The 57,671-nt window shown below is 38.0% G+C and carries 52 protein-coding genes and 1 riboswitch (1 of these 53 running past the window's edge); of the genes, 38 read left to right on the top strand and 14 right to left on the bottom strand.

The genetic code is table 11. The features are described 5' to 3' along the window. The 6 genes from BMW36_RS09315 to rhaM form a co-directional block, all read left to right on the top strand. Positions 1–1,013, top strand: partial view of a response regulator transcription factor gene (locus BMW36_RS09315; RefSeq protein WP_089740605.1) — the 3' portion only. It extends 517 nt beyond the left edge of the window; only the last 1,013 of its 1,530 coding nucleotides appear in the window; the start codon falls outside the window, past its left edge; its stop codon occupies positions 1,011–1,013. A gap of 11 nt (positions 1,014–1,024) precedes the next feature. Continuing rightward, the gene (locus BMW36_RS09310) at positions 1,025–2,776 is read left to right on the top strand and encodes a sensor histidine kinase (protein ID WP_089740604.1); all 1,752 of its coding nucleotides are present in this window, start codon (positions 1,025–1,027) and stop codon (positions 2,774–2,776) included. A 176-nt stretch (positions 2,777–2,952) separates the two neighbouring features. Beyond that, entirely contained in the window at positions 2,953–4,278 is a 1,326-nt protein-coding gene (locus tag BMW36_RS09305) for an ABC transporter substrate-binding protein (RefSeq protein WP_089740603.1), read from the top strand. Positions 4,279–4,391: 113 nt separating this feature from the next. Further along, positions 4,392–5,312, top strand: coding sequence for a carbohydrate ABC transporter permease (locus BMW36_RS09300; protein WP_089740602.1), 921 nt, complete (start codon positions 4,392–4,394; stop codon positions 5,310–5,312). Continuing rightward, positions 5,309–6,136, top strand: a complete 828-nt coding sequence (locus tag BMW36_RS09295) for a carbohydrate ABC transporter permease (RefSeq protein WP_089740601.1) — start codon at positions 5,309–5,311, stop codon at positions 6,134–6,136. Before BMW36_RS09300 ends, BMW36_RS09295 begins: the two co-directional genes overlap by 4 nt. A gap of 310 nt (positions 6,137–6,446) precedes the next feature. Beyond that, on the top strand, positions 6,447–6,761 hold the full coding sequence (rhaM, locus tag BMW36_RS09290) for an L-rhamnose mutarotase (protein ID WP_089740600.1): 315 nt from the start codon (positions 6,447–6,449) through the stop codon (positions 6,759–6,761). 89 nt (positions 6,762–6,850) lie between these two features. Here rhaM and BMW36_RS09285 read toward each other — a convergent pair whose 3' ends face one another. Then, positions 6,851–7,633 (bottom strand): SDR family oxidoreductase, encoded by a 783-nt coding sequence (locus tag BMW36_RS09285; RefSeq protein ID WP_089740599.1) that lies wholly within the window; start codon positions 7,631–7,633, stop codon positions 6,851–6,853. 213 nt (positions 7,634–7,846) lie between these two features. Between BMW36_RS09285 and BMW36_RS09280 the strand changes: the two genes are divergently transcribed. Next, positions 7,847–9,127, top strand: a complete 1,281-nt coding sequence (locus BMW36_RS09280) for an MFS transporter (protein WP_089740598.1) — start codon at positions 7,847–7,849, stop codon at positions 9,125–9,127. 72 nt (positions 9,128–9,199) lie between these two features. Here BMW36_RS09280 and BMW36_RS09275 read toward each other — a convergent pair whose 3' ends face one another. Both BMW36_RS09275 and BMW36_RS09270 read right to left on the bottom strand, forming a co-directional pair. Next, positions 9,200–9,412, bottom strand: coding sequence for a helix-turn-helix domain-containing protein (locus BMW36_RS09275; protein WP_089740597.1), 213 nt, complete (start codon positions 9,410–9,412; stop codon positions 9,200–9,202). A 15-nt stretch (positions 9,413–9,427) separates the two neighbouring features. Then, entirely contained in the window at positions 9,428–10,000 is a 573-nt protein-coding gene (locus tag BMW36_RS09270) for a DUF2975 domain-containing protein (RefSeq protein WP_089740596.1), read from the bottom strand. Between the two features lie 140 nt (positions 10,001–10,140). Here BMW36_RS09270 and BMW36_RS09265 point away from each other — a divergent pair, with 140 nt between their 5' ends. The 7 genes from BMW36_RS09265 (at position 10,141) to BMW36_RS09235 (ending at position 21,214) form a co-directional block, all read left to right on the top strand. Next, complete coding sequence (locus BMW36_RS09265; protein WP_089740595.1) at positions 10,141–11,313, top strand: DUF418 domain-containing protein; 1,173 nt, start codon at positions 10,141–10,143, stop codon at positions 11,311–11,313. A 32-nt stretch (positions 11,314–11,345) separates the two neighbouring features. Further along, on the top strand, positions 11,346–12,026 hold the full coding sequence (locus BMW36_RS09260; protein ID WP_089740677.1) for a YqeB family protein: 681 nt from the start codon (positions 11,346–11,348) through the stop codon (positions 12,024–12,026). Between the two features lie 21 nt (positions 12,027–12,047). Then, complete coding sequence (locus BMW36_RS09255) at positions 12,048–12,539, top strand: PH domain-containing protein (RefSeq protein ID WP_089740594.1); 492 nt, start codon at positions 12,048–12,050, stop codon at positions 12,537–12,539. Next, positions 12,536–14,026: a PH domain-containing protein gene (locus BMW36_RS09250; RefSeq protein WP_089740593.1), complete on the top strand. Its 1,491-nt coding sequence runs from the start codon at positions 12,536–12,538 to the stop codon at positions 14,024–14,026. Before BMW36_RS09255 ends, BMW36_RS09250 begins: the two co-directional genes overlap by 4 nt. 162 nt (positions 14,027–14,188) lie before the next feature. Beyond that, positions 14,189–15,058: a helix-turn-helix transcriptional regulator gene (locus BMW36_RS09245; RefSeq protein ID WP_089740592.1), complete on the top strand. Its 870-nt coding sequence runs from the start codon at positions 14,189–14,191 to the stop codon at positions 15,056–15,058. 49 nt (positions 15,059–15,107) lie between these two features. Further along, complete coding sequence (gene pelA / locus BMW36_RS09240; protein ID WP_089740591.1) at positions 15,108–19,739, top strand: pectate lyase; 4,632 nt, start codon at positions 15,108–15,110, stop codon at positions 19,737–19,739. 191 nt (positions 19,740–19,930) lie between these two features. Further along, a complete protein-coding gene (locus BMW36_RS09235) occupies positions 19,931–21,214 on the top strand; it encodes a purine/pyrimidine permease (protein ID WP_245711640.1) in 1,284 nt (427 codons plus the stop codon). Positions 21,215–21,256: 42 nt separating this feature from the next. On the opposite strand, the gene BMW36_RS09230 is transcribed toward BMW36_RS09235, so the two are convergent. The 4 genes from BMW36_RS09230 to BMW36_RS09215 all read right to left on the bottom strand — a co-directional run bounded on the left by BMW36_RS09230 (position 21,257) and on the right by BMW36_RS09215 (position 24,922). Then, positions 21,257–21,661, bottom strand: coding sequence for an ion channel (locus tag BMW36_RS09230; RefSeq protein ID WP_089740590.1), 405 nt, complete (start codon positions 21,659–21,661; stop codon positions 21,257–21,259). A gap of 72 nt (positions 21,662–21,733) precedes the next feature. Beyond that, complete coding sequence (locus BMW36_RS09225) at positions 21,734–22,669, bottom strand: polysaccharide deacetylase family protein (protein ID WP_089740589.1); 936 nt, start codon at positions 22,667–22,669, stop codon at positions 21,734–21,736. Between the two features lie 19 nt (positions 22,670–22,688). Continuing rightward, complete coding sequence (locus BMW36_RS09220) at positions 22,689–24,068, bottom strand: glycosyltransferase family 2 protein (RefSeq protein ID WP_089740588.1); 1,380 nt, start codon at positions 24,066–24,068, stop codon at positions 22,689–22,691. Then, a complete protein-coding gene (locus BMW36_RS09215; RefSeq protein WP_281243024.1) occupies positions 24,068–24,922 on the bottom strand; it encodes a glycoside hydrolase family 16 protein in 855 nt (284 codons plus the stop codon). The genes BMW36_RS09220 and BMW36_RS09215 overlap by 1 nt, the downstream gene beginning before the upstream one ends. Before the next feature lie 376 nt (positions 24,923–25,298). On the opposite strand from BMW36_RS09215, the gene BMW36_RS09210 reads away from it, so the two are divergent. The 18 genes from BMW36_RS09210 (at position 25,299) to BMW36_RS09125 (ending at position 46,858) form a co-directional block, all read left to right on the top strand. Continuing rightward, on the top strand, positions 25,299–25,730 hold the full coding sequence (locus BMW36_RS09210; RefSeq protein WP_139180306.1) for a DUF6376 family protein: 432 nt from the start codon (positions 25,299–25,301) through the stop codon (positions 25,728–25,730). Between the two features lie 233 nt (positions 25,731–25,963). Beyond that, on the top strand, positions 25,964–26,704 hold the full coding sequence (locus BMW36_RS09205; protein WP_089740585.1) for a nucleotidyltransferase family protein: 741 nt from the start codon (positions 25,964–25,966) through the stop codon (positions 26,702–26,704). Between the two features lie 7 nt (positions 26,705–26,711). Continuing rightward, positions 26,712–27,095 carry an SMU1112c/YaeR family gloxylase I-like metalloprotein gene (gene gloA2, locus BMW36_RS09200; protein WP_089740584.1) on the top strand — a complete coding sequence of 128 codons (384 nt, stop codon included), beginning with the start codon at positions 26,712–26,714 and terminating at the stop codon, positions 27,093–27,095. An 81-nt stretch (positions 27,096–27,176) separates the two neighbouring features. Beyond that, a complete protein-coding gene (locus tag BMW36_RS09195) occupies positions 27,177–28,157 on the top strand; it encodes an NAD(P)H-quinone oxidoreductase (protein ID WP_089740583.1) in 981 nt (326 codons plus the stop codon). A gap of 143 nt (positions 28,158–28,300) precedes the next feature. Further along, positions 28,301–31,261, top strand: coding sequence for a pullulanase (locus BMW36_RS09190; protein WP_089740582.1), 2,961 nt, complete (start codon positions 28,301–28,303; stop codon positions 31,259–31,261). Between the two features lie 142 nt (positions 31,262–31,403). Next, positions 31,404–33,056, top strand: a complete 1,653-nt coding sequence (locus tag BMW36_RS09185; protein ID WP_089740581.1) for an L-lactate permease — start codon at positions 31,404–31,406, stop codon at positions 33,054–33,056. Positions 33,057–33,350: 294 nt separating this feature from the next. Then, the gene (locus BMW36_RS09180; RefSeq protein ID WP_089740580.1) at positions 33,351–35,075 is read left to right on the top strand and encodes a sensor histidine kinase; all 1,725 of its coding nucleotides are present in this window, start codon (positions 33,351–33,353) and stop codon (positions 35,073–35,075) included. Then, on the top strand, positions 35,068–36,459 hold the full coding sequence (locus BMW36_RS09175; RefSeq protein ID WP_089740579.1) for a response regulator transcription factor: 1,392 nt from the start codon (positions 35,068–35,070) through the stop codon (positions 36,457–36,459). Before BMW36_RS09180 ends, BMW36_RS09175 begins: the two co-directional genes overlap by 8 nt. Before the next feature lie 174 nt (positions 36,460–36,633). Next, complete coding sequence (locus BMW36_RS09170) at positions 36,634–38,331, top strand: extracellular solute-binding protein (protein WP_089740578.1); 1,698 nt, start codon at positions 36,634–36,636, stop codon at positions 38,329–38,331. 94 nt (positions 38,332–38,425) lie between these two features. Continuing rightward, positions 38,426–39,316 carry an ABC transporter permease gene (locus BMW36_RS09165; RefSeq protein ID WP_089740577.1) on the top strand — a complete coding sequence of 297 codons (891 nt, stop codon included), beginning with the start codon at positions 38,426–38,428 and terminating at the stop codon, positions 39,314–39,316. Positions 39,317–39,330: 14 nt separating this feature from the next. Further along, positions 39,331–40,221, top strand: a complete 891-nt coding sequence (locus tag BMW36_RS09160; RefSeq protein ID WP_089740576.1) for a carbohydrate ABC transporter permease — start codon at positions 39,331–39,333, stop codon at positions 40,219–40,221. A gap of 13 nt (positions 40,222–40,234) precedes the next feature. Continuing rightward, positions 40,235–40,873 (top strand): YesL family protein, encoded by a 639-nt coding sequence (locus BMW36_RS09155; RefSeq protein ID WP_089740575.1) that lies wholly within the window; start codon positions 40,235–40,237, stop codon positions 40,871–40,873. Positions 40,874–41,087: 214 nt separating this feature from the next. Beyond that, positions 41,088–42,212: a Gfo/Idh/MocA family protein gene (locus BMW36_RS09150; protein ID WP_089740574.1), complete on the top strand. Its 1,125-nt coding sequence runs from the start codon at positions 41,088–41,090 to the stop codon at positions 42,210–42,212. A 243-nt stretch (positions 42,213–42,455) separates the two neighbouring features. After that, complete coding sequence (locus BMW36_RS09145) at positions 42,456–44,003, top strand: Na+/H+ antiporter NhaC family protein (protein ID WP_089740573.1); 1,548 nt, start codon at positions 42,456–42,458, stop codon at positions 44,001–44,003. 235 nt (positions 44,004–44,238) lie between these two features. Next, positions 44,239–45,405 (top strand): nucleotide sugar dehydrogenase, encoded by a 1,167-nt coding sequence (locus BMW36_RS09140; RefSeq protein ID WP_089740572.1) that lies wholly within the window; start codon positions 44,239–44,241, stop codon positions 45,403–45,405. A gap of 101 nt (positions 45,406–45,506) precedes the next feature. Continuing rightward, positions 45,507–45,605: riboswitch (guanidine-I (ykkC/yxkD leader) on the top strand. A gap of 84 nt (positions 45,606–45,689) precedes the next feature. Next, the gene (locus BMW36_RS09135) at positions 45,690–46,028 is read left to right on the top strand and encodes a DMT family transporter (RefSeq protein WP_089740571.1); all 339 of its coding nucleotides are present in this window, start codon (positions 45,690–45,692) and stop codon (positions 46,026–46,028) included. After that, positions 46,028–46,342 carry a DMT family transporter gene (locus tag BMW36_RS09130; RefSeq protein ID WP_089740570.1) on the top strand — a complete coding sequence of 105 codons (315 nt, stop codon included), beginning with the start codon at positions 46,028–46,030 and terminating at the stop codon, positions 46,340–46,342. Before BMW36_RS09135 ends, BMW36_RS09130 begins: the two co-directional genes overlap by 1 nt. Positions 46,343–46,477: 135 nt before the next feature. Next, positions 46,478–46,858 carry a hypothetical protein gene (locus tag BMW36_RS09125; RefSeq protein ID WP_089740569.1) on the top strand — a complete coding sequence of 127 codons (381 nt, stop codon included), beginning with the start codon at positions 46,478–46,480 and terminating at the stop codon, positions 46,856–46,858. Between the two features lie 61 nt (positions 46,859–46,919). On the opposite strand, the gene BMW36_RS09120 is transcribed toward BMW36_RS09125, so the two are convergent. Next, the gene (locus BMW36_RS09120; RefSeq protein WP_089740568.1) at positions 46,920–48,038 is read right to left on the bottom strand and encodes a TIGR04053 family radical SAM/SPASM domain-containing protein; all 1,119 of its coding nucleotides are present in this window, start codon (positions 48,036–48,038) and stop codon (positions 46,920–46,922) included. Between the two features lie 130 nt (positions 48,039–48,168). Then, positions 48,169–48,813 carry a PAQR family membrane homeostasis protein TrhA gene (gene trhA / locus BMW36_RS09115; RefSeq protein ID WP_089740567.1) on the bottom strand — a complete coding sequence of 215 codons (645 nt, stop codon included), beginning with the start codon at positions 48,811–48,813 and terminating at the stop codon, positions 48,169–48,171. Positions 48,814–49,035: 222 nt separating this feature from the next. Here trhA and BMW36_RS09110 point away from each other — a divergent pair, with 222 nt between their 5' ends. From BMW36_RS09110 to BMW36_RS09095, 4 genes are read left to right on the top strand one after another with little or no spacing between them, the layout of a single operon-like run. Next, positions 49,036–50,634, top strand: a complete 1,599-nt coding sequence (locus BMW36_RS09110; RefSeq protein WP_089740566.1) for a glycoside hydrolase family 43 protein — start codon at positions 49,036–49,038, stop codon at positions 50,632–50,634. Continuing rightward, positions 50,631–51,281 carry a ThuA domain-containing protein gene (locus tag BMW36_RS09105; protein WP_089740565.1) on the top strand — a complete coding sequence of 217 codons (651 nt, stop codon included), beginning with the start codon at positions 50,631–50,633 and terminating at the stop codon, positions 51,279–51,281. The genes BMW36_RS09110 and BMW36_RS09105 overlap by 4 nt, the downstream gene beginning before the upstream one ends. 18 nt (positions 51,282–51,299) lie before the next feature. Then, positions 51,300–52,427: a Gfo/Idh/MocA family protein gene (locus tag BMW36_RS09100; RefSeq protein WP_089740564.1), complete on the top strand. Its 1,128-nt coding sequence runs from the start codon at positions 51,300–51,302 to the stop codon at positions 52,425–52,427. Positions 52,428–52,464: 37 nt separating this feature from the next. Continuing rightward, the gene (locus BMW36_RS09095) at positions 52,465–53,628 is read left to right on the top strand and encodes a Gfo/Idh/MocA family protein (RefSeq protein WP_089740563.1); all 1,164 of its coding nucleotides are present in this window, start codon (positions 52,465–52,467) and stop codon (positions 53,626–53,628) included. 81 nt (positions 53,629–53,709) lie between these two features. Here BMW36_RS09095 and BMW36_RS09090 read toward each other — a convergent pair whose 3' ends face one another. From BMW36_RS09090 to ric, 5 genes are all read right to left on the bottom strand, one after another. Continuing rightward, entirely contained in the window at positions 53,710–54,252 is a 543-nt protein-coding gene (locus tag BMW36_RS09090; protein WP_089740562.1) for an NUDIX hydrolase, read from the bottom strand. After that, positions 54,253–54,747 carry a hypothetical protein gene (locus tag BMW36_RS09085; RefSeq protein ID WP_089740561.1) on the bottom strand — a complete coding sequence of 165 codons (495 nt, stop codon included), beginning with the start codon at positions 54,745–54,747 and terminating at the stop codon, positions 54,253–54,255. A gap of 20 nt (positions 54,748–54,767) precedes the next feature. Continuing rightward, on the bottom strand, positions 54,768–55,235 hold the full coding sequence (locus BMW36_RS09080; protein ID WP_089740560.1) for a flavin reductase family protein: 468 nt from the start codon (positions 55,233–55,235) through the stop codon (positions 54,768–54,770). Between the two features lie 48 nt (positions 55,236–55,283). Beyond that, positions 55,284–55,583, bottom strand: a complete 300-nt coding sequence (locus tag BMW36_RS09075; RefSeq protein WP_089740559.1) for a HesB/YadR/YfhF family protein — start codon at positions 55,581–55,583, stop codon at positions 55,284–55,286. A 354-nt stretch (positions 55,584–55,937) separates the two neighbouring features. Then, entirely contained in the window at positions 55,938–56,636 is a 699-nt protein-coding gene (ric, locus tag BMW36_RS09070; RefSeq protein ID WP_089740558.1) for an iron-sulfur cluster repair di-iron protein, read from the bottom strand. A gap of 177 nt (positions 56,637–56,813) precedes the next feature. On the opposite strand from ric, the gene BMW36_RS09065 reads away from it, so the two are divergent. Both BMW36_RS09065 and BMW36_RS09060 read left to right on the top strand, forming a co-directional pair. Beyond that, a complete protein-coding gene (locus BMW36_RS09065; protein WP_089740557.1) occupies positions 56,814–57,368 on the top strand; it encodes a hypothetical protein in 555 nt (184 codons plus the stop codon). A 191-nt stretch (positions 57,369–57,559) separates the two neighbouring features. Beyond that, the coding region (locus BMW36_RS09060; protein ID WP_175480393.1) for a helix-turn-helix domain-containing protein at positions 57,560–57,671 on the top strand (112 nt) is incomplete at its 3' end.

Below are 57,671 nucleotides of genomic sequence, written 5' to 3'. Positions count from 1 at the left end.
TTGAAATCTTCTGGGACGAAAAGCAGGATATTTCCACAGCCATTGGACCGTTGCTAGAAAAGTACTGTAAGCAAATAGAGAAGTTGACTTATTATCATATCCCGTTTGAGGAGAATGGAAAACAGCTTTATTTACTTAACTATCAGATAGATGTATTAGCACAATTAAAACAGAAATTTAATCAATTAATCGCAGAAATAGACCCGAATGCAAAGGCAGTCCTCAGCCAGCCTTTTCAAACAATAGAAAAGATGAAAGTAATTTATGAGGAAAATCACCAAAAGTTGAAGCAGATATTATTTTATTTTCCGGAGAAATCTTTGCTCATATACGACAAATTACCGAAGATGGAGCAAAATAAGAACGAATTTGATTTAAACCAGTTTATTTATTTATTTAAACATAAACACTTTGATAATGCCTTTACCTATTTAAAAGAGCATGTGGATTCATTGTCAAAGCAGTATGATACAGATGTATTTGAATTCAAATCATGGCTGGAAAACATTATCTTTAACATTACAGTATTATTAAATAATATGAAATATGAAACAGATCAATTAGACGCCCAAAAATATCAGCTTTTCACTGAAATAAATGAGGCATTTGATGTGAAAGATGCACTCTCAAGTTTTTACGGCTTTTTAGCGAAGGTGGAGGATCTTGTTCTGTCGAGTGCAGATCAGTCACCGAAAATGAATCAATTGTTGAACTATATTGAAGAAAATTACAGAGAGCATCTTACTTTATCAACACTTGCAGCTCACTTTCATTTCAATCCTTCTTACCTGTCAAGTTACTTTAGTACACACCATAAAGAAGGCTTCAGTGAATATTTAAACAATGTCCGGATAAAAAAGGCAATGGAGATGCTTGAAACCAGTACATTATCCATCTCCACTGTTAGTGAAATGACAGGCTATTCTGATCCAAGCTATTTTTGCAGAGTATTTAAAAAAATGACAGGCAAGTCTCCAAGCAGTTACCGAAAGGAATCATACAAAGCGAACTGAGGATATCTTTTATGAAAAAAATGATAGCGATTATTCAGGCAAATAATCTATTTTTCAAAATATTTATTATTATGTTAATCAGTATTATTACAGTATCTGTTTCGATCACTTTCAGTACAATAAGAATGTCGAGTGACTTGTACATGGAACGGTTCAGTATTACAAACAATAAAGTGATCGGCCAGATTAAAGAGCAGTTCGATATGTACAGTTTTTCTGTTGTATCCACATATGTGCGTGTGGATGAAAACGGAATTATTAAAGGTCTGCTGCAGGGTGAAAAAGATACTGCCGTGGAGAAGTCCCAATATTTTTATCATATGAAAAGTAATATGGACAGAATCTATGCAGAAGTCGATCCAAATGAGGCGAATATGATCATTATGAGTCCTGATCATGATGTGTTCAACATGAATTATGTCAGCTGGCCTGTTGTTGCGGAAGAGTTAGCGCATCACCCGATAACCGAACAGTCACGTGAAAACCCCCATCAGATTCTATACCAGTTCGATGCTTCAGCATTAACAAACAGAGTTCCGATGATTATTGCGACAAAAGCGTTAATTGAGCGGTCATCAAACGAGATTTACGGTTATTTATATATATCGATCCGGGAGCGTGACTTAAGAAACTTTTATGAAGGATATACGAGTGAAGGTAACAGTATCTTTTTATTACAAAACACAGGCCAGATTATTTCAAGTGACAGACAGAATTTAATCGGATCAGAATCACAGGAACTTCTTCGCCATGTAAAAGAACTGGAACAGTCAAATGAAGAGTACCATAATGTGCATATATTTAATCGTAATCAGGTGTTAATGGCAGAGTATTTGCCGCAGTTGGACATGTATCTGGTCAACCTTGTCGACCGGGAAGCCCTTCAGCAGGATATAGTTGATACCAAAGAAATTGTAATGATCAGTATCGGAATTGTTCTTGTAACTGTATTGGTTATTTTCCTTATCCTTAGAAGAATGACTGTTTCTATCAGTAAACTGGTCAGACAAATTTCCGACATGGCCAGGTATAAATTCAGTAAACCGTTAGAAGAAACTGGCGGATATGAATCGAAAAAAATTGCAGAAGCATTTAATTACATGCTGAACGAGCTGCATGATTATGTGGAGATATTGATAAAAACACAGGAAAAGCAGAGGAAAGCTGAGCTCGAAGTCCTGCAGCATCAAATAAATCCGCATTTCATTTATAATACACTTGCATCCATCAAGTTTATGGTCAAACAAGAGCAGAAGGAAGTTGCATTCACTACAATTGATGCGTTTATTTCATTGCTGCAAAATGCATTGGGAGATATAGATGAAACGGTGACAGTTGAGCAGGAAATGGAGAATTTAAAGAATTATGTGTTAATTAATCAGGCGAGATATGGAGACAGAATAAAAGTAAATTATCTGATCACACCTGATTGTCTGGGGTACCGCTTGCCAAAACTCGTGCTTCAGCCATTTATAGAGAATGCTTTTTTCCATGCTTTTACTGAGAAGAAAACAGGTTTCATTAGAATTTTAATAGCGGAGCAGGATGAGCAATTAGTTTGTGAAATAATTGATAATGGGGATGGCATGGTTCAGGATCAGTTAACAAGGAAAGGAAAGCGCCAGTTGTTTAGCGGAATTGGTGTGAAGAATGTCCATGAAAGAATTCAAATGCTTTATGGAAAGGAGTATGGCGTGGTAATCACAAGTGAGCCGAACAAAGGAACAAATGTGAAGGTAACATTGCCGATCATCCAAAAATAATCCGGAATCTAAAAAAAGTACAAATATGCTGACTCTTTCGGTTAATTGATCTAAAAATAGTCATAATAATTGCTAAAGATCGTTCTAACGGTCTTTAGTTTTTTCATGTTACAATTCGGTTACAGTGTTGAAAACGCATACAACACTAATAAAAAAACACATAGGGGGTTTTTCAATTGGGTAACAAATTATCTAAAAAGTTTTGGCTGCTTATTGTAGCATTACTTACAGCAATGGTATTAGCAGCATGTGGCGGCGATTCAGAAGAAGGTTCATCTGATGCTGATGGAGGCGGAGATGGAGGAACAACAGATGATGGCGCTACTAAAATTACAGCATGGGCTTGGGATCCGAATTTCAATATCGCAGCATTAAATTTAGCGAATGAATCTTACAATGGAGAAACAGAAATTGAGCTTGAAATTATCGAAAATGCTCAGGATGATATTGTACAAAAATTAAATACAGGATTAAGCTCCGGAACAATGAAAGGGATGCCAAACATCGTATTAATCGAGGATCAGCGTGCGCAAAGCTTCCTGCAGTCTTATCCGGATGCATTTTATCCAATTGGAGATTACTTTAATACAGAAGATTTCGCGGAATATAAAATTCCACCAACAAGTTTAGATGGAAAACAATACGGTCTTCCTTTCGATACTGGTGCAACTGGATTCTTCTACCGTACAGATTACCTGGAAGAAGCTGGTTATACACATGACGATCTTGTAGATATTACATGGGCACAATTTGTTGATATTGCAAAAGATGTAAAAGAAAAAACAGGTCATCCAATGCTTGCACTTGATCCGAATGATTTAGGTATTTTACGTGTCATGATGCAGACAACTGGTACTTGGTATACAACAGAAGATGGGACAATCAATTTAGTTGATAATGAACCATTAAAAGTAGCTCTTCAGCATTACAAAGAATTAATGGACAATGATTTAGTGAAATTAGTTTCAGACTGGAGCCAGTATTTAGCAGCATTTAACAGTGGGGATGTAGCATCTGTTCCTGCAGGTAACTGGATTGCTCCAAGTATTGAGGCAGAAGAATCACAAAAAGGTCTTTGGGCAGTTGCACCAACACCGCGCTTAGATATGGAAGGTGCAGCAAATGCATCTAACCAGGGTGGTAGTTCATGGTATGTACTAAACATTGATGGAAAAGAAGCAGCAGCAGAATTCCTTGGCAACACATTTGGTTCTAACAGTGACTTCTACCAAAGCCTGTTAACTGATGTAGGGGCAATCGGTACGTACAAACCTGCATCTGAGGGAGAAGCTTACCAATATGAAAATGAATATTTCGGCGGTCAACAAGTAATCTATGAAATTTCACAATGGATGGAAGAAATCCCGCAAGTAGATTATGGAATGAATACGTACGGAATTGAAGATATTCTAAGTGCAGAAATTCAGCAATACTTAAGCGGCAAGAGCTTAGAGGATGTACTTGCTGATGCACAGGCACAAGCAGAGGCACAATTTAAATAAAAATAGCTGGCCCATGGGTAACCGAAACAATGGTTACCCTCCTGATGGGCCTTGTTTAATACAACTTGGATTTCGTGAGAAACAGAGTAGTTTCAGGTAAGAGGAGGATGAACATGAGTCAAGTTTCTGGAAGTGCCAATAATACGAAAAGACAAAGCACATTTTTCACTCGATTCAAGAAAAATTATATCGGCTGGATTTTTATTCTTTTATCAGTACTTGGCATCGGCTTGTTTTACTTTTATCCAATGGTTCAAGCTTTTCTGCTATCCTTAAAGTCAGGGATGGGAGCAAATCTTGAATACGTTGGTTTTGATAACTATGCAAGATTATTTGGTGATCCAACATTCATTACATCTTTGACGAATACATTTATTTATTTGTTAGTGCAAGTACCTGTAATGATAATATTGGCACTATTCTTTTCCGTTTTATTAAATGATCCGAAGTTAAAGTTCCGAGGCTTCTTCCGGACAGCAATATTCCTGCCTGCTGTAACCTCACTGGTTGCATATGCGGTAATTTTTAAATACTTGTTCGGTAACGACGGGCTTGTTAATGAATTACTCTTAGGCATGAATTTAATTGATACACCACTTAATTGGCTTTCAGATCCTTTCCTTGCTAAAATAACGATTATTATCGCTATTACATGGAGATGGACAGGTTATAATATGATCTTTTATTTATCCGCATTACAAAATGTCGATAAATCAATGTATGAGGCTGCAAGAATTGATGGAGCCTCAAGTATTCAACAGTTTTTCTTTATTACGATACCAATGTTAAAGCCTATTATCTTATTTACATCCATTGTATCAACAATCGGAACACTTCAATTGTTTGATGAGGTAATGAATATAACAAATGGTGGACCAGGGAACTCAACATTGTCGATCTCTATGTATATTTACAATCTTTCATTTGAATATACACCAGATTTCGGATATGCAGCGACTGTCTCTTATGTCATCGTAATCCTCGTTGTGATTCTATCGTTCATTCAATTTAGAGTGGCAGGTGATCGAGATTGAAAAAGGTGAGAAGATTTTTCATATATTTATTCTTAAGTATCGCAGCAATTGTATCCATCTTTCCATTCTTATGGATGCTAATAAGTATGACGAACAAATCAGTGGATGTAACAGGAGGAAGATTATTGCCTGGTACGCATTTAGTGGAGAACTTAAAAAACCTGTTTGCTACTGTTGATATTGGTACCGCTTTAATGAATTCCTTTATCATTGCGATTATTACGACCTTTTTGACATTGCTGATTGGTTCATTGGCAGGTTACGGATTCGAAATCTATCGCACCAAAGGAAAAGATATGGTCTTCAATATTTTATTATTGTCGATGATGATCCCGTTTGCGGCGATCATGATTCCATTATATCGTTTCTTTGGTCAGGTATCGTCTGTCTCTCCACTGATCGGAATTGATACATTGGCAGCAGCAATTTTGCCAACAATTATCACTGCGTTCTTTATCTTTTTCTTCAGGCAGAATACGAAAATGTTTGCTAAAGAATTAGTGGAGGCAGGACGGATTGATGGATTAAGTGAACTTGGTATCTTTTTCCGGATATACTTGCCAACAATGAAGACAACTTATGCAGCAGCAGCGATCATTGCTTTTATGAACAGCTGGAATAACTATTTATGGCCACTAGTTGTCTTACAGTCACCTGAAAACCAAACAATACCTTTATTAATTTCAAACCTTGGTGCTGGTTATACACCTGATTATGGTGTAATCATGACAGCAATCGTTATCGCGACACTTCCAACGGCTATAGTATTCTTCCTGATGCAGCGTCACTTTGTTGCAGGGATGATGGGGTCAGTGAAAGGGTAATACAATATAACTAAAGAAAATTGGGACAAATATAATGTAACTATTGATCTTCAATAAGCTAATAGATGATTCTAGAATAGGCGATAAATTTATAAATTCTCATGAACAATCCGTTCATGAGAATTTTATCTTTTCCCATTCTTCTTACAAAAATTAATGAGCATAGTTCCAGTGTAGGGCGAATTGAAGATCTTCCCTAAATTCCTGAGAGTAGTCATACATGATCTTCCAGGTTGACTAAAAAAGAATAAGGTTTTATTCTAATTTATATACAGTGATGAAAGCGCTATTATAAGAGGAGGGAGATTCAATGATCCGTAAAGGCTTTTTGATGAAGGTATACCCGGATAAGCACGAGGAATATGAGCAAAAACATAATGAGATATGGCCGGAAATGGTAGAGGAATTAAAGCGTCATGGTGCAAGTAATTATTCAATTTTTTTAGATAAAAAAACAAGCACACTGTTTGGCTATGTAGAAATAGAAGATGAAGAAAAGTGGAACAGGATGGCATTGACAGAAGTGAACCAGAAATGGTGGGCATTCATGCAGCCATTAATGGAAACAAATGAGGACAGAAGTCCGGTAACTATTTCATTGCATGAAGTTTTTCATATGGATTAAAAAAATCATACCTGTCGGCCAGAAGTGACTGACAGGTATAATTTCAGCTATTTTCAGGGGAATATCCAGGTAAACAGCTTGGCACTCACTTATAATAATGATTCCGCTCCATCAATAAACATTTCTGTTCCTGAAATATGACTTGACTCATCAGAGGCAAGAAATCTAATCAGTTTGGCTACCTGCTCTGGCTTTCCTGGCCCATCCTCCAAAGGTTTATCACCTTCCGGATACTCAACAGGTATGTCAATTTTCTCAAGCTCTGGTGTCTTTTCCGTATTTTTGCCAATGTTTGTTTCAATAGCTCCAGGACAGATAATGTTCACTCTGATTTTGTATTGGGCTAATTCAAGTGCAGCCATTTTTCCGAAGGCCATCTGTCCGGCTTTAGAAGTACTGTATGCAGACATACCAAGATTTGAGAAGACACGATTACCATTAACCGAGCTTGTTATAATAATACTGCCACCATTTGATTTCATTAATGGAATCGCATATTTGACCGTATGGAAAGTGCCTTTTAAATTTGTGTTAATGGTTTTATCCCAATCTTCCGGGGACATATCTTCGATTGGGGCAAGCACCCCGTTGATTCCGCCGTTTGCAAAAACAATATCAAGTGACCCCCACCTGTTTTTTACTTCCTCAATTCCATGCTGAACTCTTTTCGGGTCAGATAAGTCTGCATCAACAACAAATGCTTCACCGCCTAACCTTTCAATATCTTCTCTTACTTTTTCTGCGCTGTCTTCCTTTATATCCATCAGGCAAACTTTTGCACCTTCTTCTGCAAGGGTTAATGCGGAAGCCCGGCCTATTCCTGAACTTCCTCCTGTGACAAGGGCGATTTTTCCTTCCAAAGACTTATTCATTTTATTTCCTCCTATTATTTCATTACTAAATAGTATTGCTAAAAAAGTTTCTTTTCTGCATTATTTGGGAATATCTTTTAAGATAACAGAATTTGCTAAGTTGTTTCTTTTATTTCCCTCTTGAAAGAATTTAAAACGTTTACAAATGTCAGACTTATCGCAGAAAGTACTGCATACCAATAGGTAGTAAAAAGAATAAAGGAGGGCCACTGTATGGAAAAAGAAAAGAGCAGAAAGGCGACAACCGGCTGGAAGGCGACAGTTGCGATTGCCATGGCAAACTATATCGAGGCTGGGGCAATTATTGCAGCGGCAAGCAGTTTAACATTGTGGCAGACATATCTGAATTTTGACAGTGTTGGTGTAGGTTTGTTAAGTGCATTAAGTGCTAATGCTCTTGGAGCAGCTGTTGGTGCATTACTTGGTGGTTATATTACAGATAAGTTTGGCAGAAAAATTGTATTTAACTATGATCTAATTGTGTATATGTTTGGTATTCTTTTAATTATGTTATCAGTGAATTTTCCAATGTTACTGATTGGAACCGTAATTACCGGTATTTCAGTCGGTGTCGCCGTTCCGGTTTCTTGGACTTATATTGCAGAAGAAGCGCCATCGAAACAGCGGGCTTCCCGTGTTGGTGCCGCCCAGTTAGCATGGTCTATCGGACCAATGATTACCTTCTTTCTGGCAGTCTTATTAGAGCCACTCGGACTGCTTGGATCGAGACTGATATTTTTCCACCTGCTTGTCATTGCATTTATCACATGGTATTTAAGAAGAGATTTACCTGAGTCAAAAATATGGGCGGAAGATAATGAGAAAAAACAATTAGAAGTAAAAACAGCAAAGCTGCAAAAAAGCTCTGTAAAGGATCTATTTGCATTGAAAGTAAACCGGCAGGCAATTTTTCTGTTAATTGGTATATATTTATTCTGGAATCTTACGGCAGGTGCAATGGGGTATTTTATGCCATACATCTATGAAAATGTGGGAGGACTAAGTAATGGCCAGGCAAATTTGCTTCAGGCTTTTCTATGGATGCTGACAGTGCTCACAACCTATTTCGGGTTTATGAAGCTTGCGGATAAAATAAGTCAGCGTTTTCTATTTGGATTAGGTGCTGTAATGGGAGTCACCGCCTGGCTGATTCTCACCTTTATGCCGATGAACTGGGCGTCATTAGTTATATTTGTCGTACTCTGGGGATCTTCTGCCGGCATTGGGGCACAGGCATTTTATGCACTTTGGACAAGTGAACTTTTCATCACAAGATACAGGGCATCTGCTCAGGGGTTAATGTACTTCATTGTTCGCAGCGGTATTGCTGTATGGTCTTTTATACTACCAGTATTAATGGATAAATTAAGCTTTACTGTAGCAGGTGTTGTGATGATTATTTTCTTAATCATTCATTTAATTATAGGTATAGCATTAACTCCTGCAACACGCGGAAAAACTTTGGAACAGATTGAAGAAGAACGGTACGGTTGAAAACAGTTAGGATAAAAAATCCTCGGAGATAACGTATCCGAGGATTTTCTCATTCCAGCTGACAGACACTTGTTACTCTGCGTCCTCTTCAATATACTCCAGTAAATCACCAGGCTGGCACTCCAGAACTTTACATAAAGCATCTAATGTACTAAAACGAATGGCTTTTCCTTTTTCATTTTTAAGTATTGATAAATTGGCAGGAGTAATGCCAACTTTTTCTGATAATTCATTTAACGACATTTTACGTTCGGCCATCATTACATCTAATCGGATTCGTATCATTTCTAATCGCCCACTTTAAATCGTGTATTTGTTCTCTTCAATTGCTCTCACCGCAACCTTTAGTGCAGCACCAATCATAATAAAGATTACACCGCTGATAATCGTCTCAATATAGTCAATGTTCGTAAATTCAACTGTAGCATTCGTAATCTCTAAAGCAGTTAACACTTTTTCAAATATTAACCCGTCGAAATAAATAAATACCGATCCTAATACAAGGTCTATTGCTCCTAACATATACAGCAGTTTTACATTTTGTTCAATAAAAAGACTTTGACGATAAATATTTTTAAACAATTTATGTAGAATGCGCAAGACAACCAGAATATACAGGAAGAGAGTAATTGTTGCAATAAATGATAGCATGATTACGTTTTTATCTAAATAGATAGCAGGTATTTCTTCAAAATAAATGATCAAATAGCTGTACATCGGTTCAAATGGTCCAACTGACTTGGCAAAATTACTTTCAGGAAACCATAGATATGCAATATGGTAAGCAAAGCTGAAAAAAGAAATTATTAAAGCGAGATAAAAACCTATTGAACAGAAAATGTAAGCAAATTTAAATAGTGCCTTTAACTTCATGTCTACACCTCAATTATTATATGTTATTTTCATTATACAATATATATTTATCGAAAAACAATAAAAATATATTGATTTTTGAATTTTTATAGTTTATATTGGAATGGAAATAAGAGGAATGACGAAAAAGGAGAAATGAGATGAATACAAACAGAATTTCATTAATTGACGGGTTACGAGGGTTTAGTTTGTTAGGTATTTTACTGGCAAATTTATTAATTTTTCAATATGGTATGTTCGGTAAGGATGAAATAGCCTTTTATGACTTACCTGGATGGGATATGGCAGGCTATTACTTTATGGAAATATTTGTGGAAACATCCTTTATGCCGATTTTTTCTTTTATCTTTGGTTATTCACTAATCTTAATGGTTCATAAATTACAAGAAAAGCAGTTACCTGTAAAACGGTATTTTTTCAGAAGGTTTCTTGCATTAATGGTTTTCGGGTTGCTGCATATGTATTTCATTTGGGATGGTGATATTCTTTTTGCATATGGATCCTTGGGAATTATTTTATTAATGTATTTAAAAAGAAAGCCTAAAACGTTACTGGTATGGTTTATTATTCTGGCGAGTATTAACTTTCTGTTCGGATTTGGTGGTACTGCCGAAGAATCAGATCTTTTATACAGCAAAGAGACGATTACGGCATTTTTACAAGAATCTACCGTAATTTTTCAAAATGGCAGTTACAGTGAAATAACAGATCACCGCTTAAACGACACACCAATGGAACTTAGTGATGGGGAAATGATCGCAATAATGATATTAGCACCATTTACGATCATGCCTATGTTCCTGCTCGGTATGTATGCGGCACATAGAAAATGGCTTCTGAAACCGCAATATTTTAAAAAGATGGCACTATTATTGATCCCGATAGGATTGCTATTAAAAATATCGCCATATTTTATCTCGATAGTAGATTTCAGTATGACAGGCGGAAGTGTACTGGCTTTGGGGTATGTCTTCCTGTTTTCGCATTTTTATCAAAAGTGGAACCAGCATCACGTAATAAAGGCATTTGAAAAGTTTGGGAAATTATCACTTACCAATTATATTTTGCAATCTATTATCTTTACTCTGATTTTCTATGGGTATGGGCTTGGATTGTTTGCGAAGCTCGGAGTATGGGCTGCCGCACTGATAGGGATAGTGATATATACACTTCAGGTAGTTTTCAGTAACTGGTACATGAACCACTTCAAACAAGGGCCGCTTGAGCGGATTATCCGAATGGTTGTTTACTGGAGCTTTAAATCAAAACCGAAAGAAAAGAAACCGGTCGAACTGGTTGAAGAGCATGGATAATGAAGAGATTGCAGGAAAGGAGCAGAGAGATAGTGAATAATGAGACAGTCCTTTATTTAACAGCTGGTGAGAAAGCTCTGATTATTATCGCACCTCCGGTTCTGGGAGGATTACTTGGCTGGTTTGTGCCATCTGTTGCGGAATGGGTCATAACGTTACCGTTCATCCCATTTCAGGGGGTGCTCGAATGGATAGCATCTGTAGAAAGTGAGTGGGTTTCTGTTTTGCCGGTAATGATAGGAGTGATTGTGGGTATAATTTTCACATACTATGTGTTCACAGAATCTTTGAAAATAACAATTAGAGATGAAGAAGTGAATCTGAGTGTGAAAAATAATAGACAAAATATTAAAAAAAGAGAACTCTCTTCCGTATACATGGATGGGAAATATCTAGTATTCCTCAATAAACATGGTGAAGAACTGTATCGGGGACGGCCGGAATCTAAGAAAGAGTTAGTGATCGAGGCATTCAGCCAGTATGAATATCCATGGGAGGATAGAGATCCATATGAAGATCATTACCAGCGCTGGGTACGGGACCATCCCGACTACTCCCGGCACGTTAATGCACTGCTGGCAGCGAGGGAAAAAGCCTTAAAGGATCTGGAAACGAAGGAAGCGGAAGTGCTGCGCAAAGACCTGGCTGACCTAGGTATAGTTATCCGTGATAAAGGCAAGCGGCAGTATGTACGGATGGGAACAGAGCGTTAGGAAATAGATAGGAGGGCACGTATGGAACCTGGTGAGTTAACAGAGAGACTATCACCGAAAGCACCAAAAGTCTGGTTACTAGGTGAAATAATCTTAGATGTTATTGGTTACTTCATTATAATAATCCTGTTTTGCTTAGATTACTTTTTTGAATGGGTCTACTGGATTGGCTGGATATTAATTGGTTTGGCAATCCTGTCAGTGTTTGGCAGTTTTTATTCATTGCTTAGACCTAAGTATCTCTACAGGAGCTGGTATTACAGGGTTGATGAAGAATTTTTCCAATGTAAATATGGGGTGTGGCGTGAAAAATGGGTTACCGTTCCAATGAGTAAGGTACAATCTGTTTCTACTGAGCAAGGACCTCTGTTACGCAAATATCAATTGCGGACAATAAGTATTGAAACAATGGGTTCATCACACACCATTCCAGCTTTAGAAGAAATAACAGCTTTGCGTCTAAGAGAACAAATTGCGGAATATGCAAAACTGAAGGAAGTGGAAGAAGTATGAGGTACCATCCGCTTACCATTTTGTATCAGCTCTATCAGTTGATTAAAAATACCTTCTTCCTTATTATCTTTCTGTTTGTAATTAGAGGACAATCCGAATTTTGGCTATTTAAATATGGGAGAGTTTTACTTGCAGCAGTTATTCTTTTACGAACAATTTATATCTTCATAGAATGGTTTACCAAAACTTATGAAGTAAGAGAACGTGCCTTCGATTTAAAAGAGGGTATTTTTACAAAGGTGGACAGGACGATTCCATTCTCTAAAATACAAAACATTAAACGGCAGAAGAACTTCTTTCACAATATGTTTGGTGTCACATCTGTCACATTTGAAACTGCGATGGATGGGGAAGATGATGCGGTTGTTTTTAAAGTATTAACAGAGGCACAGGCTGATTCACTTATTTCAATAGCAGAAGCTAAGGAAGAAGAAGCAGGAGACATTGTTTCATCAATAGAAAATCAAGAGGATAAGACAGATTATATGATTCATTATCGTTCGTCCAACCGGGATTTATTGAAGGCAAGTTTTACTTCGATGAGTTTTCTGGCAATCATTCCGATGATATCGATACTCTATGAAAATTTAACACCATTTCTGCCATTTGAGTTAGTGAATAAGAGTGTTTTTCAAAAGGTGGCAGATAATTTATGGCTATTGTTTGTTCTTATTGCCGTTTCCATAGTCCTTAGTGTCTTAATTGGGATTATCCGTACATATGTGAAATACGGTATGTTCGAAATTGCCACATCTGCTTCCCATATTTTTATAAAGCGTGGAATGATGAGTACAAGCTATTTCTCCATTAAAAAGAGTAAGGTTCAGGCTGTTGTGATTACCCAGCCACTGTTGAAGCGGATACTTAATATGGCTGAAGTGAAGCTAATCAGTACCGCTAATTCGAATTCTGATGATAAGCCGCAGGAAATCAATTCACTTTATCCGTTTCTTCCATATGATGAGGCAATGAAATTAGTCGTAGAGTTACTTCCAACATATGAACTGCCCTCAAATATGCAGCGATTGCCGAAACAATCATTATGGCTCAAATTATTGATGCCGAGCTGGCCGTGGATAATTGCCACAATAGCTCTGGCTTACTTCAGGCCGACTTTTTTAAATGTAGAACAAGCCTGGTGGATTTTATCAACCACCCTATTTTTCTTTGTTTATATCAATAGAATAATGGATTATATGCATACGCAATTTGCAATAAGTGATCGGCAATTACAGTTTAGAAATGGAGGAATTTCAACAAGACTGCTGCTGACAAAGCAACAGAAGGTGGTAGAAATGGAAATAATACAGACTAAAGTGCAGCAGAAATTAAAAGTAGCATCAGTTAAAACTTCCATTCGTGCTACACCTTTAAGGGAAGAATGGTTTAAAGATGTTCCTGTTGCTTTCGCTTTCCAGTTAAACAGCTGGTTTCAAGCGGGAGAAAAAGAACTTCACAGAGTACGAAAGAAGCTGGAACGAATATAATTCGTTCCACTTTTTTTAATACTACTATTATTGACACAGCAATATTTGAATACTTTTTCAACAATATTTACATATGTTAGAAAATTTATCTTGTGTTATAATACGGTATGTAATCGCTTACTAAATTGAAAAAATTGTTGAAAGGGAGTGTATGATCAAAATATGCAGAAGAAAAGTGTTTCCATTCCTGTATTTAAGATCCAGCACAAACAAGACAAGAAATCGGTCAGAGACTTTCATTCGCACGCCGGATATGAGATCATCTGGATTAAAAATGGTGAAGCGAAGTATATTTTCGAGGAAAAAATATACCATTTAAAGAAAGACCATGTACTAATCTTTAAAAGTACCGAATTTCACAAAGTCAGTCTATCAGAAAATACAGACTACGACCGTGTAGTGATTATGTTTACTGAAGACTTTTTTTCTGTTGAACAGCCAATTTTTAAAAAATTCAAACAGATGCTAGACGATTTGCCAGCATCACACGGTTTACTCCATTTGTTTATGTGGCGGAAATCGCCATTTGAGCATATTATTGATCAGCTGCTCAGGGAGGATAGCAATATTCATGGGTGGGAACAAAAAGATGCCCTCGAATTGTATTTAACTGAATTACTTCTATTTTTAAGTCGTGAAATGCATTCATCCTGTGATCAGGACATCAATTATCACCAAACTGAGAATGAAACATCCGAGCTGTTGTTACAGGAAAGAATTTTAAAAGAGATTAATAATGTGTGGGATACGAATTGGCAATTGGAAGATTTAGCAAAGCGTCTCCATTTTAATAAATATTATCTGTGTCATTTTTTTAAAAAGGAATTTGATATGACGATTCACCAGTATATTTTGCAAAGACGTATATATGAAGCGAAAAAAATGCTGTTGGATACGGATATATCCATCAATGAATTAGCAGCAAAAATTGGTTTTTCTACAGCATCGAATTTTATTAGATGCTTTAAGAAATATGTCCACATGACTCCAAAGCAATTTAGAGATCATAGGAATGTACATATGATCAGGTGACAGGAAATGTGGGTACTTTATCCAAGTTTTCAAAGGAGGGAAGAGGTAATTGTCCAGAAATAATCAAATGAAAGGGGAAAAAAGAATGGATAATTGGAAGCGTTTTATTTACTTTGCGATGGTTTTTATACTTACTTTTTCTACTGTATTGCCTACAATGCCGTTTACAGTCGTTAAAGCTGATGAAGATTTTAACAACGTTGTTATTTTTGAAGATGATTTTAATGATGAGACGACGGGAGAAGTGCCGGGTAATGTTACTGTTTCAGAAGGTGGAGGAAGCGTAAGGGTTGTCGACGTGCCTTCAGAGGATAATAAAAGTGTCTACCTAGACGATACAAGTGAGGATACAAATGTAATTGTAAGTAAGTCTTTTGATGACCTCACAGGAGTAGTAACTGCTGAAATGAAATTCATGCAGGAAACATACACAAGTTCATCAAAAGTAATGAGAATTAAAGGTGATGGTACGCCAGTTATTATTGAAACAAAGGATGGCAGCATCACTTATCGTACAGGCGATAATTATGAGCCGCTGGTAGAAGTGGCAGAAAATCAATGGTATGACATTAAAGTAGAGATAGACTTAGATAACAGTACAGCAAATGTGTATATTGACGGGGAACTGAAATTGGAAGGTGCTGCTTTCAATGGTGCAGCAACAACGGTTAATTTCATTGAAAGCTTTACACCTAACAGTAGTGCAGTAGGACACTATATTGATGACTTAAAGATAAGTGGATCACTGCCTGAGGAAGAAGAGCAGCCGGAAGAACCGGAAGAGCCTTCTGAACCTGTCGAAGAAGGAGCAAATGGTATATATGAAGCGGAAAACGCAGTAATAAGTGATGCTATTATTGATAATAAACATGCAGGTTTTACCGGAACTGGCTTTGTTGATTATAATCCAAATGCTCCAGGAGGCTGGATTGAGTGGACTGTCGATGTACCGGCAGATGGGGATTATACATTAGATTTCCGTTATGCACACGGGGGTACAGATTTACGTCCTGCAGAGATTTCTGTTAATGGAGAAGTAGTGGAGGCAGAACTTCCATTCGATCCTACCGGTGATTTCGCTGTATGGAAAAATACATCAATGACTGCGAGTTTAACAGCAGGGGAAAATGTGATCCGCGCAACAGGTATTGCACCAAGCGGCGGAGCAAATATTGATCATTTGAGAGTATATATGGAAGTAGACACTATCTATGAAGCAGAAGATGCGTTACTTCAGGAAGATACCGTTATTATTGATAATAAGCATACCGGTTTCACTGGAACTGGATTTATTGACTACAACCCAAATGCTCCAGGTAGCTGGGTTGAATGGACAGTAGAAGTCCCGGTTGACGGAGAGTATTTCTTAGACTTCCGTTATGGTCATGGGGGAACAGATGCAAGGCCTGCGGAGATTAGTGTGAATGGAGAAGTAGTAGAACCCGAATTAGCGTTTGATCCTTCCGGCGGCTGGGCGAACTGGGTATATACTTCGATGAAGGCCGATTTGAAAGCAGGGGAAAATGTAATTCGCGCAACAGGTGTTGGAGCAAGTGGCGGAGCAAATATTGATCACTTACGTGTTCATAATAAGACAGAGGAATCTGGCGGTGGAGATGTAGAGGTTGAAGAAACGGAGCTTGCTGAGGTTGTCAGCGGATTACAGCTGAAAAAAATGAAAGAAATTGGTATCGTATCAGAATCCGGAGCGGCGGATGAAGAAACCATTACAAGAATTGAGTTTATGGCATTATTAAATGATGCACTCGGTCTTGTGAAAGAGGAAAAATTTAAAGGGTTAAGCAATGAGACTAGTGTATGGGAAGTATCGCTTGATGAGTGGTATGCATATGTACTGGAAGCTGCTAAAGCATCAGGATATGCAGATCATTTAGCACAAAACGGTAAAATTTCACCAAATGCGGAAGTTACAAAGCAAGAGGCAGCACAGATGATTGCAAATGCATCTGGTCAAACTGCTGAAATGGAAGACAGCAGCTTGCTAACATGGGGTGAAGCAAAAGAATTGATTGCTTCCATACAGAGCGAAAATCAGTCTGAATCAGCAGATGTTGTTGGTGTGCATGCTGTAGCAAATAATATTATTGCCGTTACATTAAACGGTCAATTTGACACATTCAATGTAAATGATTTGAAGGTAGTTGTTCCGACAAGAGAGTGGGATTTACTATCACCAGGTTTTGAGAATCTGGCTATTGATAAAGCAGCACAAACTACAAATAAGTTTGGACAGACAGTAATAGTCCTTCATAGCCTGGATGAGTGGAATGAAGAAGCTGAATATGTGCAGGAGATTGAAGAAACAAGATTTTCAGGTGATCTCGAAACTGCTGTAGCTGAAGCGGATAACCTGTTAACATGGCAAATGGATAATGGCGGATGGACTAAAAACTGGCCGCACATATACACACGTCCATGGGATGGCGAAGAACCACGCTCAGAATGGGTGAATGATGGGGTGGAATTAGGTACGATTGATAATGATGGAACAATCTCTGAAATGCTTTATTTAGCACAGGTTTATCAGGAAACAAAAGATCCTCGTTATAAAGAAAGTATTGAAAAAGGGTTGGAATTCTTATTCGACTTACAATATGAATCAGGTGGCTTTGCCCAGGTTTATCCAAGAAGAGGTAACTATTCTGATTATGTAACATTTAATGATGAAGCAATGGTCAATGTACTGGAATTACTGGATTTAGTCTCAGAACAGAAATATCCTTTCGATTCTGATTTAATCAGTGACGACTATGTGGCGAAATCAGAGCAATCCATCGAAAAAGCGATTGATTATATTTTGGAAGCACAAATTGAAGTAGATGGTAAACTGACAGCATGGGGAGCACAGCATGATCCGGTAACATATGAACCACGTGAAGCAAGGGCTTATGAGCATCCTTCCATTTCAGGACAGGAATCTGTTGGTGTCATTCGCTATTTAATGTCAAGACCGCAAACAGAAGAGATCAATAACGCAGTAACAGCTGCTCTCGAGTGGCTTGATGAAGTAAAGCTTGAAAATACTCGCTATGTAAGTGGTGATCCGAACAATGAATACTTTGTAGAGGACCCAAATTCAACAGCATGGTATCGTTTCTATGAAATCGGAACAAATCAGCCAATTTTCTCCGGACGTGATGGTGTTATAAAACACGATATTATGGAAATTGAAGAAGAAAGACGTAACGGATATTCATGGGGCGGACATTGGGGTACACAATTGCTGGAAATGGCAAAAACTACAGGTAATTACACAGACAAAGTATATGTTCAAGTAACAGGGGAGAGTTCTTCCGATACTTTAGGCAGAACACTGGAACCTGGAAAAGTATATCAACTGGAGCCGCTAATGGAGCAAATGGGAGAGTTGGAAAGCCGGATCACTGTTGCCAAAGATGGATCAGGTGATTATGATACAGTGCAGGCAGCTATTGATGCGGTTCCGGAAAATAATACACAGCCTGTAACTATATTTATAAAAGATGGAACATATAAAGAAGTGGTGACAGTTCCAAACAATAAGCCATTTATTACATTACAAGGTGAGAGTGAAGCAGGGACAGTCATCACATATGATAATTATGCTGGAAGAGATAATGGGGTTGGCGGTACATTAGGTACGAGTGGAAGTGCAAGTGTTTATTTACGTGCTGACGATCTCCGCATTGAAAATATGACACTGGAAAATTCATTTGATGAAAGTTCTACAGACGCAGAAGGTAAGCAGGCGGTAGCAGTATACGCAGCCGGTGATCGTCAATACTTCAGAAATGTAAGTTTTATCGGTAATCAGGACACACTTTACACACATTCAGGTACTCAATACTACTACCAGGTATATATTGAAGGGGATGTAGACTTTATCTTCGGTGGTGCACAGGTTGTAATTGAAGACTCTGTTATTCACTCGCTAGACCGGGGTTCAGATTCCAATAACGGTTATATTACGGCAGCAAGTACATTGTTATCTGATGAATACGGTATGTTGATTTTAGACAGTAAATTAACAAGTGATGCTGCTGAAGGAACTGTATATTTAGGCAGACCATGGCCAGCAGGCGGCAACCCTGAAGCAAGAGGAAGTGTTGTCTACATGAACAGTGAACTCGGTGCCCACATTAAGGAAGAAGGCTGGACGTCTATGAGTGGATTAGCTCCGGAAGATGCCAGACTGTACGAATACGAAAACTACGGACCAGGTGCAGTCATTAATGAATCACGTCGACAATTAACAGATGAAGAAGCAGCAAACTGGACAGTAGAAAATGTGTTAAATGGCTGGGATGCACAAGCATTGAACGAGGGTGATGAAGAAGAACCAGAAGAAGAGTCACCTCAAGAAATGAATATTCATGTTAACAAAGACACAGAAGTGGAAGCAAATACAGAACTTAGTATTTTAAGTGCTCAAACAAAGCTTCTGTTACCATCTGACCTGCCAGAAGGTACCGTTCTGAACATTGAGCGGGTTATTGGAAAAGAAGCAAGAGAAATAGCATCACCAGGTGATAAAGTATTTAAATTACATTTCACTTTCCCTGAAGGTGCGGTGGATTATGTAGGTGAATACGAATTGATCCGACGTCAAGGGCACCCATCAAGTGAAAAAGAGAAATTTTTCTTATCCAATGATGGCAGCTGGGAATTAATCGAGAATTAATAATTGGGAAAGCCTCACACTAAAGGTGTGAGGCTTTTTTCCTGGAAGCATTACTTACTCTAAGCATATTTAAGAGGCTTGCCAATAATCTGAATCACGAAAAGCCTCCTTAACCTGTACAAAGATAACTTCGTGATATAATATATATGTTTTGAGAATGATACATAATGTTAAAGTAAGGGGCGTTATATTTGAAAAACCAAACACTCGCGAACACGACGATGGAAACGATACAATGGTTTGTGTTTTTACTGGCAAGTTCTGTGGCTTTACCAATTGTGATTGGTGCCATCTTTGAAATGAACTTTACGGAAGTATCCGGTTTAATGCAGCGGACTTTCTTTATTGTTGGGGTTGCTTCATTACTGCAAGGACTATTCGGTCACAGATTGCCTATTATGGAAGGTCCGGCAGGTATTTGGATAAGTATATTTACCGTAATGGCTGTGACCGGATTACAACACGGAACATCCCTGGATGATTCTTTAAGAATATTAGAAACCACGATGATTTTCACAGGGATTTTCTTGTTTTTATTCGGTATTTTTAAAATTTCCCAGTTGATTCTGCCGATTTTTACTCCACTTGTAACAGGGGTTTTCTTCTTTTTACTTACAGTGCAATTAAGCGGTACTTTCCTGCAGGGAATGCTTGGCCTGCAAGGTGACTCTGAGACGATTCAGATGGGTGGAGCTGCCCTTGCATTTTTTACATTTTTCATAGTACTTGGTCTTTCGATTTTCGGGAAAGGCTGGTTAAGCAGTTATGCTGTCCTCATAGGGATAGCGATTGGCTGGATTATGTATGTTGTGATGCTTGGCAGCGAACATGCAATTGGTGATGTTGTATTATTTTCCTTACCGGAATTGTTTGCTTTTGGTATGCCGAAATTTGACCTTAGTGTTATACCTATTGCATTTATTACTGCTTTAATTTTAATCTCTAATGTGGTAGCATCCATTGTTGCGGTGAGTCAGACTCTCGGTTTAGAGAAAAAAGACTACAGGAAAGAAGTAAATCGTGGGACGATTTTTTCCGGCCTGAATCATGGTTTGGCCGGAGTTTTCTCATCGATTGCCAATGTTCCACTAGCTACTTCGGCTGGATTTATTGGATTAACAGGGCAAAAGAAGAAGATGCCATTCATTTATGCTTCTATTCTGTTAGTTATCATTGCATTATTTCCGCCGGTTGTCGCATTAATTTCGAGCATCCCGAGTCCTATTGCAAACGCGGCATTGATGGCATCATTTGTCCAATTAGTGGGTCTTGCTGTTAACAATGTGACATTAGAAAAATTGGACACAAGAAAAATCACGATTGTCGGTGTGGCTTATTTATTCGGAATGGGGACAATGTTCCTGCCGACAGAAGTATTTGCAGAATTCCCATCCTATTTACAGAATTTATTAAGTAATGGTTTGCTTGTCGGGACAGCGATCGTGATCGTACTGGAGCAATTGTGGCGGGAATAAAATAATGAAGCAGGAATGGCAACTTCTCATTGCCGTTCCTGCTTATTCATCTTCATCATTGGAACCATCTAATGCTTTTAGAAAGTAGGCAGTTGGGAGCAGTAAGCCAAGAGCTGCTTGAAGTAAGGAAAAAAAGCGTGCCGAACCAACTGGAACGATATCTCCATAACCGATAGAGAGTAATGTTACTCCGCTGAAGTATAAAAGATTTGGAAAGGTTTGTTCCATCGGCTTATTACTCGGGGAACTCTCCATAATAATCGTTTCATTCAGTGACAGTGCATAATAGATAACAGCAAAACCGAATGTCAATCCTATAAATACAAGAAACAGCTTCCGAAATAATATAGTACTGAAATAACTTTTTCGGTATGTTTTATTTGAGAAGAAATAATAAATATTGATTACAATAAATAAAATACCTAAAACAATTAATATATTAGCCAAAACAGCATCCCTCCTATAAGAGAGATTCACCATTTAGCAAAATTTAAACATAAAATTACTTCAGACATCTGCTCATTGTAATCCAATTATTTGTTTATATTCCTCAATTGTAGTTTCAGGCTTGATCTCTTTCCTGGGAATCTCATATATATTCGTTCCTCTGCTGACATCTCCAGGGACAACAGTAAATGCCATATTAAAGCCCAGGTCTTTAAAAAGCTGAATATTTCCATCATCAAATCCACCATATGGTGATGCAAAAGCTTGTTTGCTTCCATCTAAGTTTACAATACTTGCCCTGATATCTGCTTCTGCGTCTTTATCAGTTTTTCCGATTAGAAAGGGAGTGCCATCCTTCATTCTTTGATGGAAATTATAAGTATGGCTTTCGAATTCAAATACATCACAGGAATTTTTAAGATCATGGACACTGAGATACTGAAAAGTGCCTGGTTTATAATCTTTCTCATTCTTTGTGATAGACCCAGTAATAACAAAGCTTGCTGCAGTGAAGTCATTTTCTTTTAATACAGGATATGCTTCGTATGCATTGTCCTTGAATCCATCATCGAAGGTTAACACAATGCTGTTTTTCGGTACATCCAGCTTTCCATTAATAAACAATTCCAATTCTCTTAGCGTTAAGGTAGTATATTCCTCTCTTTTTAACAGCTTCATCTGTTCTGTAAAGTTCTCTTTTAATACGACAGTGGAGACAATGGATCCATCCTCTTCATATAAATTTTCATCCAGATCCTTTTCATCAATGATACGGTGATACATTAATACAGGAACACTTTTAGCTTTCTCGTAATCTTTTAATGGAAAGCTTCTAACATCGCGGGTCCATTGCTGGCAACTTGCTAATTCGAAATTTTCATCTTTAGGAAATAAATCATTATATTGTAATGCTTCGGTCACATCATCCGCAAAAAATGTTATTAGCATTGTGAAAGAAAAGAAAAAGACAAATGTGAATAAAAGATTAATCAATAGTTCTTTTTTCAAACTGTCACTGCCTCCTTTGTTATATTACATGGCTGTTTGACGTCTCTGCCGGAACAGGATTAGGTGGGGCAACAGTATTCTGACCAGTCCTTTTGGTGACGTGCCAGCTGTTTTTATTGACCATGTACATAATCGTACCGGAAATAACAAAGACGAGTCCTAAAAGCCGGTAGGTAATCGTTTCAACAGGAATGAACAGCAGTACTTTAATTAGCTGTTTAAATGAATATTTTGATCCGAATCTTGCCGCAACTATTAGAGTAATGAAACCTTGATAGATGGATAAGAAAGCAGTAGTGGAAAACAGGGCGACAGCAACCATATAGTTATCTGGATAAATTAACAGCATTATCGGAATCATTGCCGTAGGAAAAGCATTTAATGTTCCTAGCAGTAAGTATTCAAATAAAAGCATGAAAGAAACACGGAATCCCAATTTTTGAAAAAAGTCCCTCCGGAAATGGATAACGCAGTCAATAAAACCTTTCTGCCATCTTATTCTTTGCTGAACAAGCTCTTTCAGTGTGGAGGGACATTCCGTATAACAAATGGCGCGGGGAATAAAAGCAAGTGTTGATTTTCTGTATTTTCTTGTTGTTTTAATTAACCGATGTATTTTTAAGGTGATATCCATGTCTTCCCCGACTGTTTTACGATATCCATTGACATCAAACAGGACTTGTTTTCTGAATGCACCAAATGCACCAGCAATCACAATGATTGATTTGAGCTTGGACTGGGTCATTTTATGTAAATAGAAAGCAGTGAGATATTGCAAAATTTGATAGCGGATAATTCCTTTCGTTTTAAAACTGGGACGCAAATATAGAAAATTCCCGGTGAAACCTTGAGTGATCTGGACAAGCCCACCGCCTGCAATTACCGTCTCCTTCTGAAATGCAGAATTCACCTCACAGAGGGATAGCGGATCCAGCATACTGTCCGCATCCAGTGTCACGATAAGTTCCTTTGAAGCATATTCAATTCCGGCATTTAAAGCGTCTGCTTTTCCACCATTTTCTTTATCAATTAAATATATTTTTGGAGAAATTCCCGATTGATATATTTGATTAATTTCATTATGTGAGATTTTTGAAGCGGGAACCAATTCAACCGGCTGAAGGTCAAGATGAGAGTGAAGGAGTGAAAGTGTGTTGTCCGATGACCCATCATTTACAAAGATTACTTCATAATTGGAGTATTTTAAATTGATGATCCCCTGTAAACTGTTTAGTATAATCTGTTCTTCATTAAATGCAGGTATTATGACACTTATTCCTTTCTCCTTATCCAGTCTTACACTGTTTTCACTCTTTTTGACAGAAAACAATGGATAAAATAAATAGGCTATTTGTATCATTACATAAAGACCGAATACTATCAGAGTCGCCATAAGCATTAGCTATCTACTCCTGTCTGCTGGTATACTCTTACATAATCAACTTTAAAAGTTTGCGGGAAAATAGTCGTATCGTCAGGACTACCAGGCCAGTTGCCTCCAATAGCGGTATTAAGATATAAATACATTTCCTCTGATGGTATATTAACGGTTGATCTGAAGCGCTCTATCCCATCAATTAGCCAAATGATCTCACTCTTTGACCATTCAATGGCATAGGTGTGATAATCCAGGGAAAAATCTTCACCGACAAAGGAGTCAAGGTTACTTGTTAACTTACCGTTTTTGTCTACGTAATGCTGAACCATCCAGATCCGGTCAGGTTCATGTCCAAGCATCTCTAAAATATCAATTTCCGGAAGCCAGGTATTATCAATATTTGGCATCATCCAAAAAGCCGGGAACATTCCCTGGCCTGTTGGCAGTTTCGCTCGTATCTCCACTTTTCCATATTGAAAATAAAATTTATCCTTCGAATGAATCGCACCCGAAGTGTATTGTCTGCCATGGTATTCCTCTTTTTTGCTGATCAAATGGAGGTTTCCATTATTAACAGATACATTGTCAGGGGTATAGAATTGTAGTTCATTGTTTTTTTCAGCCGCCCAGTTTTCTATATTCCAGTTAGATTTCAGTGATTGCGGCTGGTCGAACTCCTCATTCCATAAAAGCGTCCATCCATCCTCTTTATACTTATTACGTATTTGTAAATTATTGAAAAAGTCATCTGTATCCATGTTTTTTTCCAGTGGAATATTATGAAGTTCGGATACGTTGAATGAAGGCATTGTTTCCCCCTTCCCGATATGGATAAACAAAATGGGGAATACTACAAGCATAGAAATGATAATCATCCGTTTCACCATTTTTTCACCTATTCTCAGAAAGAAATGTACTTTTAAAAGAACAACAATCATTGTTTTATAGATAAAATGTTCTATATAAAGAACCTAAGGTTAGTATATATACAGCACTATTTTATGAAAACAACGAAAAACCCTCATATTTTAGGGAATATAGAGAATTAACAGATATAAAGAGGATATATCAATCATTATCATACAATATCTGCTGTTTTCTTTGAATTCAACTTTATTACAGAAGATCGAGGAAAGTAGACACTTTTTTTATGTTTTCTAAAACGAAACCTTTCATTTGTTCTTTACGTAATTATAGTAGATTGATGATTACAGGCGTTGAGCCATGTGATAAATGAAGGATGGTGGAAAAATGAAACGACTAAGTATAATAGGTATCACTATTTTGTTTTTAACAGGGTGTTCTTTTTTGGAAGATGTGAACAGCTCTCTTGATTATGCAGAAAAAGCAACAACATATTTAACTGAATTGAGTAACTTTGCAGAAGAGGGTCCGCAGATGATTGAGGGTGTAATGAACGATACAGTGACGGAACAAGAGCTGGAGGAGCAGTTATTAACTATACAGTCAATGATTGAGGATTTTAATAAGGTGGAAGTCCCGGCAGTTGCAGAGGAAATTCATCAAAACATAATGATGAAAAATGAAGAACTGCTTAACGAAATTAATACAGTGATAGAAGATGGTAATCTCGTTATCGACCAGCTTGAGAATTCAGAAATTGTCCAAACAATAAATGAAGCTTCAGAATTATTAAACCGTATCGAAAATCTGGGATTGTAAAAAAGGAAGACAGCTAAGATAAATATTGATCCATCTTTATACCCGCTTTGTTTTGCTTACTGTATCTATGACAGAATAATCATTTGATTTATTCAGACAGGAAACATAAATCGCCTCTTTATTGCATTTTTTATCTATCTCTTTTTTAGCAATATAAATGTTAGGAATAGCTGCAGAATCAGCGGATATGATATGCTCAATATGTGAAGAAGCGTGAAATGAGGGGGAGTGAAATGAAAGCTGTTATCTTAGCTGCTGGATATGCAACAAGGTTATATCCATTAACAGAAAATAAGGCAAAACCATTACTGGAGATCGGCAATAGACCATTAGTGGAGCACCTTTTGGAAAAAATTAATGAGGTAAAAATAATTGACCATGTATACATCGTCACTAATGCGAAATTTTATGATGATTTCGTGGTATGGTCTCGAAGCAGCCGGTATTTTTCAAAGGTTACCATATTAAATGATGGAACAGAAACTAATGAGACAAGACTCGGAGCAATCGGTGACATTACCTATGTAATCAATGAAGCGAATATTGAAGAGGATGTAATGATAGCGGCTGGTGATAATTTATTCAGTTTCGATTTTCAGCCATTTGTTCACTTTTTCTATGAAAAACAAACTGATTGTATTATTGTCCAGTCTGTCAGTGATCAAAAAGAACTGCAGAGGACCGGGGTGGCGGCGATTAAGCCAGATGGCCTTGTGACAGGATTCGAAGAGAAACCAGAATGTCCAAAAACTAGCCTTGCTGTACCGCCAATTTACTTATATAAAAAAGAAACAATAAAATTATTAGGAAATTACTTGCAATCAGGCAACAATCCTGATGCTCCCGGCAACTTTATTCCGTGGTTAATTAAGCATAAAAATGTGTATGCTTATCCAATTAGAGGAGCTTGTTACGATATTGGAACATTGGAAAGCTACCAGAAAATAAGTAAAATGTATGCCGAAAGGAAGTAGACTGAATATGTTTAAAAAGATACATCACATTGCTATCATATGTTCCGACTATTCTGCTTCTAAGGAATTCTATGTAGACAAGCTTGGCTTAGAGATAATTAGTGAAGAATATCGAGAAGAACGTCATTCTTACAAACTTGATCTCGCATTAAACGGGGAATATATTATTGAATTATTTTCATTTCCTGATTCCCCGCAGCGATTATCTTATCCAGAAGCTAACGGATTGCGCCATCTTGCTTTCGAGGTGACGAATATGGAGGAAACTTGCCGTAAAATAGAGCAAATGGGGATAGAACTCGAAACTGTCAGAATTGATGCAAACAATGGAAAAAAATATACGTTTTTTCACGATCCCGATGGTCTGCCTATAGAGTTATATGAGGGATAAGAGATTTTACATAATGAAATCTTTTCGGTGAAATAATCAGTGATAAAAGTGAAATTTCATAAGTATGAGGAGGGAATAAGTATGAAAGGAATTATTGCCAAGGAGCCGGGAGGACGGGATCAGCTTGTTTATGTGGACGTGCCTGATCCGGTCGTGAATCCAGGAGATATATTAATTGAGGTTCATGCGGCTGCAGTAAATCGAACAGATATACTTAACCGGGAAGGGAAATTAGGGTATGTAAAAAATCCGGTAATCGGGATAGAAGTGGCAGGGATTGTTGTTGATGCAAATGGACATGGTGGCTTTTCTCATGGGGACAGGGTAATGGGCTTAGTAAACGGCGGTGCTTATGCGGAATATGTCACAATGCCTGCAAATCGGGCTATGAAGATTCCTGAAAACCTTGATTTCAATGCTGCTGCAGCTATACCAGAAGTGTTTTTAACTGCCTACCAGACATTGTACTGGATAGCGAAGTTATCAAAGCAGGAATCCGTCTTAATTCATGCAGGGGGAAGCGGTGTCGGTACTGCTGCAATTCAGCTTGCAAAGGGATTAAGTGATGCATTTGTCATTACAACAGCTGGAGCAGATAATAAATTGGCTAAATGCAAAGATCTGGGAGCGGACGTTTTAGTGAATTATAAAGAAAAAGACTTCGCACAGGAAGTGGAGAATGCAACAGAAGGAAGTGGGGTTTCTGTCATTCTGGATTTTGTCGGCGCCCAATACTGGAAACAAAATTATCAAAGTATTGCGATAGATGGACGCTGGGTTCTCATTGGTGTATTAGGTGGAAGCACGGTGGAAAAAGTCAAATTAATGGACCTGATGATGAAGAGGATCCAATTGACTGGAACACTATTAACACCTAGAAGTGACCAGTATAAAGCAGAATTGACCAGAGAATTTTCTGACGAAACGTATGAACTGTTTGAAAAAGGCGAATTAAAGCCGGTGATAGATACAATATACGCCATAGAAGAAGTCCAGAAGGCACATGAAATGATGGAAAAGAACAAGAATACAGGGAAAATTATTTTGAAAGTGAAGTCCTAGATAGGATGACTCTCACATATAATAACTAGCAATGCTCGTAATGAAGTGGGTATTGCACAGTGGGAGTATGTGCTGTGTTAGATCGGATTTTTTCTGGTTAGCCTTGTCGATAAATCCATTTTTTCAAATAAGCAGGTGATGAAATGACGAAAACAAAGAGTCAGGAAAATACATTACGTGTTCATTTCCCGGGAAATGAAGCTCATTTTGACGAAATAGGGTTATGGATTTGGCGTGATGTGGAGTATCCCTCAGAAACTGTTGGTTCGTGGCCTGATGGTGCATTGAGTTTTTTACCTGTCAATACTACTTCATATGGCCGCTTTATTGATATAGAGCTTGCTGATGATGCAGAAACGGCAGGTCTACTTATTAATAATCGAAATGGTGATAATTTATCCGGAGATTTATATGTGAAAATATTTGGAGAAAAATTAACAGAGGTATGGCTGAATGGTAATTATCAAATCTTCTATTATGAACCATTACAAAACCGGCTGCGTGTCCATTTTGACGAAAAAGAAGTTATGTATAATAAATACTGGCTAAGTGTAATAAAAGAAGGCAACATCATGCAAACATACCTCTGTTCTGAAGAACAGCCTTATATAGATATAGACAGTTCCACACTAACTGCCCCATATTATTTCATTGCAGGAAACCACAATACCGGATGGGAAACAGGTAAATTAACTGTCCCGCCAACAGGAAATCACTCCCAACTGTTTATTCGGAAATCTGATCAGCAAATATATACAAATCCCTACTACAGAAATGACGAACACATTCTCACGGCAAAGATATTATCAGATGGGAATGTGGAGATTCATTACACAAATAATATTAACTGTGACTTAGAGAGTGTAAAAGCAAATATAAAAATAGTCGATAAATATAATAATGAACATTCGTTTGAGCATGTAACTCAATCAGCTAGTAACCGTTTACACCTATCCGGAAACCTGGTGATCGAAAACCAGCCATTTAAGCTGATTCACTATGGGCAATTAATAAAGACAGTGCTGGATTGGCGAGTTAAAGACCAGCTGTTTTACTATGACGGTCCATTAGGGGTGCAGTTAAGCGATGATGGTAATTCTGCGATTTTAAGGGTTTGGTCTCCAAGTGCTGATAATGTTTGCGTAAGACTATATGATAAAGACAATCCTGATAGAGTCATTCGGAATCAAATTCAAATGGAATTTAATGGAGTGAGTGTATGGTGTATCACTCTTCATAAAGGAAACACCGGTTTGAAGAATTTAAAAGGCTACTATTATCACTTTTTAATCAAAAGAGAAGATCGGATTGTAGCTGCACTCGACCCATATGCAAAATCGATGGCACCCTGGAACAACAAAATCCATACTGCAGGTAAAGCTGCTATAGTAGACCCCACACGGATCGGTCCATCACTGGACCATGCGAGAATTTACGGTTATGAAGGAAGAGAAGATGCGATTATTTATGAAGTCCATGTTCGTGATTTTACCTCAGATCCTTCGATTGAGAAAAGCCTGTCTGCAGAATTTGGTACTTTTGCTGCCTTTTCAGAAAAATTGGATTACATTGCAAATCTTGGTGTTACACATATTCAGTTATTACCTGTAATGAGTTACTTTTTTTGTGATGAAACAAATAACAGAACGCGCTTACTAAAGTATGCTTCTTCCAATCAGAATTACAGCTGGGGTTATGACCCGCACAGTTTTTTCTCACTGAGTGGTTTTTACTCTGAACAACCGGCGAATCCGGAAAAAAGGGTGGAAGAATTTAAGCGTCTTATCAAAGAGATTCATCAGCTCGGTATCGGGGTGATTCTCGATGTTGTCTATAATCACACAGCAAAAGTGAGATTGCTGGAACATCTGGAGCCTAATTATTACCATTATATGAATGCTGACGGTACAACGAGGAGGAGCTTCGGTGGCGGGAGGATCGGTACAACACACAAAATGGCACGGAGATTATTGATAGATTCGCTAAAATACTGGTTAACAGAATTTAAGGTTGATGGATTCCGTTTTGATATGATGGGTGATCACGATGCGGAAACGATTCAACTGGCATGTGAGGAAGCGAAGAAAATCCATCCACATGTTCTCATGATTGGGGAAGGCTGGAGGACATATATGGGTGATGAAACAGTGCCGGAAGTAATCGCTGCAGATCAGGATTGGGCGGGTACTGCTAACAGTGTTGGATGTTTTTCGGATGAATTTCGCAATGAAATTAGATCTGGCTATGGATGTGAAGGGGAACAGCGTTTTATTACAAACGGTCCGAGAAATATTCAGAGGATTTTTAGTAATATTACTGCAATGCCAGGTAATTTTAAGGCAGGTGAACCAGGGGATGTCGTTCAGTATATAGAAGCACATGATAACCTGACATTACATGATGTAATTGGATATTCTTTAAAAAAAGACCCTGCCATGCACACGGAGGAGATTCACCGGAGGATTCGGCTTGGATATGTGCTATTACTGACTTCTCAGGGTACTGTATTTATTCATGCAGGAAGCGAATATGGCCGGACTAAGCAATTTTTACATCCGGATTATGAACAAGGTGTGAAGGTCCCGCCCTATAAATCTACTTATGTACTGGATGAACAAGGCGCTCCTGTCAAATTTCCCTACTTTATTCATGATTCATATAATGCAAGTGATTCCATTAACCGGTTTGATTGGCAGAAAGCATTGAATAAGGAGCAGTATCCGGTCCACTCGGGGACACGCAACTATGTAAGGGGACTGATCCAATTAAGACGGTCTGTTAAGCCTTTTCACTATGGTACAAAAAAAGAAATAGAGCAAAATGTCCAGCTGGTTCCTGTTCCGGAAATAGATCAGGAAGATGTAGCTATTGTTTATCGAGTAAACCATATATCCAGTGAGACGGAATACTATGTTTTCATCAATGCAGATCAAGTAGCCCGGACTTATACAATGTCAGAAGATTTAACAAATACAGAAATAATCACTGACAGCCAGACAGCTGGAGTAACGAAAATTTCCAAACCTATTGGTATTAGACTGACAGATAATCGTGTCATACTAGACCCGCTTACTGCAGTAATTATTAGAAAAAATACTGATTGAATTTATCAATTGTTGTCACGAAAAGGGTATGGGATGGTTAGATAAAGAAAGATGTATATTTTGTGAATTATTTCACAATCTTATTTTTCTTATAAAAGATTGTGATATAATGAACATATCAAGAAAGATGGAGTGGAGATAAATGATTACACTTGTTGCACTTACCCCGATATTAGCCGTATTTTTATTTTTAGTTTTATTAAGGATGCCGGCAATTAAAGCGATGCCTATCAGCTTAACCGTAACAGCAATACTAGCATTTTTTTACTGGAAAGTGCCGTTTGTTCAAATAACTGCATCCATGATTGAAGGTATATTAATTGGTATTTCTATCTTATACATTGTGTTTGGGGCTATTTTACTTCTTAACACATTACAAAACAGTGGTGCTATCGATTCGATCAGGAATTTCTTTATGGGGGTAACTCCAGACAGGAGAGTACAGGTTGTTTTAATCGCATGGTTGTTTGGTGCATTTATTGAAGGTGCAGCTGGATTCGGAACACCTGCTGCAATTGTTGCACCATTACTGGTTGTGTTAGGTTTTCCTCCGCTTGCAGCTGTAGTTGTTGCATTAATAGCTGACAGCAGCCCTGTTACTTTTGGTGCTGTTGGCACCCCATTAATTGTAGGAGTGGAGCAAGGGTTGATGGAAGGAGGAGGACTGGCACAAATTGCAGCTGTTTTCCTTGGGGATTTGCCGGTTAGTGATTACTTAAAAATTATTGCAAGCCAGGTAATGCAGTTCGATTTACTGACAGGAACTTTAATGCCATTCATTATGATCATTATTTTAACAAGGTTTTTTGGCAAAGAAAAGTCATGGAAAGATGGATTCGTTATGTGGCGGTTTGCGTTATTTGCCGGTTTTAGTTTTACGATACCTGCATTTATTGTCGCAACTTTTATTGGACCGGAATTTCCATCTATCATTGGCGGATTAACTGGTTTAATGCTCGTATTATATGTTATCAAAAAAGGCTGGATGATCCCGGAAAAAAGCTGGGACTTTGGCGAAAGAAAAACATGGTCTCAGGAATGGCTTGGAAATATGCCGCTTGTAAAAAAAGAGAATACCGTGAAGATGGCGTTAAAGAAGGCGTGGGTTCCGTATATACTGTTAGGTCTTCTGCTGATCATCACCCGGTTGGATGTTTTGCCAGTAAAAGACATGTTAAGAAGTGTAAAGGTTGGCTGGGAGAATATTCTTGGAACTTCTATAACAGCGATGTTTGAACCATTCTATTTACCTGGAACCGTTTTTATCATTGTTGTCCTTATTACTATCTTTTATCACAAAATGGGCAGGAAAGCAGTGTACCAAGCTTTTTCCACTTCAGGAAAAACACTTATCGGTACTGCAGTTACTTTGTTTACCGCTGTCCCGATGGTACGTATTTTTATCAATTCTGGTATAAATGAAGCAGGCTTTGCAAGTATGCCTGTAGAACTGGCTTACCAGGCATCTGAATTATTAGGTGCAAGCTGGCCGATAATGGCACCGTTTATCGGTGCACTCGGTTCATTTATTTCCGGAAGCGCAACATTCAGTAATATGATGTTCTCCTTATTCCAATTCTCAGTTGCGGATCAAGTCGGTTTGGAACCAACAACAATTGTCAGCCTTCAGGTGATGGGGGCAAATGCAGGTAATATGATATGTGTCGTTAACGTGGTTGCAGCAGCATCTGTTGTTGGTTTAGTCGGAAAAGAAGGACAGATTATCCGCATGACCCTGATTCCTATGTTGATTTATGCTGTGTTGGCAGGTATATTAGGCCTCATTTTCAGTTAACGAGTTTGAAAGATAGAGACTTTTGATCAGCAGAGGATCAAAAGTCTTTTTATTTACATAAATGAAACATTCCCGATTTTTGTGGTGACAAGTTTATCACGTTTCACGTAAAAGTGGAATGATTATGTAAAACATCTATACCGTGTTGCTTAATATATAAGATTTCATTATACTTTTTTAATAAGGAAAGCGGTTTCTTTTGGCGTGTCTTTGATTCTTTGAAATAGACTCACTGAATATAATGAATGAAAAGGAGGGTTTCCAATCTCTAAAAAACAACGGTATATTCGCAGATTGCTTGATTTTTTTCATTCGTTAAGTTTAAAAAGCAGGATTGCACTGATCTTTGCGATTAGCACACTTATTCCCGTTATATTTACAGTAATTTTTTCTTACTTTTCGATGTCTGATATATTAACAAGAAAACTCCATGAATCGATTCAAAGTAATCTGCAGCAAGTACGCTTATCAATGGAAAATACGATTGAGGATCTGAATTATGTTTCCCAGCAGATTGCTTATTCGGAGAATATCAGCTTTAAACTGAATGCATACCTTATGATGGAGCAAGGCTATCAGCGGGCGAAGTATTATGATGATGTGAAAAAAGAACTGAATCTTATCACATTCAGTAACCCAAATATTGGCTTATCGCTCATATACATGGAGCGTGACAGTCATTACTTATTCAACAGTCATGGTGTAAAAGAAGGGTTTAGGCTGAGAAATGATCCATTATTGATTGAAGGATTTGAAATGCATAATTTCGGTCCGCATCTCAGTATGGAGAGGTATAATACAGGTTATGTTTTATCAACAATCAGGCAGCTGCGCATCCCTAACCGTAAAGATATTTTTATTTATTTAGAATCAAACTTTGACCTGTCTAAAAGCCTGTTTAAGGAAGCGAGAAATATGGATGGAACAAGCTACCTTATTCTTGATGATTCAGACAATGTTATTTACAGTGATCACCCAGAATTTGCATATGGCACTTCTTTTTTTGCTGATAGTAAAATCCAAGCTGGAAAGCAGTCTGGTTATTACTGGTTTAAAGAAGAAACCAGTCGCGGATGGAGCATTATAGCATTAATTCCGATTGCTGAATATCAGCGGGAGGTAAATCACTGGGTCACACAAATGATTTATTTCGGTATTTTATTTTTAGTTCTCAGTTTAATTATTGCACTTTTACTATGGAAAACACTATACAAACCATTAAATGAATTCAATTATGAAATTAATCTGATGAAAAATAATAATTTCACCTCAGAGGTTATTCAGACAAATATTCCTGAATTTCGGGAGTTGACAATACAGTTTCGCCATATGAAAAAACAGATTGCCAGCTTAATTAATGAAATAGAGCAGAAGGAGAGGAAACGCGCAGATCTGGAAGTGGAAAAACTGGTTCATCAGATTAACCCGCACTTTTTAATGAATACATTAGATACAGCTAGATGGCTTGTTGTTGCAGGAGACAGGAAAGAAGCAACAAATCTGTTAACCTCACTGAATAAAATTCTTTACTACAATATGGGTAAGTTAGGCTTTCTTTCTACATTAGGCGAGGAACTGGAATCGATGGAGCAGTATATTCAGTTACAGCAGATCCGTTATGACTTTGATTACTGTCTCTATAACAATATTCCAGAAGAGGTGTTGCTTTCACCAGTACCAAGGTTTATCCTTCAGCCGATTGTAGAAAATGCGATTTACCATGGATTGGTTGATGACGGCACACTGGAAATCCATATTCAAACAAATGGTGAAATGGTGATCATAAAAGTGAAAGATGACGGGCGTGGAATGACTGAGGAAAAAATTCAATCGGTATTGGCTGATAATACTTACAGGCAATCAAGAAGCGGGATGGGGATAGGGTTAAATTATGTGAAGCGGATTCTCGAAAGGACTTATGCTGACAAGGCAAAGGTCGCCATGGAAAGCGTATTAGGTGAAGGTACGACGGTTATTTTAATCATTCCGTATATAAAAGGAGGGATCATCAATGATTAAAGTTTTACTGGTAGAGGATGATAAACTCGTCAGGAAAAGCTTAATTGCTGCATTTGACTGGAAATCATTTGGTATGGAAGTGGTTGGCGAAGCGAAGAATGGTGAAAAAGCACGAGAGTTTCTTCAGGAAAATCATGTGGATTTACTCATAACAGACCTGGCCATGCCAATTATGTCCGGAATAGAATTAATACGTATTGTAAAAGAGAGATATCCCGATATTTTTATCGTTGTATTGTCTTTGCACAGGGACTTTGAATACATCCAGGAAGCTATGCGGCTAGGAGCCATTGATTATATCGCCAAGGTAGAGCTGGACAGTGAAAATATGGATAAGACCCTTGCACGGATAAAGAAACGGATTGATGCAGAAATCCGGAAAAACCCTCGGTCATTTAACAAGGACACCATTTTTAACGGGTGGATTGTATTATTTGAGTATATGTCTGCTCACAATAAACAGACATTGGAAGAAATAATTCAAGAGGAGGAAATAATTTATACCGCTTCAGATGCAGTATTTGTCCCATTAGAAAATGACTGGAGGAAAAAAACATACGCTGGGAAAATATCTGCCATTCCAAGCTGGGAGGGCGCAATAATAATTATTAATGTGGACGACTCAAGCTCATGTACCTTCCAGCAATTACAGCAATTGATCCAGCGATTTAAGGAAAATATATTTTTTTACGAGTTAGATCAACCGAAATCAATAAACATAAGGGATATCGGCCAAATTCCGATCACTGTTTACCACCCTGAGACGGACAATATGAAAAAGGTAAGAGAGGAGTTACTCTCACTTCAATGGGTGTTCGAGCAGAATATTTTTAATAAAATGCTTTATGGGTTAAAGCAATTAAGACTAACAAAGAATAAATTAATGGAATTATTGATAATAACAATGAGCGAATGCCGCCGCATCTTTGCCGAAATTTTACCTGATGAAATTACTTTACCAGATTCCTTTCATTACTGGTATGAAGTAGAGCAATGGTTAGCTGAAACAAAAGCAAACATATCTGAAACGATTTATAAGAAAACCATTTCGAATGAAACGACTCAATGTATTATCAGGGCAATCTATTTAATCGAAAAAAGGTTAGGTGAAACGATTACCGCAACAGATATATCCGGGCAGGTCAATATGAGCAGAAGTTATTTTTGTGTTTGTTTTAAACAGGTAGCGGGATTCACTTTTCATGAATATGTGAAACTTTCCCGTATTAATAAAGCGAAACATTTTTTAGAAAACTCGCTGGAGAAAGTCTCACTTATAGCAGAGAAGGTTGGTTACACTGATGTGAAGTATTTTAGTAAAGTGTTTAAACAGGAGACAGGTTTCTTACCTAGTGAATACCGAAAGAAACATAAAAGGGTATAAAATTGTTTGGCAGGAGTATGACAGATGTATGATAAGCAGGAAAACAGTCATCGGCAGGATATTGTAACAAACAGATATCCCCGTTATATTCAGAACATCTCACTTATTGAATGCGCTTTCACAAGTGGTATGATGAAGCTGTAATAAATTTCTGAAAATGAAAGGGGAAGTAAAATGGATAGCAAAAAGAAATTATGGAGTATTTTAGCAATTATTTTTTTCTTCGTACTCGCAGCGTGTTCAAATGAGGAAACGACTGTCGAGGAAGATGCGGAAGAAAATCCACCGACAGCTTCGGAACCTGCTGACCCATTTGGAAAGTATGATGAAACAATCACCATTGCGATTGGACAAGAGGTTGATCCGAGTGATACTAGTTTGCAGGATGGAGATACACCGCTGGATAACCAGTACACACGACATGTAAAAGAAAATCTAAATATTGAGGTAGAGCACGCATTCACTGCCTCCCCATCCAATTATGACCAAAAGGTTAGTTTAGCCATTGCTAGTAATGATTTACCTGACGCAATGGTGGTAGGGCCAGTTGAATTAAGGCAGATGGTGGAAGCTGATCAAATTGCTGACCTGACAGAAATATATGAGAATTATGCTTCCCCTGCAATCAAGGAAATTATTGATAGTTCTGGTGGAGTAGCACTGGATAATGTAACTTTTGACGGTAAAATTATGGCAATCCCCAATTCCCAGGCCGGTGCAGATGGTGTTCATAATTTATGGATAAGGAAAGACTGGCTGGATAAGTTGGGTCTGGAGCCGCCTCAGACTGTAGAAGAATTAAAAGAAGTGGCAAGAGCGTTTGTGGAAGAAGACCCTGATGGAAATGGAGAAGATGACACAATCGGATTAGCAGGTCCTGATACAAGCAATAAGCTGTATGCCAATTTTATTGAGTCAACCAATAATTTATACGGCTTTGATGGGATCTTCTCTGCATTACATTCCTATCCTGGTTACTGGCTGGAAGGGGAGGACGGAAATCCGGTTTATGGATCGATTCTTCCGGAAACAAAAGAAGCACTATCTGTTTTACGGGATATGTACAGTGAAGGGCTGATTGATGCCGAAATGGGTGTTAGGGAAGACTCAGGGGAATCTATTATTAGCGGAAATACTGGTATGTTTTTTGGTCCGTTCTGGATGCCATACGGTCCATTAACGGATGCCGTTAAAAATAACCCTGATGCCAACTGGCAGTCATATGCTTTGCCACTGGATGCCAATGGAGAATATACCCCGCATTTAAGTACGACAACGACGCAATTTGTTGTAGTTAGAAAAGATTATGAACATCCGGAAGCTGCAATGAAAATATTAAATAACTTGTTAGCAAATGAATCCGAATTTGACCCAAGCATTGGCGGTCCTGGCTATTATCCGTTACGTCTGGTCTATGCCCCTGCAGATGAAATGGAGGTTACTACAGTTGCACTGAGGGAAGTACTCGCAGGTACGAAACAACCCGAGGACTTTTACGATATGCCTGCATATAAGCTTCTAAAGTCAGATGTTGACACGATTTTTGATGTGAAACTGGAACCTTACGATAATATGGATATTCAATATTGGGATATCGAAAATCATTTAGGTCAATGGACGAGAGCATATTCGGCATTGGTAGGAACGGCACCATTAGTTGACACAGAAATAAAAGGTGTAAAAAGTCTGATCTATTCCCAGACAAAAACAATGGAAGACAGATGGGTAAATCTGAAAAAACTGGAGGATGAGACTTTCCTGAAAATTATAATGGGTACGGAACCACTAGATGCGTTTGACCAATTTGTCGAAGACTGGAAGCAGCAAGGCGGAGATACAATTACTGAAGAAGTTGCAGAAGCGGTTAATTAAGTCTTCCTTACGTTAGGCGTCGATACGTATGGCGCCTTACGTATTCAAAAGGGTAAGGGGAGCGGTACGAATCGCAGAGAAGGGAGTTAAGGTAATGAAAACAAAGGGATTCGCCAAGCATTATTATTTAATGCTTGTTCCTGGATTTGTCTGGCTAATTTTATTTAGTATTGTACCGATGTTTGGGATAGTCATTGCATTTCAGAGTTATAATCCGGGCCAGGGGGTGTTTGGCTCAGAATTTGTTGGTTTAGAGACTTTCAAATATATGTTCACATTAAACGATACAATGAACGTATTTTATAACACCATATTTATTGCCATTATGAAAATAATCGGCAATTTAATTGTTCCTTTAGTTTTTGCCTTAATGTTGAATGAGTTACGTTATATTGGGCTTAAAAGATCGATTCAAACAATTGTTTATCTGCCCCACTTCCTCTCGTGGGTTATATTAGGCGGGGTTTTATTGGATATTTTTGCATACCAGGGTCCGATTAATCAGCTGCTTGGGATGTTCGGGATGGAGCCTGTACTTTTTTTTGGCCGGGCAGATCTGTTTCCTTTCTTAGTAGTTGGCAGTGATATATGGAAAGAGTTTGGGTTTAATACGATCATTTATTTAGCTGCATTAACCGGTATAAATCCTGCACTATACGAGGCTGCAGGTATTGATGGGGCAAATCGTTTAAAAATGCTGTGGCATGTTACATTGCCGGGGATCCGGACAACTGCCGTCTTATTAGCCGTATTAAGTCTTGGCAATGTGTTAAATGCAGGCTTTGACCAAATATTTAATTTATATAATCCGCTCGTCTATTCAACTGGCGATATTATTGATACATGGGTTTACAGGGCTGGATTGTTAAATCTGCAGTATGAATTAGCAACTGCTGTCGGTTTATTGAAGTCAGTCGTCGGATTTATATTAATCAGTCTTTCTTACTATTTAGCATATAAATTCACAAATTACCGGATTTTCTAAAGGAGGAGAAGTCCATGCTAAGAAGTAAATCGTTATCTTCCAGAATGGCGGACATAGTGTTAATTACTATTCTGGCGCTAGTTGCACTTACATGCATTCTGCCATTATGGTATACACTCTCCTTGTCATTAAGCTCCAAAACAGCTGCAGCGGCTGGAGCTGTCGCATTATGGCCGGTAGATTTTAATTTTGATTCCTATAAGCAATTATTACAGGACAGCCAATTTTTTAAATCTTTCTGGATTTCCATTCAAAGGGTGGTACTAGGAGCGGGTCTGAACTTTATTATCGTCCCTTTAATGGCATATCCGCTGTCAAAGACGGTAAAAGATTTTAAAGGAAGAAATGTGTTAATGTGGACACTTATTTTTACGATGTTATTTAATGGCGGCTTGATCCCGCTTTATCTAACCATTAAAGGTTACGGGCTAATGAACAGTATTTGGGCACTGGTTCTTGTAGGCGGGGCGCAGACAATTGTTTTCAACATTATCCTGACAATCAACTTTTTCAGGAATTTGCCGAAATCGTTGGAAGAGGCAGCATTGGTAGACGGGGCTGGTCCGTGGTATATTCTGTTTAAATTGTATATTCCACTTTCCATTCCAGTACTTGCTACAGTCTCCCTGTTCAGTATTGTCTACCACTGGAATGAATTTTTATATGGGTTAATATTTATGACGAGGGAAGAATTTTATCCATTGCAAACATATATTCAGCAATTAGTAGTCTCTGTTGATCCGTCCACAATGACAGAAGATCAATATAAGCGGATGAGTGAATTATCCAACCGGACACTGGATGCGGCAAAAATCTTTATAGCTATGATTCCAGTATTACTCGTTTATCCATTTTTACAGAAGTATTTTATTCATGGAATCACTCTGGGATCTGTGAAGGAATAAAGGTGGTGACAGAATGGAGCGGATATATTATTTAGCTGACACGATTTTGAGAGTCGTTTATGTAAATTTGCTGGCAATTGTTTTTTCCTTTGCCGGGCTGGTCATTTTTGGTTTCTTTCCGGCACTAGTGGCAACTTTCTATCTGATGAGAAAATGGTTACTGGGTGAAAGTGATCTGCCGATTGCAAGAACATTTCTAAATATATATAAACAATATTTTATAAAAAGCAATTTATCTGGTTTAATATTCGTTCTGACCGGCAGTTTATTATATATTAATTTGTCGATTGCGGAGGTTGCTCCGAATGAACTGATTCAATTAAGCTACTACCCTATCCTGACCGTTCTGATGGTTTTCCTTACATGCAGTCTGTTAATAATCCCGATATCTTTACAGTTTTCAGTGACATGGATCTCTGCAGTGAAGCATTCGTTTTTATTACTTTTTGTTAATCCGTTTCTGACCGTTTTACTAGCAGGAAGTGTGATAGCTTTCAGTTTTATTTTCAAAATTATTCCAGGGTTATTTTTGTTTACCGGTATAAGTATATTCGCATGTCTGGTTCAATTCTTTTCATTAAAGATCTTCCGGAGCATGGCAGCCCGGTCAAATAAAACTGAGCGCGATCAGTATGCGGCTGTCGAAAATTAATAACTCGTTCTTCAAAGCCGAACTGTTTGATATGTTCGGTTTTTTTATTTACGGAAGATGGAAGCGTATTCTTTTGTGGAATAGGAGGTGATAGTATAAAATTAAATATAATGGTAAATTCATGATTCGAATATTCACAGGGACCATGTCCATACATAATAATAATGAAAAAAGCCAGCCTGTGGAGTCAAAAATATGAGAGGGGAGAAATAAATTGAAAAACGTAAGGGCAGGAATTATTGGATTAGGTATTCAGGGGAAGAAATATGCCTCAATGATATTTGAGCAGAAAGTAGAGGGGCTGGAGCTTTCTGCTGTTTGCTCACGCTCATCATCAAAGAAGCAGTACGTGGAAAAGGAATATCCTGGTGTTACATTTTTTCAAAATTATGAAGAATTAATTCAATCAGATCAATTTGATGCGGTTATCATTTGTGTTCCCCATTATCAGCACACTGAGGTTGCAGAGTTTGCATTGCAGCATGATAAGCATGTTTTAGTGGAAAAACCGCTTTCTGTGTATGTCAGTCAGGCAGAGTCCCTAATGAAAACAGCAGAAAAGAAGAAACAGCTAACATTTGCAATGCTATTCAATCAACGTGCTAATTCGGTCCATCAGAGACTGAAAAAATTGCTTGCAGATCAAATAATTGGAGAAATCAGAAACTGGGACTGGACGATGAGTACGGTATGGCGAACCCAGGCATATTTTGATCAGAACGAATGGCGTGCTACATGGAAAGGTGAAGGTGGCGGTGTATTAATTAACCAGGCATCCCACCAGATTGATTTAATTCAATGGTTATTCGGAATGCCTGACAAGGTGTATGCCAATTTAAAGTATGGTTCCAGGCGGGATATAGAAGTAGATGATGACGTGACGGCATTTTTTCATTATGAGAATGGAGCAAGTGGTGTCTTTCAATCAAGAACTCATGATTACTTCGGAATAGACCGGTTGGAAATTTCAGGAGATAAAGGAAAGATAGTTGTAGAAGATAGTGAACGATTAATTGTGAAAACATTTAACAAGCCTGAACAGGAATGGAGCAGGGATCTCACACTTGATGAAATGAAGTCCTGTCACAATAATCCGGATCATTATACGGAAACGATCGAAGATTTCGGGGATGATTCGAATGATCCTTATGTAAGGATACTGGAAAACTTCGCGGCAAATATCAGGACAGATGAGACACTAATTGCTACAGGCTTCGATGGACTGAACAGTATGGAAATGATTAATGCCATTTATTTATCTGATTGGTTAAGGAAAGAAACAAAGTTACCGGTAGATCAGGAAGAATTTAAGAAACAGCTGACGAATCGGCAGTCTTGATGATATGCTGCTATCACATAGCTTGGCTTGATTAAATATGGCAAATAGAAACAGAGGAGATCCTTGATTTTATCGATTAATGATACATGGAAAAAATAATAAAGAAAAAAACCATGACAATTGACATGAATATTGGTAAACTATGAAAAGTGAAAAAATTGTCGTAAATTACAGTAATAGCATCAACTATTGCTGTTTTTTTCTGTGTGTAATTGGGCACGATAAAGTTGTGGAGGTTATGTGATGGAAGGAACGGTATATTCATTAATTCCAGCAGTCTTAATGCTGTTATTAGTACTTTTTACTAGAAAATTATTGTTGTCATTAGGGACAGGTATTGTTGTTGGTGCCTTAATGATTGATGATTTTAATATTTTAAATAGTGTTACAAGGATATGGGAGGTATTCCGTGATATATTTTATACCTCTGAAGGCTGGAATAGTGGGAATATTTATTTACTGAGTTTCCTGCTATTATTAGGGGTTATGACTGTATTCATGACAGCCTCCGGTGGCAGCAAATCATTTGGTGACTGGGCAATAACAAAAGTGAAGACAAGGAGAGGTGCTCAGCTTATTCCATCCTTTTTAGGTGTACTTATTTTTATAGATGATTATTTCAACAGTCTAGCTGTCGGCCAAGTGGCAAGGCCGATTACCGATAGAAATAAAGTTTCACGTGCGAAACTTGCTTATTTTATTGATTCCACCTCTGCACCAATTACAGTTATTACCCCGATTTCTAGCTGGGGGGCATATATTATTGGTACATTGGGAGTTATCTTTGCCTCATTGCAAATAAGTGACTTTCAACCTCTGGAAGCTTTTGTGAGAATGATTCCGTATAATTTCTATGCTTTCGCTGCATTACTGCTCGTATTTCTCGTAGCTATTTTTAATATAAATATTGGCTCAATGAAAAAACATGAACAAAGGGCATTAGAGACAGGGGAAGTGCTTGATCCGGACAAGCGAAGAAAAGTTATCATAGCCAATGAAAATGCACTGATTAATGGAAATGGAAAATTATACCATCTCCTCATCCCGATTGGTGTCTTGATCATTGCAACAATTGCCGCAATGCTTATTACAGGTAGGATGGAAGTTGAAGGGGATGCAACCATTCTTACTATGTTTGAGTATACTAATGTGAATCTGTCCTTATTTACCGGCGGGTTATTAGCTGTATTATCAGCAGGTTTTCTGTATGTCATTTTGCCTGGTGAAAAATTGTCATTTTCCAAAGTACTAATAGATGGTTCCAAATCTATGCTTCCAGCAATTTATATACTTGTTTTGGCATGGATGATTAGTTCGATTATTGAAACAATAGACACAGGTGGTTATTTAGCGACATGGGTAAAAGAATATTCACTTAATGTAGACTATCTGGCACTTTTATTATTTGTACTGGCAGGTTTTATGGCACTTGCGACAGGCACATCCTGGGGGACGTTCGGTATCATGCTTCCTATAGCAGCACAGATTGCTGTCACATATGATGTAGAATTAGTTCTTCCCGCAATGTCAGCAGTTTTAGCCGGTGCAGTATTTGGAGATCACTGTTCACCGATTTCCGATACATCCATCTTGTCTTCGACAGGAGCAGGATCAGACCATATGGATCATGTAATGACACAATTACCTTATGCGTTTATTAGTGCAGCTGCTGCAGGTATTGGATATTTCATTTTAGGGTTAACCGGAAGTACTGTTGGCGCATTATTTGTAACGATTATGGTTGTTGTCTTTACAGCTATTCTTTTCTACCTGTTAGTAAGAAGGAAATAGTATTGAGGATACAGATGATAATAAGCAAATTCGAACATTCATCAGTGTTTTACATTGAGTTTGTCCGGGTTTGCTTTTTTGGTGTGATTTCAGCAAATGATGAAGAGAGCAGTTATCTTGTGCTCTTTCTCTATTTCAATTAATTGATAAATTTTTGTGAAGTTTCTATTGGGTTTATGTAATTTACACATAGGTATTGATATAATGATCATAAGTTGATGGTGAGGTGATATCAGTGAACATTACAGTTGTCGGTACAGGTTATGTAGGCCTTTCAAATGCTGTCATTCTAGCGCAAAAAAACCGTGTAATGGCATTAGATATTTTGCAGGACAAAGTGGATATGATTAATGAACGGAAGTCTCCAATTACTGATCCGGAGTTAGAGCAGTATATGAGGGAAGAGCATTTAACATTAAAGGCAACAACTGATTTTGGGGAAGCGGTGGAAAGTGCCGATTATGTGATTATAGCGACACCAACAAACTATGATGAGGAAGAGGACTTTTTTGATACCTATTCGGTAGAAACATTGGTTGAGCGGATTTTCGAGCTTAATACACAGCCAACTATCATCATTAAATCAACAGTCCCGGTTGGATTTACAGAAGGATTAAGGGAAAAATACGGGACAAACAGGATCATTTTTTCCCCGGAATTTTTAAGGGAAGGCCGTGCATTATATGATAATTTATATCCGTCAAGAATTGTTGTAGGAGATCAGTCCAAAGAGGCGGAAACTTTTGCCAAACTGCTAGTGGAAGGAGCAACTAGTGAGAATATTCCCGTGTTACTTACAAATTCGACGGAGGCTGAGGCGATTAAGTTATTTGCCAATACATACTTAGCGATGAGGGTAGCATTCTTTAATGAATTAGATACATATGCTGAAGTTAGAGGGCTGGATACGAAGCAAATTGTCGAAGGTGTTGGTTTAGATCCGAGAATTGGTGATCATTATAATAATCCTTCTTTTGGTTATGGCGGCTACTGTTTACCAAAAGATACGAAACAGTTGTTAGCTAATTATAATGATGTTCCTAATAATATGATGAAAGCAATCGTTGAATCGAATCAGACAAGGAAAGACCATATTACAAATCAAATACTCAGACAATCTCCTAAAGTTGTCGGAATTTACCGTCTTGTGATGAAAACAAATGCAGATAATTTCAGAGATTCGGCTGTCTTAGGAGTAATGGAAAAGTTACTTAATAATGGGGTGGAAGTAATTGTCTATGAACCTTCGATTATGTCAGCATATATTATGGGAGCAGATGTAGAAAATAACTTAGAGAAATTCAAGAAAAGTTCGGACTTTGTAATTGCCAACAGGATCACAGATGAAATAACAGATATACTGGATAAAGTTTATACACGTGATATCTATCACCGTGATTAATTGGGAGAAATCTGAAATAGTGACATTATTCCCCGGGAAATTTCGATATTATATCATTTGACAATTAATTTGGGAATTGTGTAGACTGGACTTACTTTATAAAGAAAGTTTTCTAGGGTTCCGCAATTTATTGGACTGGTCCGAGAGAAAACGCACAGTAGTACAAAACTGTGACACGGAAGGATAAAAGCCTGGGAGATAAATATATCTCCCGGGCTTTTTCATTTCGTCGGTCTTCAACGTATTACCTTATATAGCTTTTTAAATGGAAAGGAGAATAAAGAATGTATAAAGAATGGTTAAAGGTTGTAATTGCTGCATTGTTTGAAGTGCTGTGGGTTGTTGGCTTAACCCATGCAAATACCATTCTGGAATGGTGCGGGACGGTTGTAGCGATTGCCATAAGTTTTTACTTTTTAATAATGGGTGGAGATAAACTGCCGGCAGGAACGGTTTATACAGTATTTGTTGGATTGGGAACGGCGGGAACAATATTAGTAGATATAATAATATTTCATGAACCATTTAATAGATGGAAAATACTATTTATCATCCTGTTACTAATAGGAGTTATCGGGTTAAAAGTAACTACTGATGATGATAAGGAAGAGGGTGTTGCTTGATGGAATGGTTCGTGTTAATTGCTTCAGGACTTTTCGAGATGGCTGGGGTAATTATGATAAACAGATGGCATGTCACTAAAAAATGGAGAGAACTAATCATTATGATCTTATTTTTTGGATTGAGTTTCTTAGGGCTTTCCTATGCTTTAACATATATTGCAATGGGAACGGCATATGCAATATGGACAGGAATTGGGGCCGCAGGTGGAGCCGTTGTTGGGATACTTTTTTTCAATGAGCCGGGAAACTTCAAAAGAATCTTCTTTCTCTCACTAATTATTTTATCAGTTATAGGTCTAAAGTTAGTCGGTTGAAGGTTTCCGTTACTGCTTGTTCGACAAAAAGTGATAAATAACGCAATTTTTTATAGTTAAATTGCATTATTTGTGGTATATTATTTAAGTATAAATACCTAACATGAAAATCAGGGTGTGGACGGAGGTCTTAAAATGGAATTTAATGAACTTATCAAAAATATCAACAATGCAACAGAGCAATCCGATTTAGCGACAGCCAGAAGATATATTGAGGAAAATTTATCAATATTGAAAAAAGAAAAACACTTATTGAATCATAATGCAAGGGAAATATTGGAGTTCATAGTTAAACGTGAGGAATCTGGTAACCAGAGTCTAAATAAAAAAGAGATGGCGACAATCAGGGCGGTAAATATATATTCTGAAAACTTTGATATAAGAGGGGTAAAAATGATCGCCAAAGAAATGCCAGAGCTTTTTCAGGAAAGAGAAGCACTGAATCTGTTAACAGCTGACTCTGTCGTTCTCCTGAAGAGTATCGGGGTATTAAAAGAAGAAAGCGTTGTGTCCTGATAGTTAACTATACGGAAAAGGGAGGGCATTTATGTTCAGTCCTCCCCCGGATTGGAAAGTTCTACTTCTGTCGCATTGCTTTCGGAATATAAACACAATATGGTTCACTCTCTAAGTAGTCACCTGTAGCGGCATATGCCCGGGAACGGGAACCGCCGCATACATTGCGGAATTCACATACACCGCACTTCCCTTTATATTGATCAGGGTCCCGTAATTGCTGTAAAATGGGGGAATTCCGATAAATTTCTGGCACGGACTGTTCCCTAACGTTACCAACTTTTACAGGTAATAATCCACTGGGGAATACATCGCCAATGTGGGAAATGAAGATAAAACCATTTCCATCATTCACTCCGCTGGGCGCTCTGCCTAAACCGTCAATTGTACCTGTAGAACCATATTTCAGTACATTCTCATATGCTATTTCTGTCTTATTTTCACGAGCTTTCTGCTGTAATACTACTCTGCGGTAATGTTGGGCAGCAGTTGTCTTCACGTCAAAATTACTGGACTTGGATACATTGTATAACCACCTGAAAACTCTCTCATGTTCCACAGGACTTATCATATCATTCTGTTGGCCGCGACCGACAGGTACAAGGAAAAAAACACTCCATAATACGATATCAAGCTGATCCATTAACATTTTCATTTCATTTAAATAATCGAGATTATATTTTGAAATGACTGTATTTATCTGAATAGGCATATTTAGTTCATGTAGATAGTGAATAGCCTCCATTGTCCTGTCAAAGGATCCACTCGTTCCCCGGAAGTGATCATGAATGGCATGGTTGGGGCCATCAATGCTGAATGCCCATCGAGCAAGACCCATCTCTTTTGCTTTTCTCATCACTTCTTTCGTTACATTCGGTGTAGCAGATGGTGTCATAGAAACACGTACACCTTTCCGAATTGCGTATGCAGCAATATCGAATATATCCTCTCTCTCCAGGGGATCTCCACCAGTAAAAACAAGTAATGGATTGTTCATTGAATGAATCTGATCGATTAAATGCTTAGCCTCTGTGAAGTTAAGTTCTCTCGGATCTCTGTGATGCTGAGCGTCTGCCCGGCAATGCAGACATTTTAAAGCACAGGCTCTTGTTACCTCCCAGATAACTATAAAAGGGTCTATATTATAATCCCTTACATGGCGGGATGATGGTTTATTCATTTGTTCCATTCTCCTTTTACGTTTCATATAGTCCAATGTACAATAAATATGGAAAAAAAACTGTGATATAAGGCACATGGGGTAAATAAAAAAGATCACTATGTGAAAAGTGATCTCTTTGGAATGATTATTATCGGGGTAATAAGTAAAATAAAACGCAAAAGAAGTGAGCAATTGTACCAGCCAATACAAACAAATGCCATACTGCATGATGGTATTTAAATGCTCTCCAGACATAGAATACCGCACCAACCGTATAAAAGAGTCCGCCAACTACGAGCCAGAATAGTCCGGTTGGATGCAGGCTTTCTGCAAGTGGCTGCCATGCCAATACAATTAGCCATCCCATCACTACATATAATATCGTTGAAAAGAAAAGAAACTTTTTAACAAAAAATGCTTTGAAAATGGTACCACCAATTGCAAGCCCCCAGATGACTCCAAACAGTGTCCATCCCTGCCAGCCTTGAATAACCAGAAACAGAAACGGGGTATAAGTTCCGGCAATAAAAAAGTAGATCGATGAATGATCAAGAATTTCAAATACATTTTTAGCCCTTCCCGCCGGCAGGCTGTGTAATAAAGTGGAGGAAGTATAAAGCAGCACCATTGTTACACCAAATAGTGTAAAGCTGACAATGTGCCAAACAGTTCCGTAAAGAGAAGAGTACACAATTAAGACGACCAGCCCGGCAATACTCAGAACCATACCAATTCCATGTGTAATGGAATTAGCTATTTCTTCCCGTTTAGAAAATTGATGTGTTGAACCCATATTTGTGCTTCCTTTCATATAAACCTTATCAATCATTTACTTCATCTATTATCTTCCTTTTTATTTTGGATTGCAAATATACGAACATGATTAGTAACTGAAAAAATATAAAATTTTACAAGTTAATTAGTTTGTTCTTTACACAAACTTAGTTATAATAGACTTGTAATATATTGATAGCGCATTCATAATGAGTTCAGGATTACAGGAAGGAGTTACTTAATGGAAAAGATGATTAAAAATCCCGTATTGCCGGGATATCACCCGGATCCTTCAATTGTTAGGGTGGACGATGATTATTACATAGCAGTTTCTACTTTTGAGTGGTTTCCAGGTGTTCAAATTTATCATTCTAAAGATTTAGCCAACTGGGAATTAAAAAGTTACGCTCTCACCCGTTCCTCCCAATTAAATATGCTGGGCAATTTAAATTCCGGCGGGGTATGGGCACCTTGTTTGACTTACAGTGATGGTCTCTTTTATTTGATTTTTACAGATGTTAAAAGCAGAAAAGGAGCATTTAAAGATACGCACAATTATTTAGTTACAGCAGAAAATATTGAGGGGCCATGGTCTGATCCAATTTATTTAAACAGCAGTGGTTTTGATCCGTCACTGTTTCATGATGAGGACGGGAGAAAGTGGCTCGTTAACATGGTATGGGACCACAGGAAAGGAAAAAATCCGTTTGGAGGAATTGCACTTCAGGAGTATTCTCCTGATGAACAGAAATTAGTTGGTCCAATCCGGCATATATTTAAAGGAACAGCATTAGGTAAGACAGAAGCACCTCACCTATATAAGCGCAATGGCTATTATTATTTGTTAACTGCTGAAGGTGGAACGGAGTACGGACATGCAGCAACGATGGCTCGGTCCCGTTCACTGTTCGGTCCTTATGAAGTGGATCCAACCAATCCTGTATTAACTTCAGACAAAGAAAAAACAGATCAATTACAAAAAGCAGGTCACGGGTGTTTAGTAGAGACACAAAGTGGAGAGTGGTATATGGCTCACCTTTGTGGAAGACCTGTAATAGATGATAAATGTATTTTAGGAAGAGAAACGGCCATACAGAAATGTTACTGGACAGAAGATAACTGGTTAAGAATTAAGAATGGACCGAATCCAAGTAATGAAGTAGAGGCACCAGACTTACCAGTATTTTCAGCCAAGCAGTTGCCCAACCGCGACGATTTTGATGAAACAGAGCATACACTGTACTGGAATGCATTAAGAAGGTCATTTGAAGAACCCTGGTATTCTTTAACTGATCGAAAAGGGCATTTGCGATTGATTGGACAGGAATCGATGAATTCTTTCCACCGTCAAAGTATGATGATGAGGAGATTGGAACACTTTCATGCAGAAGCAGAAACAATGGTGGAGTTCCAGCCAGACAATTTTCAGCAAATGGCAGGGCTAATTATTTATTATGACACAGAAGATTATGTATATTTACGGGTTACAGAAGATGAAGAAAAAGGTAAATGCATCGGTATTATTGAAACAAAGCATGGCAATTACGACGAACTGCTAGATAAAGATATACCAGTTACAGAAGATTCTCCTGTATATATGAAAGCAGTAATTAACCGTCATCTTCTCCAGTTTTACTACACTACTGATAAGGATGAATGGAAGGAAATAGGCGAACTAATTGATATCGGCCATTTATCAGATGATGACTCTGATTATGTGAGGTTTACTGGAACATTTGTTGGAATGGCAGTTCAGGATTTAAGCGGTCAGAACAAGCATGCAGATTTTGATTATTTTGATTACCGTATTACAGATGAACAGAAAGGTGAGATAAAATGAAGCAGGCATTAATTTTTCAGGGTGGCTGGCAAGGACATGAACCAGAGAAGGTTGCAGATTTACTGGCAGGACTACTTAAGAAGCATAATTTTGAGGTGAAAATAACGGATACACTGGACACCTTGCAGGAAGACGACTTAACGAAATATGACTTAATTATTCCTAACTGGACACAGGGAACGATTGAACAAGAGCAGCTGCAACCACTTTTAAAAGCTGTCGAATCAGGCACAGGTCTTGCTGGATTACATGGTGGAATGGGAGATTCCTTTCGGATGGAAGTGGATTATCAATTCATGGTGGGCGGTCAGTGGGTCGCACATCCTGGTAATGATGGAGTTAAGTACCGTGTAAACATTGTAGATCCAACTCATCCTCTGACAGAAGGGATGGAAGATTTCGATGTTATTTCAGAACAATATTACATGCATGTAGATCCTGCAGTAAATGTTCATGCAACTACTCGTTTTCCTGTCGCTGAAGGTCCATATGAGTCAAATGGCGAGGTAGATATGCCTGTCGTATGGACGAAAAAGTGGGGGAAAGGTAATGTATATTATTGCGGATTAGGACACGTAGCAGAAATTGTGAAAATGCCGGAAGTGTTGAAACTGATGGAGAAAGGCATGTTATGGGCAAGCAGATAATGGAATGGAGTGTGACCAATGAGTGAATTAAATGTAGGTATTGTTGGTTGTGGGAATATTAGTAAAATATACTTGGAAAACGCAGGTCGCTTTGGCAATTACCGAATTCATGCTGTAGCAGACCTGATCAAAGAAAAAGCACAGGCAAGAGCTGAAGAGTTCCAGATTCCAAAGGCGTATACTACGGAGGAACTATTGGAAGATCCCGATATTGATCTTGTTATTAACCTGACCATTCCCGCTGTTCATAAAGAAATCGCTATACGAGCATTAGAAAACGGCAAACATGTTTATGGTGAAAAGCCGCTGGCAGTAACAAGAGAAGATGGAAAAGAAATAGTAGATTATGCAAAAGCAAAAGGACTATTTGTTGGAAATGCACCTGATACTTTTCTAGGGGCAGGAATTCAAACATGCAAGAAAATAATCGATGATGGATTAATAGGGAAACCAATAGCTGCAACAGCCTTTATGATGATACCGGGCCATGAGAGGTGGCACCCGGATCCGGCATTTTACTACAAGGCCGGCGGCGGACCTTTGTTTGATATGGGACCATATTATTTAACGGCACTTATTGCCCTTATGGGTCCGGTGAAACGTGTGACAGGATCTGCACAGACAACATATCCCGAGAGAACGATCACAAGTAAAGAAAAATATGGACAAAAAATACAGGTAGAGACACCAACACAAATTAATAGTGTTCTGGATTTTGAGAATGGTGCAGTAGTTTCGATGATTACAAGCTTTGATACATGGCACCATCGTCTGCCGAATATGGAGATTTACGGTACGGAAGGCAGCCTGATTGTACCTGATCCTAATACTTTTGGCGGTCCGGTATACCTTCGGAAAAAGGATGACAGGGAATGGCAGGAGATGCCTTTAACACATGGTTTTGCTGATAACAGTCGTGGACTTGGTGTCGCTGATATGGTTGATGCCATCTTGAACAACAGGAAAGCACGAGCAGATGGGGAACTTGCCAACCATGTATTAGATGTTATGCACGGCATTCATGATTCCTCAGAGATCGACAGGCATTACTATACGGAAAGCAGTTGTACTCAACCAGACGCATTGCCTGCAGGGCTTGATGAAAGATATTTTACCAGGGCTTTAAGAAATAGTGGTGCGGAGTAAGAACAAAAAAAATGCTCTAATGAAAGGATTGGTGAGTATGGTGGAAAGAAACAAATCCATTCGAATAGGAATGATCGGCTATCAGTTTATGGGAAAAGCACACAGCCATGCATATCGTGATTTACCTTTTTATTTTGATAATCCATTAAAGCCGGAATTGAAGGTAATTGCTGGCAGGAATGAAAGTGCGGTGAAGGAGGCGCAGGAAAAATTCGGCTGGGAGTCTTATGAAACAGATTGGCTTAAGGTAATTGAACGTGATGATATCGATGTGATTGATATAGTTACACCAAATCATACACATGCCGAAATTGCAATCGCAGCAGCAGAAGCAGGTAAGCATATTATTACAGAAAAACCACTGGCACTAACTGTTGATGAAGCTCAGAAAATGCTGGAAGCAGTAAAGAAAAATAATGTAAAACATATGATCTGTCATAATTACCGATTTGTTCCCGCTGTCCAATTTGCAAAAAAATTAATAGAGGAAGGAAAAATCGGCCGCGTTTTTCATTATCGGGCCAATTATTTACAGGACTTTATTATAGATCCGAATTTTCCATTAGTATGGCGCCTGAAAAAGGAAGTGTCTGGATCGGGAGCGTTAGGAGACATTGGTGCACACAGCCTTGATTTAGCTCGTTTTCTGATTGGTGAGTTCTCGGAAGTTACCGCAACAATGGAGACATTTATTAAGCAGAGACCTATTGGTGAAATGACTGGCGGATTAAGTGCAAAAGGTGATTCAAGTAAAATGGGAGAAGTGACAGTAGATGATGCGGTAGCAGTAATTGCCCGTTTTGAAAATGGTGCGCTTGGAACGTTTGAAGCAACACGTTTTGCTGGCGGAAACAGGAATAAGAATAAATTTGAGATTAATGGGAAAAAAGGGTCTATTCGCTGGGATATGGAAAATATGAATAATCTGGAAGTCTATTTTGCGGATGATGCCGAAGGAGAGCAAGGATTCCGCTTAATCAATTGTACAGAAGAAACACACCCATATGCTGGTGCTTATTGGCCAGCAGGACATATCATTGGTTATGAACATACATTTATTCATTTAATTGATGAGTTTTTACGTGGAATTGCCGGTGATTACCAGCCAGCACCGAATTTTGAAGACGGTGTTAAAAACCAGATATTATTAGAAGCAATCGAAAAATCAGCGGAAGAACGCCGCTGGATTAAGCTTGACTAGTACTGTTTATCAGTATGGTTAAATAAAGTGCTGCCTTGTTCCATAGAGAATAAGGCAGCAATATTTTGGAGTAAGTGGATATTAATTATCACATTTGTCAGATAGGTATTTTGCCCAACAGGCAAGACCAGCCCCGTGTTTTATGTCCCCATCAGCAATACGCTGATAAAATGTATCTATAGGAATGGCCTCAACCTGAATACTCTCTAAATGATCCAAGTTCTGCTCTTTAAGATAAGAGGCATTGTTGGCTAAAAAAAGATGAATTTTTTCAGTGGTTGATCCTGCAGAAGGATAGAAATGTCCTAATGACTCCCATTCTAATGAATGAAATCCTGTTTCCTCGAGAAGCTCTCTCTTTGCAGCTGGGAGAGGCTCTTCCCCATCGTCAATCATACCTCCTGGGAGTTCTAATTCCCATGACTGTATCGCATGTCTGTACTGTTTTAAGACAACAATATGATTATCAGGTGTGATTGCTAACACGCAAACCCCATCCCTGAACTGAATGTATGAAAAGTTTTTTGCTGCTTGATTGTTGACCATAATCTCATCAATCGTAATTTTGAAGCGGTCCACTTGCGTTGTTTGCGTGGAGGTAACTTTCCATGGAATATTCACCATCTACATTTCTCTCCTTACTTTTTTCTTTGGAAAAATGATAATCATCTGGTAGAGCAGAACATAAAGCCAAATTAAACTAATAATTACCGCAATACTATCAGGCAATGGTGTGAAAAAAAGGATGTGATAACAGATTAATGGAAATAACAAAGCAAAGCCGGTCATTTTCCACAGTTGCTGATATGCGAGTTTTCTTTGTAATAATGTTCGAAAAATGAGAGCAATTAATGCTAACAGAGAAATACTCGTAATGACCAGGAACATCATCAGGAAAGGATATGACACAATCACCTGTAATAAGAACTGGGTATATGATAATAACGATTCATCCGCTTCAAATGTAAGAATATTAATGATGACATTAGGCAAAAAAGAAATAAAAAATAACAGAAAAAGATAAACCAATGTATCCCTCATACTGACACGATTGAGTTGAAATAACGCTTCTTTTCGCGGAAGCTTTGCACATAGCTTTAAAATGGAAAAAAGGGTCATGGACTTCCTCCGGAAATTATCTAGTCTTTATCAATCTTTCGATAGCTGCTGTTAAAATAAAGTATGGGGCTCCCTTCATCTTCTGATAAATCAATTTTATCAACATTTGCAATCAAGAGCAGATGATCACCTGCTTCTACTTGATTAACAACAGTGCAAGCAAGAGTTGCCAGTGAATCAGGAATGGCAGGGACACCATCTATTTCAGAAAAATTGTCGAAATCCTTCTCTGTCTGTTTAGCGAAAATCATGGATATTTCTTGTTGCTCTTCCCTGAGAATACTGATTCCGAACCGTTTAATTTTATCAGCGTTTTTGTAAAAATTACTATTTTGATCAAGTGATATTGTGATCAATTGCGGGTCAAGGGAGACAGACATAAAAGCATTTACTGTCATCCCGTGATTCGTGTCATCAAACGTTGTAGTGACAACTGTTATCCCAGTAGCAAATTTGCTCATTGCTCTGCGGAAATGCTGAGAATTCATTGTTATTTTCCTCCTACTGAATTTTGCGTGTTATTAACTAATTCCTATTCAGACTTCCTTTTCGTATTCATAAGAAACTTCTTTTAATTCTTCATCAAATGTCACGACTAAATGGTACCCTTCAAAATACCAAGCATCTGTTGTATCAATAAAGAAAGTAATACCGCCTTTTTCAGTTGATGCAAATACTTCACCAGGCTCCTCTTTTACTTGGAAAGCAAGAGAAAAGCCTTCATGAATCGGACTGGAGCCGCCGTATTTTGCCTGGAATTTAACTGTATCACCATCTGTTAATTCTACCTCATCTTTAAACCATTTAAGTGCTTTTTCCGTTACCTTTATTTCCATTCCAATCACTCCTTCTGCAATACATCAGATTTACTGTTTTCTCTAATATTACAATAACGCTTTATCAAAAGAATGTGTAATAATTTGTTTTAAAAAAGAAAACCTCAGGGACAAAAGGATGTGTGAAAACAGATTGATAACTTAACTCAACCTATGTCCGATTGCTTCGCTTATCCCCTGAGGCTGGAACGATCCCAAATGGGTTTAGTCTTTAAGAATTGATTTAGCATGCAAACAGAATCTTCTTTTGAAGAACTAAAATTAAAAGCCTCATGAACAATTATTTCATGGAATGTTCATAAGACTTTTGTTATTATCCATAATTCCCAATTCTAAAGTCAAACTAATGGTGAATTAGAAATTTTTAAATAATATATTATTTTCTAAATGAATATGCTGATATGTGTTATCTTCCAGTTCCTGCAGTCTGGCATATGTCATGCGATATGAATTGCAGGCACCTTCTGGTAATTCATAATCATTCGTTAACTGATTCATTTCTTTCAGTAACTCTCCGACATATTCGTGATCTTCTATCATCGTTTCATTTAACAAACTGATCTTTTCTGCTATTTGAGGATCCAGTGTTTCTTCATATTGCTTAATTAATGGAAACAGATCTCTTTCTTCCTCAATTAAATGGCCTTCCATTTCCATTTTAAACACATGGAATTTCTTGAATAATGATTCCAGGTGAGGATGTGCCGAACCGTGCACCTTGTATATTTTAGTCACAAACTGGCTTAATGGTGTTAATTCATTTTGTAAATATTGGTGATGATTCACTAATATATGGTCAACAAGTTCAGAATAAGTCACTTCATCCCAATCAATTTGTTTATTACCGGCCTCTAGCCAGCTAACGTACGAATCATTAATTGTTGTTAGTAAAGCATCTATATCTATTTTTTTCTTTTTCTTTTCACTAATCTCCAGTAATGGCTGGTTACCGCCACAACAAAAGTCAACTTTTGCCTGTTTGAAAAAATCACTTGCCTTTGGAAATACCTTCACGATAGCTGCTGGAGTATCACTTATATCAAAAGTTTTCATTTTTATTATCCTCCTTGTTGTATCTGTCTATAAAGATATCATATTAACGGGTTTTACTTTGTGATATATATCACATGATTAAAAATAGCAGTAAGTTTTCATTTTCTTCTGTTTTTGTTATACTTGTATAGGAGAATAATGGACGAATTCAATAATTAGTCTGAAGGTGGTGTGGACATGGCGGTCAAATATACTAATTTCCGTGGTGATGAGTATTTTCTCCATATGAGAAAAACGAGTAAAGGGAACCCAAGTTATTATTTTAAAAAAAATGATGACAATACAAGTGTGGAAGAAATTCCTGAAGGGTATGAAGTGTATGAACACCCGAACGGCAGAGTATTTCTAACGAAAACAGCGAAAAAAGGAATAACAAAAGAGGAAATAAGCATAATTGAAAATGCATTAGATAAGCTTAGTCCCATTAGAGACTATAAATTAGACGTGAAGCAAAAGAGTATCTATATCTTTACTTATGAAAACCCGGTTTCATTTAACGAGATTCCGGCTGTAGTAGAGGCGTTATCGGATCCTAAATATAAAACATATGAAGCACAATTGTGTTTTACATTGACAGACAAGAAATCACGAAAGTTTCAGGTGGAAAGAAGAACATATAGAGGCGAAAAAGACGATCAGTGGCTGTTCCTGGATGCTTCGAGTAATCTGAAGGAACTAGCGGAGAATTATGTACAGCACCTGGGAAAAGAAGAGTTCTTTGAGCTGGTATAAGGAAGCTTGGTATAATCAAGCTTCTTTTTTATTTTTAACGAACTTCCGACAGATTTCTCCCTCTTCAAGCGTGTGAAGGGCGTAGCCCAACGGTAACGGGGAGATGAATGTCGGTTGGGAGATATCCCAAAGGAGTTGCTTTTATCGAACTTATGTTCTATAATAAGGGTGAGAAAGGGAGGTGATTGGATGTGACAAAACTTAACAAGGCCTATAAGTTTCGATTGTATCCAACGGAGGAACAGGCTTTGTTGATGCATAAAACCTTTGGTTGTGTTCGCTTTGTCTATAACAAAATGTTAG

It is taken from the genome of Gracilibacillus ureilyticus (assembly GCF_900111195.1).
In the GTDB taxonomy this organism is placed as follows: Bacteria; Bacillota; Bacilli; order Bacillales; family Amphibacillaceae; genus Gracilibacillus; species Gracilibacillus ureilyticus.
The sequence above is the reverse complement of the archived record's forward strand: the minus strand, read 5'-3'. Positions and strand labels throughout refer to the sequence as shown.

Bases quoted from the DNA above. Each gene is read 5' to 3' on its own strand.
- BMW36_RS09195 (WP_089740583.1), top strand. From the start codon at position 27,177: ATGAAAGGAATTATTGCCAAGGAGCCGGGAGGACGGGATCAGCTTGTT.
- BMW36_RS09275 (WP_089740597.1), bottom strand. From the start codon at position 9,412: ATGATACGAATCCGATTAGATGTAATGATGGCCGAACGTAAAATGTCG.
- BMW36_RS09155 (WP_089740575.1), top strand. From the start codon at position 40,235: ATGGAGCGGATATATTATTTAGCTGACACGATTTTGAGAGTCGTTTAT.
- BMW36_RS09220 (WP_089740588.1), bottom strand. From the start codon at position 24,068: ATGCTTATGGCGACTCTGATAGTATTCGGTCTTTATGTAATGATACAA.
- BMW36_RS09135 (WP_089740571.1), top strand. From the start codon at position 45,690: ATGTATAAAGAATGGTTAAAGGTTGTAATTGCTGCATTGTTTGAAGTG.
- BMW36_RS09075 (WP_089740559.1), bottom strand. From the start codon at position 55,583: ATGGAAATAAAGGTAACGGAAAAAGCACTTAAATGGTTTAAAGATGAG.
- BMW36_RS09190 (WP_089740582.1), top strand. From the start codon at position 28,301: ATGACGAAAACAAAGAGTCAGGAAAATACATTACGTGTTCATTTCCCG.
- BMW36_RS09300 (WP_089740602.1), top strand. From the start codon at position 4,392: ATGAGTCAAGTTTCTGGAAGTGCCAATAATACGAAAAGACAAAGCACA.
- BMW36_RS09160 (WP_089740576.1), top strand. From the start codon at position 39,331: ATGCTAAGAAGTAAATCGTTATCTTCCAGAATGGCGGACATAGTGTTA.
- BMW36_RS09170 (WP_089740578.1), top strand. From the start codon at position 36,634: ATGGATAGCAAAAAGAAATTATGGAGTATTTTAGCAATTATTTTTTTC.
- BMW36_RS09100 (WP_089740564.1), top strand. From the start codon at position 51,300: ATGAGTGAATTAAATGTAGGTATTGTTGGTTGTGGGAATATTAGTAAA.
- BMW36_RS09105 (WP_089740565.1), top strand. From the start codon at position 50,631: ATGAAGCAGGCATTAATTTTTCAGGGTGGCTGGCAAGGACATGAACCA.
- rhaM (WP_089740600.1), top strand. From the start codon at position 6,447: ATGATCCGTAAAGGCTTTTTGATGAAGGTATACCCGGATAAGCACGAG.
- BMW36_RS09165 (WP_089740577.1), top strand. From the start codon at position 38,426: ATGAAAACAAAGGGATTCGCCAAGCATTATTATTTAATGCTTGTTCCT.
- BMW36_RS09130 (WP_089740570.1), top strand. From the start codon at position 46,028: ATGGAATGGTTCGTGTTAATTGCTTCAGGACTTTTCGAGATGGCTGGG.
- BMW36_RS09205 (WP_089740585.1), top strand. From the start codon at position 25,964: ATGAAAGCTGTTATCTTAGCTGCTGGATATGCAACAAGGTTATATCCA.
- BMW36_RS09270 (WP_089740596.1), bottom strand. From the start codon at position 10,000: ATGAAGTTAAAGGCACTATTTAAATTTGCTTACATTTTCTGTTCAATA.
- BMW36_RS09085 (WP_089740561.1), bottom strand. From the start codon at position 54,747: ATGACCCTTTTTTCCATTTTAAAGCTATGTGCAAAGCTTCCGCGAAAA.
- BMW36_RS09210 (WP_139180306.1), top strand. From the start codon at position 25,299: ATGAAACGACTAAGTATAATAGGTATCACTATTTTGTTTTTAACAGGG.
- BMW36_RS09265 (WP_089740595.1), top strand. From the start codon at position 10,141: ATGAATACAAACAGAATTTCATTAATTGACGGGTTACGAGGGTTTAGT.
- BMW36_RS09185 (WP_089740581.1), top strand. From the start codon at position 31,404: ATGATTACACTTGTTGCACTTACCCCGATATTAGCCGTATTTTTATTT.
- BMW36_RS09080 (WP_089740560.1), bottom strand. From the start codon at position 55,235: ATGAATTCTCAGCATTTCCGCAGAGCAATGAGCAAATTTGCTACTGGG.
- BMW36_RS09285 (WP_089740599.1), bottom strand. From the start codon at position 7,633: ATGAATAAGTCTTTGGAAGGAAAAATCGCCCTTGTCACAGGAGGAAGT.
- BMW36_RS09175 (WP_089740579.1), top strand. From the start codon at position 35,068: ATGATTAAAGTTTTACTGGTAGAGGATGATAAACTCGTCAGGAAAAGC.
- trhA (WP_089740567.1), bottom strand. From the start codon at position 48,813: ATGGGTTCAACACATCAATTTTCTAAACGGGAAGAAATAGCTAATTCC.
- gloA2 (WP_089740584.1), top strand. From the start codon at position 26,712: ATGTTTAAAAAGATACATCACATTGCTATCATATGTTCCGACTATTCT.
- BMW36_RS09145 (WP_089740573.1), top strand. From the start codon at position 42,456: ATGGAAGGAACGGTATATTCATTAATTCCAGCAGTCTTAATGCTGTTA.
- BMW36_RS09250 (WP_089740593.1), top strand. From the start codon at position 12,536: ATGAGGTACCATCCGCTTACCATTTTGTATCAGCTCTATCAGTTGATT.
- BMW36_RS09095 (WP_089740563.1), top strand. From the start codon at position 52,465: ATGGTGGAAAGAAACAAATCCATTCGAATAGGAATGATCGGCTATCAG.
- BMW36_RS09110 (WP_089740566.1), top strand. From the start codon at position 49,036: ATGGAAAAGATGATTAAAAATCCCGTATTGCCGGGATATCACCCGGAT.
- BMW36_RS09255 (WP_089740594.1), top strand. From the start codon at position 12,048: ATGGAACCTGGTGAGTTAACAGAGAGACTATCACCGAAAGCACCAAAA.
- BMW36_RS09280 (WP_089740598.1), top strand. From the start codon at position 7,847: ATGGAAAAAGAAAAGAGCAGAAAGGCGACAACCGGCTGGAAGGCGACA.
- BMW36_RS09125 (WP_089740569.1), top strand. From the start codon at position 46,478: ATGGAATTTAATGAACTTATCAAAAATATCAACAATGCAACAGAGCAA.
- ric (WP_089740558.1), bottom strand. From the start codon at position 56,636: ATGAAAACTTTTGATATAAGTGATACTCCAGCAGCTATCGTGAAGGTA.
- BMW36_RS09245 (WP_089740592.1), top strand. From the start codon at position 14,189: ATGCAGAAGAAAAGTGTTTCCATTCCTGTATTTAAGATCCAGCACAAA.
- BMW36_RS09090 (WP_089740562.1), bottom strand. From the start codon at position 54,252: ATGGTGAATATTCCATGGAAAGTTACCTCCACGCAAACAACGCAAGTG.
- BMW36_RS09215 (WP_281243024.1), bottom strand. From the start codon at position 24,922: ATGATTATCATTTCTATGCTTGTAGTATTCCCCATTTTGTTTATCCAT.
- BMW36_RS09310 (WP_089740604.1), top strand. From the start codon at position 1,025: ATGAAAAAAATGATAGCGATTATTCAGGCAAATAATCTATTTTTCAAA.
- BMW36_RS09120 (WP_089740568.1), bottom strand. From the start codon at position 48,038: ATGAATAAACCATCATCCCGCCATGTAAGGGATTATAATATAGACCCT.
- BMW36_RS09065 (WP_089740557.1), top strand. From the start codon at position 56,814: ATGGCGGTCAAATATACTAATTTCCGTGGTGATGAGTATTTTCTCCAT.